The organism is Paenibacillus sp. cl6col, from assembly GCF_900102125.1.
Classification (GTDB): domain Bacteria; phylum Bacillota; class Bacilli; order Paenibacillales; family Paenibacillaceae; genus Paenibacillus_B; species Paenibacillus_B suaedae.
In genome coordinates, this window is sequence record NZ_FNAZ01000010.1 from 173,014 (window position 1) to 230,684 (window position 57,671).

The 57,671-nt window shown below is 44.7% G+C and carries 54 protein-coding genes and 2 pseudogenes (1 of these 56 running past the window's edge); 43 read left to right on the top strand and 13 right to left on the bottom strand.

Features of this window, described 5'->3' with window-relative positions; all coding sequences use genetic code 11:
• From BLS15_RS23145 to thyX, 3 genes are all read left to right on the top strand, one after another.
• A protein-coding gene (locus BLS15_RS23145) for a sulfite exporter TauE/SafE family protein (RefSeq protein ID WP_028531589.1) crosses the window boundary here: on the top strand, positions 1-463 show its 3' portion. The gene continues 377 nt to the left of window position 1, outside the view; the window shows 463 of its 840 coding nt (coding positions 378-840); its start codon lies off the left edge, out of view; it ends in the stop codon at positions 461-463.
• Between the two features lie 47 nt (positions 464-510).
• Positions 511-870 carry a DUF1634 domain-containing protein gene (locus BLS15_RS23150; protein ID WP_036591808.1) on the top strand — a complete coding sequence of 120 codons (360 nt, stop codon included), beginning with the start codon at positions 511-513 and terminating at the stop codon, positions 868-870.
• Positions 871-1,049: 179 nt separating this feature from the next.
• Entirely contained in the window at positions 1,050-1,766 is a 717-nt protein-coding gene (thyX, locus tag BLS15_RS23155; protein ID WP_021255180.1) for an FAD-dependent thymidylate synthase, read from the top strand.
• 122 nt (positions 1,767-1,888) lie between these two features.
• On the opposite strand, the gene BLS15_RS23160 is transcribed toward thyX, so the two are convergent.
• Positions 1,889-2,494 (bottom strand): undecaprenyl-diphosphatase, encoded by a 606-nt coding sequence (locus BLS15_RS23160; protein ID WP_021255179.1) that lies wholly within the window; start codon positions 2,492-2,494, stop codon positions 1,889-1,891.
• Positions 2,495-2,723: 229 nt separating this feature from the next.
• Between BLS15_RS23160 and BLS15_RS23165 the strand changes: the two genes are divergently transcribed.
• Positions 2,724-3,320, top strand: coding sequence for a hypothetical protein (locus BLS15_RS23165; protein ID WP_254777392.1), 597 nt, complete (start codon positions 2,724-2,726; stop codon positions 3,318-3,320).
• A 259-nt stretch (positions 3,321-3,579) separates the two neighbouring features.
• Here BLS15_RS23165 and BLS15_RS23170 read toward each other — a convergent pair whose 3' ends face one another.
• The gene (locus tag BLS15_RS23170; protein ID WP_090513926.1) at positions 3,580-4,476 is read right to left on the bottom strand and encodes an alpha/beta fold hydrolase; all 897 of its coding nucleotides are present in this window, start codon (positions 4,474-4,476) and stop codon (positions 3,580-3,582) included.
• Positions 4,477-4,650: 174 nt separating this feature from the next.
• Between BLS15_RS23170 and BLS15_RS23175 the strand changes: the two genes are divergently transcribed.
• The 6 genes and pseudogenes from BLS15_RS23175 (at position 4,651) to BLS15_RS23200 (ending at position 11,080) form a co-directional block, all read left to right on the top strand.
• Positions 4,651-5,073 (top strand): hypothetical protein, encoded by a 423-nt coding sequence (locus tag BLS15_RS23175; protein ID WP_090513929.1) that lies wholly within the window; start codon positions 4,651-4,653, stop codon positions 5,071-5,073.
• A gap of 28 nt (positions 5,074-5,101) precedes the next feature.
• On the top strand, positions 5,102-5,692 hold the full coding sequence (locus BLS15_RS23180; RefSeq protein WP_090513931.1) for a hypothetical protein: 591 nt from the start codon (positions 5,102-5,104) through the stop codon (positions 5,690-5,692).
• Positions 5,693-5,796: 104 nt separating this feature from the next.
• Positions 5,797-6,885 carry an IS200/IS605 family element RNA-guided endonuclease TnpB gene (gene tnpB, locus BLS15_RS23185; RefSeq protein WP_090513932.1) on the top strand — a complete coding sequence of 363 codons (1,089 nt, stop codon included), beginning with the start codon at positions 5,797-5,799 and terminating at the stop codon, positions 6,883-6,885.
• A 128-nt stretch (positions 6,886-7,013) separates the two neighbouring features.
• Positions 7,014-7,400 (top strand): annotated as a pseudogene (locus BLS15_RS23190) (PhzF family phenazine biosynthesis isomerase); the annotation flags it as partial.
• Positions 7,401-7,784: 384 nt separating this feature from the next.
• Positions 7,785-8,953 (top strand): annotated as a pseudogene (locus BLS15_RS23195) (serine hydrolase domain-containing protein).
• A 51-nt stretch (positions 8,954-9,004) separates the two neighbouring features.
• The gene (locus BLS15_RS23200) at positions 9,005-11,080 is read left to right on the top strand and encodes a serine hydrolase domain-containing protein (protein WP_090513935.1); all 2,076 of its coding nucleotides are present in this window, start codon (positions 9,005-9,007) and stop codon (positions 11,078-11,080) included.
• 51 nt (positions 11,081-11,131) lie between these two features.
• Here the strand turns inward: BLS15_RS23200 and BLS15_RS30090 are convergent, their stop codons facing one another.
• Complete coding sequence (locus BLS15_RS30090; RefSeq protein WP_368087140.1) at positions 11,132-11,215, bottom strand: hypothetical protein; 84 nt, start codon at positions 11,213-11,215, stop codon at positions 11,132-11,134.
• A 151-nt stretch (positions 11,216-11,366) separates the two neighbouring features.
• Here BLS15_RS30090 and BLS15_RS23205 point away from each other — a divergent pair, with 151 nt between their 5' ends.
• From BLS15_RS23205 to BLS15_RS23275, 15 genes are all read left to right on the top strand, one after another.
• Positions 11,367-11,828, top strand: coding sequence for a GNAT family N-acetyltransferase (locus BLS15_RS23205; RefSeq protein ID WP_090513938.1), 462 nt, complete (start codon positions 11,367-11,369; stop codon positions 11,826-11,828).
• Positions 11,829-11,942: 114 nt separating this feature from the next.
• Entirely contained in the window at positions 11,943-12,521 is a 579-nt protein-coding gene (locus BLS15_RS23210) for a histidine phosphatase family protein (RefSeq protein WP_036591801.1), read from the top strand.
• Between the two features lie 120 nt (positions 12,522-12,641).
• Complete coding sequence (locus tag BLS15_RS23215) at positions 12,642-13,091, top strand: GNAT family N-acetyltransferase (RefSeq protein ID WP_021255170.1); 450 nt, start codon at positions 12,642-12,644, stop codon at positions 13,089-13,091.
• A 128-nt stretch (positions 13,092-13,219) separates the two neighbouring features.
• Positions 13,220-14,014 (top strand): hypothetical protein, encoded by a 795-nt coding sequence (locus tag BLS15_RS23220; RefSeq protein ID WP_028531584.1) that lies wholly within the window; start codon positions 13,220-13,222, stop codon positions 14,012-14,014.
• 84 nt (positions 14,015-14,098) lie between these two features.
• Positions 14,099-14,980, top strand: a complete 882-nt coding sequence (locus tag BLS15_RS23225) for a GNAT family N-acetyltransferase (protein ID WP_028531583.1) — start codon at positions 14,099-14,101, stop codon at positions 14,978-14,980.
• A gap of 263 nt (positions 14,981-15,243) precedes the next feature.
• Complete coding sequence (locus tag BLS15_RS23230; RefSeq protein ID WP_021255167.1) at positions 15,244-15,753, top strand: hypothetical protein; 510 nt, start codon at positions 15,244-15,246, stop codon at positions 15,751-15,753.
• 2 nt (positions 15,754-15,755) lie between these two features.
• Entirely contained in the window at positions 15,756-16,769 is a 1,014-nt protein-coding gene (locus BLS15_RS23235; protein WP_021255166.1) for a linear amide C-N hydrolase, read from the top strand.
• 435 nt (positions 16,770-17,204) lie between these two features.
• Complete coding sequence (locus BLS15_RS23240) at positions 17,205-18,221, top strand: NAD-dependent epimerase/dehydratase family protein (protein WP_021255165.1); 1,017 nt, start codon at positions 17,205-17,207, stop codon at positions 18,219-18,221.
• Positions 18,221-19,288, top strand: a complete 1,068-nt coding sequence (locus tag BLS15_RS23245) for a dihydrodipicolinate synthase family protein (protein WP_051613996.1) — start codon at positions 18,221-18,223, stop codon at positions 19,286-19,288. The genes BLS15_RS23240 and BLS15_RS23245 overlap by 1 nt, the downstream gene beginning before the upstream one ends.
• A 228-nt stretch (positions 19,289-19,516) precedes the next feature.
• Positions 19,517-21,148, top strand: a complete 1,632-nt coding sequence (locus tag BLS15_RS23250) for an extracellular solute-binding protein (protein ID WP_090513941.1) — start codon at positions 19,517-19,519, stop codon at positions 21,146-21,148.
• Positions 21,149-21,260: 112 nt separating this feature from the next.
• A complete protein-coding gene (locus tag BLS15_RS23255) occupies positions 21,261-22,187 on the top strand; it encodes an ABC transporter permease (RefSeq protein ID WP_051249960.1) in 927 nt (308 codons plus the stop codon).
• Positions 22,181-23,044, top strand: coding sequence for a carbohydrate ABC transporter permease (locus BLS15_RS23260; protein ID WP_021255161.1), 864 nt, complete (start codon positions 22,181-22,183; stop codon positions 23,042-23,044). The genes BLS15_RS23255 and BLS15_RS23260 overlap by 7 nt, the downstream gene beginning before the upstream one ends.
• Before the next feature lie 69 nt (positions 23,045-23,113).
• Positions 23,114-25,363, top strand: coding sequence for a helix-turn-helix domain-containing protein (locus BLS15_RS23265; protein ID WP_021255160.1), 2,250 nt, complete (start codon positions 23,114-23,116; stop codon positions 25,361-25,363).
• Positions 25,364-25,380: 17 nt separating this feature from the next.
• Positions 25,381-26,388: a zinc-dependent alcohol dehydrogenase gene (locus BLS15_RS23270; protein WP_021255159.1), complete on the top strand. Its 1,008-nt coding sequence runs from the start codon at positions 25,381-25,383 to the stop codon at positions 26,386-26,388.
• Between the two features lie 253 nt (positions 26,389-26,641).
• On the top strand, positions 26,642-27,271 hold the full coding sequence (locus BLS15_RS23275; protein WP_028531578.1) for an HD domain-containing protein: 630 nt from the start codon (positions 26,642-26,644) through the stop codon (positions 27,269-27,271).
• Positions 27,272-27,390: 119 nt separating this feature from the next.
• On the opposite strand, the gene BLS15_RS23280 is transcribed toward BLS15_RS23275, so the two are convergent.
• Complete coding sequence (locus tag BLS15_RS23280; RefSeq protein WP_028531577.1) at positions 27,391-28,092, bottom strand: transglutaminase-like domain-containing protein; 702 nt, start codon at positions 28,090-28,092, stop codon at positions 27,391-27,393.
• 43 nt (positions 28,093-28,135) lie between these two features.
• Positions 28,136-28,918 carry a helix-turn-helix domain-containing protein gene (locus BLS15_RS23285; RefSeq protein WP_090513944.1) on the bottom strand — a complete coding sequence of 261 codons (783 nt, stop codon included), beginning with the start codon at positions 28,916-28,918 and terminating at the stop codon, positions 28,136-28,138.
• Between the two features lie 238 nt (positions 28,919-29,156).
• Between BLS15_RS23285 and BLS15_RS23290 the strand changes: the two genes are divergently transcribed.
• The 5 genes from BLS15_RS23290 to BLS15_RS23310 all read left to right on the top strand — a co-directional run bounded on the left by BLS15_RS23290 (position 29,157) and on the right by BLS15_RS23310 (position 33,382).
• Positions 29,157-29,666, top strand: coding sequence for a GNAT family N-acetyltransferase (locus BLS15_RS23290; RefSeq protein ID WP_090513947.1), 510 nt, complete (start codon positions 29,157-29,159; stop codon positions 29,664-29,666).
• A 37-nt stretch (positions 29,667-29,703) separates the two neighbouring features.
• Positions 29,704-30,102: a RidA family protein gene (locus BLS15_RS23295; RefSeq protein WP_021255154.1), complete on the top strand. Its 399-nt coding sequence runs from the start codon at positions 29,704-29,706 to the stop codon at positions 30,100-30,102.
• Between the two features lie 249 nt (positions 30,103-30,351).
• Positions 30,352-32,256, top strand: coding sequence for a DNA translocase FtsK (locus BLS15_RS23300; RefSeq protein ID WP_090513950.1), 1,905 nt, complete (start codon positions 30,352-30,354; stop codon positions 32,254-32,256).
• Positions 32,257-32,343: 87 nt separating this feature from the next.
• A complete protein-coding gene (locus BLS15_RS23305; RefSeq protein WP_028531575.1) occupies positions 32,344-32,637 on the top strand; it encodes a hypothetical protein in 294 nt (97 codons plus the stop codon).
• 10 nt (positions 32,638-32,647) lie between these two features.
• Complete coding sequence (locus tag BLS15_RS23310) at positions 32,648-33,382, top strand: YdcF family protein (RefSeq protein ID WP_036591752.1); 735 nt, start codon at positions 32,648-32,650, stop codon at positions 33,380-33,382.
• Between the two features lie 64 nt (positions 33,383-33,446).
• Here BLS15_RS23310 and BLS15_RS23315 read toward each other — a convergent pair whose 3' ends face one another.
• Positions 33,447-34,073: a phosphatase PAP2 family protein gene (locus BLS15_RS23315; RefSeq protein WP_036666691.1), complete on the bottom strand. Its 627-nt coding sequence runs from the start codon at positions 34,071-34,073 to the stop codon at positions 33,447-33,449.
• A gap of 313 nt (positions 34,074-34,386) precedes the next feature.
• Between BLS15_RS23315 and BLS15_RS23320 the strand changes: the two genes are divergently transcribed.
• From BLS15_RS23320 to lepB, 4 genes are all read left to right on the top strand, one after another.
• Positions 34,387-35,586 (top strand): MFS transporter, encoded by a 1,200-nt coding sequence (locus BLS15_RS23320; protein ID WP_090513953.1) that lies wholly within the window; start codon positions 34,387-34,389, stop codon positions 35,584-35,586.
• Between the two features lie 165 nt (positions 35,587-35,751).
• Positions 35,752-36,114: a DUF664 domain-containing protein gene (locus tag BLS15_RS23325; RefSeq protein WP_139170716.1), complete on the top strand. Its 363-nt coding sequence runs from the start codon at positions 35,752-35,754 to the stop codon at positions 36,112-36,114.
• A 209-nt stretch (positions 36,115-36,323) separates the two neighbouring features.
• Positions 36,324-36,977 carry a hypothetical protein gene (locus BLS15_RS23330; protein ID WP_028531571.1) on the top strand — a complete coding sequence of 218 codons (654 nt, stop codon included), beginning with the start codon at positions 36,324-36,326 and terminating at the stop codon, positions 36,975-36,977.
• Between the two features lie 15 nt (positions 36,978-36,992).
• Entirely contained in the window at positions 36,993-37,490 is a 498-nt protein-coding gene (gene lepB / locus BLS15_RS23335; protein ID WP_028531570.1) for a signal peptidase I, read from the top strand.
• A 290-nt stretch (positions 37,491-37,780) separates the two neighbouring features.
• On the opposite strand, the gene BLS15_RS23345 is transcribed toward lepB, so the two are convergent.
• The 5 genes from BLS15_RS23345 to BLS15_RS23365 all read right to left on the bottom strand — a co-directional run bounded on the left by BLS15_RS23345 (position 37,781) and on the right by BLS15_RS23365 (position 43,224).
• Positions 37,781-39,124 carry an MFS transporter gene (locus tag BLS15_RS23345; protein WP_021255145.1) on the bottom strand — a complete coding sequence of 448 codons (1,344 nt, stop codon included), beginning with the start codon at positions 39,122-39,124 and terminating at the stop codon, positions 37,781-37,783.
• Between the two features lie 3 nt (positions 39,125-39,127).
• Positions 39,128-40,171, bottom strand: a complete 1,044-nt coding sequence (locus tag BLS15_RS23350; RefSeq protein ID WP_021255144.1) for an ABC transporter substrate-binding protein — start codon at positions 40,169-40,171, stop codon at positions 39,128-39,130.
• A 1-nt stretch (position 40,172) separates the two neighbouring features.
• Positions 40,173-40,991 carry a DUF3919 family protein gene (locus tag BLS15_RS23355; RefSeq protein WP_021255143.1) on the bottom strand — a complete coding sequence of 273 codons (819 nt, stop codon included), beginning with the start codon at positions 40,989-40,991 and terminating at the stop codon, positions 40,173-40,175.
• 73 nt (positions 40,992-41,064) lie between these two features.
• Positions 41,065-42,507, bottom strand: coding sequence for a sensor histidine kinase (locus BLS15_RS23360; protein ID WP_021255142.1), 1,443 nt, complete (start codon positions 42,505-42,507; stop codon positions 41,065-41,067).
• A gap of 36 nt (positions 42,508-42,543) precedes the next feature.
• On the bottom strand, positions 42,544-43,224 hold the full coding sequence (locus tag BLS15_RS23365; protein WP_021255141.1) for a response regulator transcription factor: 681 nt from the start codon (positions 43,222-43,224) through the stop codon (positions 42,544-42,546).
• Positions 43,225-43,525: 301 nt separating this feature from the next.
• Between BLS15_RS23365 and BLS15_RS23370 the strand changes: the two genes are divergently transcribed.
• From BLS15_RS23370 to BLS15_RS23390, 5 genes are all read left to right on the top strand, one after another.
• The gene (locus BLS15_RS23370) at positions 43,526-45,976 is read left to right on the top strand and encodes an EAL domain-containing protein (RefSeq protein ID WP_090513959.1); all 2,451 of its coding nucleotides are present in this window, start codon (positions 43,526-43,528) and stop codon (positions 45,974-45,976) included.
• A 419-nt stretch (positions 45,977-46,395) separates the two neighbouring features.
• Complete coding sequence (locus BLS15_RS23375; protein ID WP_090513962.1) at positions 46,396-47,850, top strand: lytic polysaccharide monooxygenase; 1,455 nt, start codon at positions 46,396-46,398, stop codon at positions 47,848-47,850.
• 189 nt (positions 47,851-48,039) lie between these two features.
• On the top strand, positions 48,040-49,815 hold the full coding sequence (locus BLS15_RS23380; RefSeq protein ID WP_090513965.1) for an ABC transporter ATP-binding protein: 1,776 nt from the start codon (positions 48,040-48,042) through the stop codon (positions 49,813-49,815).
• Positions 49,816-49,842: 27 nt separating this feature from the next.
• Complete coding sequence (locus BLS15_RS23385; protein ID WP_065290563.1) at positions 49,843-50,517, top strand: response regulator transcription factor; 675 nt, start codon at positions 49,843-49,845, stop codon at positions 50,515-50,517.
• On the top strand, positions 50,514-51,650 hold the full coding sequence (locus BLS15_RS23390; RefSeq protein WP_254777394.1) for a sensor histidine kinase: 1,137 nt from the start codon (positions 50,514-50,516) through the stop codon (positions 51,648-51,650). The genes BLS15_RS23385 and BLS15_RS23390 overlap by 4 nt, the downstream gene beginning before the upstream one ends.
• A gap of 26 nt (positions 51,651-51,676) precedes the next feature.
• Here BLS15_RS23390 and BLS15_RS23395 read toward each other — a convergent pair whose 3' ends face one another.
• On the bottom strand, positions 51,677-52,192 hold the full coding sequence (locus BLS15_RS23395; protein WP_090513968.1) for a DUF1572 family protein: 516 nt from the start codon (positions 52,190-52,192) through the stop codon (positions 51,677-51,679).
• A 278-nt stretch (positions 52,193-52,470) separates the two neighbouring features.
• Between BLS15_RS23395 and BLS15_RS23400 the strand changes: the two genes are divergently transcribed.
• From BLS15_RS23400 to BLS15_RS23415, 4 genes are all read left to right on the top strand, one after another.
• Entirely contained in the window at positions 52,471-52,695 is a 225-nt protein-coding gene (locus BLS15_RS23400) for a hypothetical protein (protein WP_021255134.1), read from the top strand.
• A 180-nt stretch (positions 52,696-52,875) separates the two neighbouring features.
• On the top strand, positions 52,876-54,075 hold the full coding sequence (locus tag BLS15_RS23405) for a phosphoenolpyruvate hydrolase family protein (protein ID WP_090514048.1): 1,200 nt from the start codon (positions 52,876-52,878) through the stop codon (positions 54,073-54,075).
• A gap of 122 nt (positions 54,076-54,197) precedes the next feature.
• A complete protein-coding gene (locus tag BLS15_RS23410; protein ID WP_021255132.1) occupies positions 54,198-55,442 on the top strand; it encodes a Tm-1-like ATP-binding domain-containing protein in 1,245 nt (414 codons plus the stop codon).
• Entirely contained in the window at positions 55,439-56,275 is an 837-nt protein-coding gene (locus tag BLS15_RS23415; protein WP_021255131.1) for a phosphoenolpyruvate hydrolase family protein, read from the top strand. Before BLS15_RS23410 ends, BLS15_RS23415 begins: the two co-directional genes overlap by 4 nt.
• 176 nt (positions 56,276-56,451) lie before the next feature.
• Here BLS15_RS23415 and BLS15_RS23420 read toward each other — a convergent pair whose 3' ends face one another.
• Complete coding sequence (locus BLS15_RS23420) at positions 56,452-57,135, bottom strand: MIP/aquaporin family protein (protein ID WP_021255130.1); 684 nt, start codon at positions 57,133-57,135, stop codon at positions 56,452-56,454.
• Between the last annotated feature and the right edge of the window lie 536 nt (positions 57,136-57,671).

Genomic DNA, 57,671 nt, shown 5'->3' on the forward strand with positions numbered 1-57,671 from the left:
GGATGTAACTATGCATCCGGTTGCGGAGAAGCTGCGCTTGCAAGGTGAGTATTTTGATAAGGCTTTGAATCAGACGGTTCCGTATAAAGTGGATAATGTATACGGCGGATTCGGTGTCATGTACGGGGCAGGGGTGATATCGGGTCTGCTTGGAATTGGCAGCGGCAGCTTCAAAGTGATGGCGATGGATGTCTTCATGAAGCTCCCGCTTAAGGTATCCAGTGCGACGAGCAACTTCATGATGGGCGTTACGGGCGCGGCAAGCGCGGGGGTCTATCTGTTCCGTGGTGACATTGATCCGGCAATCTCGGCTCCGGTGGCGCTGGGGGTTCTGATGGGAGCAACGGCTGGCGCGAGAATCATGCAGAAGATGAAGAGCAAGACGATTCGCAAATGGTTTATTCCCGTATTGGCGTATGTGGCCATTCAGATGATTGTACAGGGATTGGGGGGACTTCTATGAGTGAGCTTGGGCGAGAAGGCAGCGTACAGCAGTCCGAGATCGAACAAATGCGCAATGACAAATCGGAAGCGGTAGAGATTGTTGTCAGCAAGTGGCTTCGGGTAGGGGTACTGGCTAGTGCAGCGGTGATCCTTGCTGGCTTGCTGCTGTTCCTCATTTCTGGAGACAGTGGATATCCTGAGCAGACCTTTCCAACCAGTCTGGCAGGAATTTATGCCGGTCTATTATCAATGAAGTCATATGCGATTATCCTGACAGGACTGCTTATGCTCATTGCTACACCAGTACTGCGGGTCTTTATCTCTATTTTTGTTTTTCTGCATGAACAAGATTATTTGTATGTAGGAATAACAATAGTAGTTTTCTTGATCTTAGTCGCCAGCTTTTTCATTGGAAGTGCAGGTTGATCTATTGTATTAGGAGTGACTGAACAGAGAAAAGGCAGTCAAACTTATCGCCAGGAAATACCTGTTCATCCACCTGGATTCATGTATACTAAAATAGAATATGTATCCAAATGAAGAGAGCATTGAGTGGGAACTTGATGTTCTCTTTTCGTCTCATTTACTAGATAGGAGTGGTTGCCATGTCTATGCTGCAAGTATTAGATAAGGGGTATGTCCGGTTAGTCAACACGATGGGTTCGGATTTGACGGTTGTCAACTCCGCACGGGTATCCTATGCCAAGGAATCGATTGAGCTAAGCGAGCGGGATATTCGATTGATTCAATTTCTGGCTAGAGAAGGACATACCTCGCCATTTCGACATGTCATGCTGCAGTTCGAAGTGTACGCGCCGCTTATGGTTGCTAGGCAGTGGTGGAAGTATGTCATAGGTTCTTCCCATATGGAAGGCACAGGCGACAGCTTGGAGGCTTGGAATGAATCGAGTCGTAGATATATCACTGAAGATCCTACCTTCTACATACCGTCTCAGGGGGAATGGAGAAGCAAGCCTGAGAATTCGAAGCAGGGCAGTGGAGACATTGTATCCTGGGAAATCGGGCAGAAGCACACGGACGAGCTGATGAACTACATTGAGCTTGGCGTTGCCAAGTATGAAGCGGCACTAGAAGATGGCATATGCGCGGAGCAAGCTAGATTATTTCTGCCTTCCTATGGCATGTATGTGCGCTGGTATTGGACAGCCTCCCTGCAATCGGTAGCTCACTTCTTGAATCAACGCCTGGAGTATGATGCTCAGAAGGAAATTCAATCCTATGCGAAGGCGATATTGGAGCTTAGCAGGCCTATTTTCCCACATTCCTTGCAAGAACTCTTGAAGCAGGATACTGGAGAGTAAGTGCAGGTAAGAAGTGTATGGAATGAAGTGGTCTTGAGAATAGTAGACAATGGACGCAGCCACATTGGTATTCGACAACTCCATATGGTGCGTCCATTCTCATTTTGTATAAAATATCTAACTTATAGATCGTTAGATTTATTCCGCACAGGCAGTATGCGTTGTTCCACACTCTCATACATATCAAGCAAGCGAGATAGCCAAGCAAATCTAGTGGATGACCAGTACACGAGCACTGCTGAGCAGATCCCAATCATTGCGCCTACTGCTATATCTACAGGATAATGTACGCCAACCCATACACGAGATAATGCTACACAACCCGCCAGCACGAGCCACAACCAGCCCCAGCCTGTTTTTTTGCGCATCAGCCAGAACGACGCACAGATGGAGAAAAACAATATCGTATGATCACTAGGAAATGAATTGTTGATGCTGTGATCGATTAATTTACTAACATTCGGGAGTTCCGCAAATGGTTGATGATGCGAATGGAACATTCCAACCGCTTTGCCAAGGAGCTCTGCGAGAATGAATGCAAATCCGCCTTGCAGCACCATCATGCGATTGGCCGTTGTACGGGTGAACCAAAATAACAGCATGCAAGCTGCTAACAGATAGATCGTATATTCTGCAATGAATACGACGGATGGATTTAGAAAGGAGAGCTGCTTGCCTAAGTCGTTAATTCCTCGAAACATTTCAATATTTAATTGGGGTAATGACACGTATTTTCTTCCTCCTTGTGACCTATATCAATTAGATCTAGTATTTATTCAATATGCTTAGTATAGGGAGAGGGCTTTAATTGCTCCTTAATAAATTCTTAATAATACATAAAAATCTGATCAGAATCGACTGGTTATTTATGGTTGTTTGTCACGTGGTCGCAATAAGGAGGCGAATAAGGGAACGCTAACTGTTATGATTTCTATGATGGAATAGGGGGCTGTTCATTTGGACTTCAATCTTTTGTGTCACTATTACGAGGCCGCACAGGGGCCATTTCACAATTTGTCTGCGCTGTCTATGGAAGAAGCGAACTGCATCTTGTCTGAGATAAGAGAGAGTGGAAGAGGTTTTGCAAGCAAACGATCTGAAGATTACATGCATGTTCGGCGTCAATTGGAGAAGCGGGCAAGAGCGATGTTTATAGAGCAAGGCGGCAAACCTCGGACACTATATCCTCACTATATGACATTAGGACATTGCAGCTGGCTGCTGGAGTGGTATGAAGAGGGAAGAGAATTACACATCCATATTGATGATTTCGATGCAAGTACTATTAGTTTTACTTATGGAGACTTATTTCCTACGATGCGAGTTGAGGACGGGAAGCCATATCGCAAAAAGGTATATACCCGAGATAGTATTCGGCAGGTAGTTGAACAGTTTGGCTGGCCACAGCAATGGAACGCGCACGGTCATTATGGCCCTGAGCGATATATTGAAGTTCAAATATGGGATGATCGGGTCATAGAACGATACAGAAACAAATGGATAAATACTGAACATGCAGACATCCACGCTTTTGAGGGGAGAACAATGGTATGAGTATAGCGTCGCTTATTACTTTGCAGCCTGAGTGATCGAGGGGAAGCCATGTATTCAGGTTCCGGACGAGTTTCATTAACGACATGGATTGGAATGATAAAGGAAAATTGTGAATATTGATGATGGTCTATGAGGAAGATGTGAAATCTTCATTCAAATGTTGGAGACGAGAATGAGAGAAATACCAGAGCCATAAGGCGTCTCTTAGGAGGATTCTTGTGACAAGGCATAATAATCCACCTAAGCGACGATAGCGAATCTATGTAAATTTCGTTACGTAATAAGTTTGCAGGAACAAAGAGATTTCATCGTTAATGGTGACCAAATCGGATTCTGAAGGGAAATGTCCCATCTCGTATGATTTGATTGCGGTCAGATTCGGGATGATTGCGCGTGCTGTTTGATTGACCTGCCGTTCAGGGAAAAAGATGTCCTTTCGGCCTGTAATAAGAAGAGTCGGCGCATGGAAATGCTGGAGTTCCTCTTTTTCTGTAAGCTTAGGCATATTTTGCTCAAGTTTCACATATCGAAAAATGTCTCCAATAATTTTCTTGTCTATTGCCTTCATCGTGTTGTCAGACATGGCATTGGTTAGCTTATCAAGGTATCGATCTGAGGAAGTTGCATGGAACAGAAGCAGTGGCAAAAGGATGTCCTTGATCATTTTGAGCTTCGATCCTAAACGTATTCCTGCTGGTGACACAAGCACGGCGCAGTCTATTTTATGCGGCATACAGGCGGCTAGTCTTAATATGATTCCTGCTCCATAAGAGGTGCCTATAAATCCACATTTCTCGATATCAAGACCGTTCATGAGTTCTTGAAGCCATAGGGCGAAGCTATTATCCTTAGCTGACACTCTAGTTTCTGCACTAAACCCAGGATGACCAATCGTATCAGGCGCATAAATTCGATACTGGCTCGTTAATGGAGAAAACCAAGACAATGTCATTGGGTTGATGCAGTTTCCCCCTTGTAATAGGAACAACGGTTTTCCATCAGTGGGTCCCACAGCTAATAGATGAGTTGAGCCAAAGCTCGTATTCAGATACATGCGTTCAACGGGAAACGGCAAAGCTTGTATATAGTTTTCATAATGATTCGCAATCAAACTCTTACCCTTTTCGCTTTTATAAATCGTTACTATGCTGTTCATCGAACGCCTCCTCCGTACTTAGCACCATCCTATAGTTACGTTACATATCGAAATTGGATGCAGATGGGGCGAGAAAGTTTAATTCTCTAATTGAAGATGTGGCGAGGCTGATCTTTGTCAGGTTGAAGACGTAGGTGGTTGCTCGGCATTTGAAAAAAGAAGGAGTGTTGGTTAATGGGACGTGTCTGTAGAAATAGGTATGTCGTTCAGACTGTATGGCTTGTCATATTTCTCATTCTACTTCAAGGCTGTACATCCAAGTCTGGCCCTGAGTATTTGGAAATGAAGGGCTTGAATCAGGATGAACAAGAGATTGTACAGCTCATCAACAAACGAATGCAATATTTGCATGAGGGCAATGAGGAGGAATATATGAAGCTATTCGCACCGAATAGTCCGATAACAGGCATGCCGACCTACCAATTGAAGGCGGTGAAGCTGCACACTCCCATCCATATTCAGGAGCAGAGGAGGGCATATCAAGTTCTTCTCCTAGCTGATGATATGCTGACCAACGATGATTTTTTTACGTCACAATACGTATTTATCAAAGGGAAAGACCCCGACTCGAAATGGTTAATCTATGATATCGATTAAAGCGATTACGAGAGGAAGATTTTCTGATATGAAGAGATTGGTGCAGGGCATATTTCTAATCGCTTTGTGCTCATTACTTTTTAGTATACAGGTAAGCGAGGTAAGCGCTACTAGCTGGGTCTACTTAGAACCAGACAAGGTGATGGAACGGGCGTCTGTTATTGTGCAAGGGACGTACGATTTCAAGAGACAACAAGCAAGCAGCAGGCAGTCGTTCTCGTGGGAAAGGTACGAATTTCAAGTGAAACGCGTATATAAAGGGGATGTCCCGCCTACAATTACTGCAGGTATCCATTGGGATGATGCAACACAGATTCGGAACGGACAGGAAGAAGGGGATGAGATTCTTCTGTTTCTGGAGAAAAACGACAAAGAAGATTTTTTAGTTCCAGTTGGCGGCCCGAATGGAATCGTTCCAATCCGTAACGGCGAAATTCGTGTTTTTGATGAGTCCAAAAAGAAGGTTTATACTCATTTTATTACTGATAGAGTCTTTAAGGAGCCTAATGCCAGCTTGCCTATTCAGTTAGGGGGAACGGATTATATCCGCCACGGTTTGATGGCAGCAGCTATTCTGTTCGTGGTATCATTTTTTGCATGGAAAAATAGAAGGCAGTAGATTACATGATCTACGAAAAAGCTATTGTCTACTAACAGTGGGCGATGCACCATTAGAAATCTTAAAGAAATATTGAAACACAAGGCAAAAAGGAGGTGTAGGAAATGTTGAAAGCATATAAATATCGACTCTATCCTAACAGAGACCAGCGCAACTTTTTCGAAAAAACCTTTGGATGTGTGCGTTTTGTGTATAACAAAATGCTTGCTGACAAAATCAGTTCTTTTAAGAAATCTCAAAAAAGCATGGATAAATCAATCAAGTATCCTACACCAGCTCAATATAAAACTGAATTTCCATTCCTAAAAGAAGTGGACAGTCTTGCTTTGGCTAATGCTCAACTAAATTTGCAGAAGGCTTATTCTCATTTCTTTCGTGATAAGTCAGTAGGATTTCCGAAATTCAAAAGAAAAAAGGATAATCACCGGAGCTACACAACTAACAATCAAAAGGGTACAGTCTATATCGAAAATGGTTATATCAAGCTGCCAAAATTAAAGACACTAGTACGAATCAAACAACATAGACCATTTTTTGGTTTGATTAAGTCTGTGACAATTGCTAAAACACCAACGAAGAAATACTTTGTTTCGATATTAGCAGAGGAAAATGAACAACTATTTTCCAAACTTGATTCAAAAGTTGGTATCGATGTTGGGTTGAAAGACTTCGCCGTATTATCCAATGGTACTAAATACGAAAACCCTAAATGGCTGCGAAAATCTGAAAAAAGATTGGCTTTTTTGCAGCGTTCTTTGTCATGTAAGAAAAAAGGCTCTAAGAATCGCGATAAAGCTAGATTACAAGTTGCAAGGCTTCATGAAAAGATAACGAATCAGAGGAATGACTTTCTTCACAAGATCAGTCATGAAATCACAATCGAAAACCAAGTCATAGTGATTGAAGACTTGAAAGTGAAGACTATGCAAAAGAATCGCAAGTTATCTAAAGCCATCGGTGAAGTATCTTGGTTTAAATTTAGAGAATACCTTGAATACAAAGCAGTATGGAAAGGTCGTGATTTGATAATCGCACCTAAGAATTATGCTAGTAGTCAGCTATGTTCCAACTGTGGTTATCAGAACAAGGAAGTCAAGAATCTTAACCTTCGCGAATGGGTTTGCTCAGAGTGCAACAGTCACCATGATAGAGATTTAAATGCAAGTATCAACTTGCTAAAATTAGCCATATAGTTGGTATATTTGTTAGGGGCAGGGACTGCCCTTATAGCTTGGTAAATATAGATAGCTAGTAAAAGTATCTAGTTCCCAAGAAGCCCCCACTTTAAGGCCTAAGTGGTGGGTAGTTCACTGAAACGACATTCATTCTTCATTCGGATCAAGCAGATGTTCGATTGCGATATTTTACCCCAGGGCATGAGATGAATCTATGCGGCCATGCAACTACAGCGTCGTTGTATTGTTTACATTCGAAAGGCTATTTTGGAGAAAAGAAAAGCATTAACATCGAAACGAAGGCAGGTATCTTACCGATTGAATTCACGATCCTTGATGGACGACTGTACATCAAAATGAAGCAGAACCGTTCACAGTTTATTCCTTTTCAAGGAGATATCGCGCGATTAGCGGAGTCAATCGGATTGCAGGTAGACGATATCGATCTGACCACACCAATAAAGTGTATATTAATGGAATGTGATAAGCGCCCTTACAAGACACCTGACCCGACTGAAAACACGGTTTTTTAGTTGGGTTATGTCATTTTAGGGGGGGAGACTCCTTAATCATGTTTGGAGTAAATCGAATCTTTAATAATTATTGGATGAAAAAGAAACATAGAAGTGAAAAACTTCTGTGTTTCTTTTTTTATATATTCATTGGAAATGCTTTTCATTTCCGGGCACAATGCTCCTTCCATCCTATTATAGAAGCTATTTTGAAGGTAAGGAATTTGTAAGGAATGGATAAGAAAAAAGAAATTTTTATTGTGTAGGATAAAAATGTAAAAACGAGCGAAAGGGGATTAGATAAGATCCATGTTGCCCTTTTGATAGGGGAGATGATAGCTGTGTAATTAGTACGGAACAACAAGCAACCACCCATACAATATGAATAGAGGTGTGGAATGCCCTATGAAAACACGTAGTCAAATTACATTTGCAAGTTTGGCCCTTTTAATAGCTGGAAGTTCCCTGTTATACACAACGCCAACCTCAATTGTAAAAGCAGAGCCCACTCAAAATGTATCTAGTTCGTCACAAACAAGTATTCAACGAGATCGTACTTTCGTCAAGCAAGCAATGCGGGATACATTGCAGCTTGGATACCCGGGGATACTCGCTAAAACTTCTGAGGGTGGAAAAACGTGGAGTTATGCTGTCGGGATAGCGGATCTGAGAACCAATAAACCAATGAAAACAGATTTCCGCTTTCGCATTGGCAGCGTGACGAAGACGTTCACCGCAACGGTTGACTTCAATTAGTTGGAGAGAACCGCTTGAATCTAGACGATTCCATTGAAAAATGGTTGCCTGGTGTCATTCAAGGAAACGGATATGATGGTAACCAGATTACGATCCGGCAAATATTGAACCATACAAGTGGAATCGCTGAATACTCAAGGTCAAAAGAATTTGATCTTATGGATACAAAAAAATCATATGCGGCTGAAGAATTAGTAAAGAAGGGGATCTCTCTACCCCCGGATTTTGCCCCAGGAAAGGGATGGTCTTATTCGAACACAGGATACGTATTACTGGGTATTCTTATTGAAAAAGTAACCGGGAACAGCTATGCGGAAGAAATTGAAAATCGGATTATTGAACCGATTGAATTGTCGGATACATTCCTACCTGGCAATTCGACCGTTATTCCAGGCACCAAGCATCCCCGCGGATATATCCAACTAGACGGAGCAAGTGAGCCGAAGGACGTTACTTATTATAACCCAAGTATGGGTCAATCGGCTGGAGAGATGATTTCTACTGCTGACGACTTAAACAAATTCTTTTCTTACTTGCTCGGTGGCAAATTACTAAAAGATCAGCAACTAAAACAAATGCTTTCTACGGTTCCTACAGGAATAGAAGGAATCGATGGATTTGGTCTTGGAATCTATGAAACTAAGCTTCCAAACGGTATATCGATATGGGGACACACAGGTGGTATTCCAGGATTTGATACTTTTGCTGGAGGCACACATGGAGGTAGTCATACGTTGGCCGTCAGTTTGAACAGTATGGGGAAAGTTAAAAGTTCGGATCTTTTTAAAAATATTTTACTTGCTGAATTTAGCAAGTAGGTAAAAAGGAAAAAGGTTAAACTATGTCATTATCTAGGAGGCAATTATCTTATGAACAAGAAACTATCTGGGGTGTTAGCCGCTACATTGGCGCTCACGATGACCTTACCGACAATGGCGATAGCATCTTCTCGCAGTAATATTGCGGTTGTAGCTAGCCAAGGGGTTGCTAGCCAAGAACTGGAGAAGATTGCAGCAGAGAAAGCTGCTCTGCTCATGAAGTCCTATGAGACGAATAGCGTGCAGTATGCGCTAATTGATAATGGCAAGATTATTTTGTCGGGTCAGACAGGCAAGAACGATATGGAAGGGAAACTCCCGCTGACCAAAGATACTCTATACGGGATTGGTTCAACCAGTAAAGTATATACAGCTGCGGCTGTAATGAAATTGGTCGACGAAGGAAAAGTCGATTTGGATACTCCTGTCGTCCGCTATGTTCCTGATTTCAAGATGAAAGATGAGCGGTACAAGCGCATTACGCCGCGTATGCTGTTGAACCACTCATCCGGTTTGCCAGGTATGACGTTCAATAATGTAGTTTTATTTAAAGATAATGATACTGTTGCCCATGATAGCTTGTTGCGGGAACTACCCAGCCAAAGCTTGAAGGCCGACCCTGGCGCGTTCTCGGTATACTGTAACGATGGCTTTACGCTGGCTGAGATTTTGGTAGAAAGAGTCAGCGGTATGAGTTTTACTGAATTTCTACATCAAAAGTTTACAGAGCCATTAAAACTGAATCATACGAAAACGCCGCAAGACAAATGGGAAGACGAAAAGCGGGCTGGACTTTATATTCCGACGTACCAAGGACAGCTTCCTATTGAATCACTGAATGCGATTGGTTCGGGAGGGATCTCTTCCACGGCAGAAGATGTGGTGCGATTCTCACAATTATTTATGGGGCAGGGAAAAGGAATTCTTTCTAATAAGGCAGTCAAGGAGATGGAGCAAGAGGAATATAAAAAAGGAATGTGGCCGGAGAACGGAGATAATGTGTTCAACTATGGTCTTGGATGGGATAGTGTAGAATTATATCCATTTAATAGATATGGGATAAAGGCCTTGGCTAAGGGAGGTGACACGGTACTGCAACATGCTGCACTGGTCGTGCTTCCAGAACAGAAGATGGCAGCGGCTGTGTTGTCGTCAGGAGGTAGCAGTGTTACAAATCAAATGGTGGCAACTAAATTACTGCTTACCGCGCTTGAAGAGAAGGGTGCAATTAAAGACATAAAGCCGGATAAATCCTTCGGCAAGCCAATCAAGGCTAAGATGCCTCAAGACGTGGCAAAGAAAGCGGGTTTTTACGGAAATACCTTCAGTCATTTCAAAATAGAAATTACGAAGAAGGGAGAACTATTCTTACCAACTAAGCCAGAAGGAAAATATGTATATACGGCGGATGGTAGCTTTATTAATGAGAAGGGTACCTCCAAGCTCAGCTTCGTCACCGAGAAGAATGGAAGGACTTATTTGAGGGAGAGCACCTATGAATTATCGCCAGGCTTGGGGCAAATTGCAATGACTACCTATTTAGCCGAGAAACTAGAAGTTAATTTGCTACCGAAGAAGACCGCTGCTGCATGGGCAAAACGGGAGGGTAGCAAGTTCTATCTTGTAAACGAGAAGTTTAGTTCTATGATCTATCTCGGAACACTAATCCCTCTTACCACACAAATTACTCTCAAGGAGGGCTATTGGGACAGCAAACAAATTACAGGTCCGAATACGGCGAAGCATCAAATCCAGATTCCCGTGATGGATGGGCGTGATACGAAGGAAGCTCATTTCTATACAGAAAGTGGCAATGAATATATGGAGATGGCTGACTTCTTATACGTAAGTGAATCCAACGTAAAACCGCTCGATACAGATCAATCATCGATAGTTACACTGCAAGCAAATGGGCATGCGAAATGGTTTACGATCCCAGAAGCGGCAGCAGGAAAAACGATGAACGTGGCGTTGCCATCGAAGAGTTCGTTCGCGGTGTATGATGAGAAGGGAGTATGTATCAACTTTACGGTTGTGAGCGGCAATAACAAAGTAAAACTGCCGAAGAATGGAACGGTTGTGTTTGCTGGCGTGCCGAACTCGGAAATTGCAGTTACGTTGAACTAGCTACAATTAAAATGATCTTCAACAAAACCAGAAAGACATAGAATAAAATACCTAAGCAGCAAGCTGTCGTCGGCACTCTACTGGCGGCAGCTTCTTTAACTTTCTTTGTGGTCGATTATGATTATATAAATGAATATATTCTTATTTGAACGTAACCCTTCTACTTGAAATTGACAATTGGAGTGTATAATAATGGAATAAGATCCTGTGCAGTAAGACACCATATGGCCCGACTGAAAACTCATTTTTGGTTGGGCCTTGTCATGATAAGGAGAGGAACCTCGAGATGAATATAAGATTAGCCGGCGTACAAGACATTGATCAGCTTATTCGAATGCGATGGGACTTCTCGAATGAGTATAACGAAGAGCAGGTTGAAGAGGAACTATACGAAGATTTTTACAAGGAGTGCCGTTCCTTTTTACTAGAAGCAATGAAAGGTGGGGAGTGGTTTATTTGGGTCGCTGATTTAGATGGAAGTGTCATCTCCCACATCTACTTGGAATTGATTCACAAAGTCCCTCGACCTGGGCGAGAGACAAATCCATTTGTCTATATGACGAATGTATATACCGTACCAGAGCATCGCGGCAACCAGATTGGAAGCAGGATGATGAAAGGGATAGAGGCTTGGTCGAAGCAGCAGGAGCATGAATTCATCATCGTATGGCCTAGTGAATGGAGCGTTCGCTTCTATGAGCGAAATGGATACAGCCTATGCAATGACCCGATGGAGCTGCATTTATAGTGTAGTTCTCAATCAATGAAAGAGTTATTCATGAATTGGGCGAACCGAACAAACGTAATCAGAATTGCGTTCGTATACAGGAAACAACTGGAATCTACTAAACTTACAGATGGAATGAGGTGCAATGATCTGACAACTACACTCTATTTTGTGAGGCATTGTGAGTCACCATATATCGAAGGGGAAGAGCGCTCAAGGGGGATATCTGCCGCAGGAGAACAGGATGCAATGAAGATCGCCGAATTGCTGCAGCATATTCCGATTGATGTATTTATATCAAGCCCGTATGCTCGGGCGATTCAAACGATTCAGCCGCTTGCTGATTTTGTGAATCGTCCTATTCACATATACGAAGATTTGAGAGAACGGCAAATTGGTGCATTTGAAGGATTGAGCTTCCAAGAGTCAAAACGCAAGGTGTACGCAGATTTCCATTTTTCTTTTCCAGATGGAGAACCAAGCCGTGATGCTCAGCGAAGAGCAGTTGCTGTACTTCAAGAATTGATAAGCAAGTATGAAGGACAGCATATTGTGATTGGGACACACGGGGACATTATGACGTTGATATTGAATTACTTCGATCCAGCTTACGGATTCGAGTTCTGGTTCTCCACGACAATGCCGGATATCTATAAGCTTGAGCTTCAGGATATGCAACTTGTACGAGTTGATAAGCTCTGGCATAACGAATAGTCGAATCGATACTACCCCTACTAAGAAATGAGGGAGACCTTGAAAATTCGTATCATTGGCCGATCGTGATTTGCATTCAATTATGGAAGAACGACTAAATAATCGGGAGGGCATTCATCTATGATTACGTTTAAAAATATTGATCAGGACAATTGGGAAGAGAGTATCAACCTTCGTCCGTCGGAGGAACAAAGCAAGTTTATAGCTTCTAATCTGTATTCCATAGCAGAAGTGCAATTTTTGCCGGGGTTCGTGGCGCAGGCAATTTACAAGGATGAACAAATGATAGGCTTTACGATGTATGGACTAGATGCGGATGACGGCAACTACTGGATCTATCGATTCATGATCGATGAGAAGCATCAGAGCAGAGGCTATGGCAAGCAGGCCATGCAGTTGTTAATGGATGAGCTTCGATCCAAGGAGGATCGAACAGAAGTGGTCTTCATTAGTTACAATCCTGAAAATGAAAGAGCAAAGCGTTTGTATGCGAGTGTTGGGTTTGTTGAACAAGGGTTAGCGGATTGGGGAGAGATGATGGCGAAGTATCAATTTGAATCGAATGCATGACTTCATGGAATGAACAGCATAGAGATGCACTTAAAGATTATATGGATGGAAAACAAGGTATATACAGATTAAATAGAGCTAGGATTTCAAGTCGGTATTGCATCAATTGGTTGAAGAGGTGATCCGGATTGATTACGAATTCCGGGATGAGAATGGAGAAGCCGAGAGGGGATCGATATGCAGCATATATCCTTTCCAAGCTGTCAGGTGCAGGCTTCTCTTTGTTTGTTTTCTTTGCTATGTTTGTATTACCGAAGATGGATTTGTACGCGTATTCAGAACAGTTTGCCAACTCTGCCTACTGGAAGATTTTCTTTGGGTATGGAATTGCATGTTCGGTGATCATTGATCTTATCACGATCAAACTGGGAAGGCTGAAGGTGCTGTCACGTATTCTGCTGCACGCGAGAAATCTCTTTTTTCTAGGACTGGAAGTGAGTATGAGCTCATTTCTTATCGGAATGTTCGGCTCGTTCTTCGCCCTTTTCTTTTTCTGGGGAACATATGCTTATCCAATTATACGCGGCAGGAAGGTTGCTCCCTATCTCTTCTCCCTCGTTATCCCCTCCATCCTCCTACTGATTGCGAATATTGATTTTACAACGAAAAGCAACTGGGTTGAGGAGCGCACCGCGATTTCTTATACAGCTTTTTTTGATTATTTCCATGGAAAGCATGAAATCCCGATACAAGTGAGACGCGGTGATGTGATAACACTATCCATTTACGTGCGTAACAAGAATGGCGGAGGGCACGGTTTTCATATAAAGGATGAGCGAGGGAACCACGTCGGAATGGAGCCTGATGGGGACAGCTCGGTGAAGCTTTACGCTCAGAAATCGGAGATCTATGATGTGACGGTAACAGGAGATAAGCTTCAAGGCGGCTTTACGCTTGCTTGGCGTATAGAAAGACGTACTTAATCCTCTTTGATCTACTTTATCAATTTTCACTGTTATTCATTATTACATGGTATTTCATCAACAAGGCGATGAGGGAGAGTTATTATGAAAGAACTCGTATTCATTAAGGATTATAAGGACATCGAGAAATACCGTGCAAGCTTCAATGCATTGGCGCAGCGATCGTTCGGCATTCAGTTTGAAGATTGGTATCAGCGAGGATGCTGGAATGATCGATATATTTGCTATTCCTACGCCGATGGAGATAGAGTCGTTGCGAATGTATCAGTTAATGTAATGGATATCGTTATAAAAAATGAGACTCATGAAGCCATTATGATCGGCACGGTCATGACGGATGAAGCGTATCGGAATCAAGGCTTGTCGAGAAAGCTAATGGAAATCGTAATCGAAGAGTATCAGCAAAAATGCAGCTTTATGTACTTATATGCGAATCGAACGGTTCTCGATTTCTATCCGAAGTTTGGCTTCCATAGAGTACAAGAACCGGAATTCTACTCCGTCATAAATACGCTAGAGGCACACAGCGATCGTACTCACATGCGGAAGCTGAACGTAACAGATGTTCAGGATTGGGAGCTTGTCATGCGATACTATGCTTCACGGAACGTAAGATATTCGACGTGTGACGCCATTCATGCAGAAGGAATCTTCTCTTGGTATTGCTTGCATGTGTTTGAGGATCATCTGTATTTTATTGAAGAATTAGACGCGGTCGTTATCTTTATGCAAGATGGAAATTCAATACAACTATACGATGTCCTGTCTCCGAACCAAGTTGATCTCTCGCAAGTTGTCAATAAGATTTCAACTGAGCAGACGGAACGGGTATACTATCAATTTCATCCTGAGCAAGGTGGGTTTAAGGTCGAGTACCCAGAACCATCAGATGATAATTTGTTTATGTTGCCGAATCGTCTTCAATCCCTTGATCACATAAAGCTCCCAAAAATCGCGCAGTCGTAATGATGGGGGAAAGTGAGTGCAGCATAAGCTGTGAAATTGAATGGATAAACGACGTCCTTGCCAGGAAAGGACTCAGCTTTGTTGCTCTCGAGCAGACGAAACCAGTTCCCCTCCTGTCTTTATGATCCCCGCCTACAAACTCTTATCAGAAATGGTGGGGGTTTTTTGCATAAAAAATGACATACATGACGCAAAAACTGTTTGACATAAATTATGTCATTGGGTTATGTTGTTGACATAAATTATGTCAAAGGATGATTCCATTGAATGATCAACAGATAGTCAAGTATAAGACGGTATTGGAGTATCTTGTCGTGATCAACGAGCAGTCGTATTCCGGGATAGGTCGTGAGTTCAATATTACCCCGCAACAATTCTCAGATTGGATCAAGAAACGGAGGCCCATTCCGGAAGAAAGGCTGAAGGCTCTCGCTAACTATTTTAAGGTTCAAGAGACTGTTCTTGTAGATGGGGAGCGATTTGTGAAGCAATTGACACCATTTGCCAAAACCGAGCTCCATATGCTGCTGCTGGATCAGAAAGTAGCTAGGCTGAAGGCTGAGGGAGCAGAGGATAAAGATATTATCTCTTATCAGGAGAAGAAGCGGCAGCTTCAGCGAGAGCAGAGTAACCAAATCCGTCTCGGGAGAGTGGCTGCAGTATTGGAACAGGGGGATGAGCGGGTTGGGGCAATATTCGATGTCATTCTCGATAAGCTAAATGCAGGACAACTGGATGAACTATCTAATAAACTGCAGGAGGGTAAAGAATAACCATGAGTACAACTGTATACATGAACCAGACGGGTGTGAGATTACTTGGTAAAAATCAGGACGTACCGTATGATGGAGCTTACTTATTCACGAACCACAGGGGAATAGCCAAGTCAGCGTTGGTCATGCCACCGAACCGCCCGATGGAGTGGGTCTCCAAGTATGGAAGTATCACGATATCACAGGTAGGCAAAGAAATGCCCAACGGAGGGATGAATGAAGCAGGCCTTGTGGTAGAGCAAACGACATTCTGGCAGTCCAGCTATCCCCACGATCAGAACCAACCGGCTATAGGGGAGCTGCAGTGGATTCAACTTATGCTAGATACATGCGCATCCGTGCAAGAGGTGAAGGATAAGGCGGGGCGTGTCATGATCGTTAATCCGACGTCGCGGCTACACTATATGGCTTGCGATCAAATAGGGGGCTGCGCGATTTTCGAGTTCGCGAATGGGGTGTTATCCATCTACGAAGGAGAAGAACTCCCGATGCCCGTTATGGCGAACACGTCATATCCTAAGGCGATTAGGGATTGGAAAGATTATGATGGGAAATGGCGTGTGGAATACGGAGATTACGAACAGAATTCAATGGAACGATTCATTCGGGCAGCAGCATATCTGGATAGGCAGGTTGCTGAGATGGGATTTGCCTTCGATGTGCTGCAGGCCATTCAAAGGGAAGATACTGCTTTCAGTTTGGTTTACGATATAAATAATTTGGAAATTCATTTTACATCTAATCGCTATCCTGACCGAAAAATGGTTAGCCTCAAAGATACCGATTTTTCTAGGAATGACCCAATGGCATTAAACCTTCAGCGAACCGGAGAAGGCGGTTTCGTTCCCTATAGTACAGATTTGAATCGCACGGTAGCAGAAGCGTTTTTCCTTCATCCGGTTCTGACAGCCGTATTCGGGATGACAATTAACGAGGAGATGATCGTTTTCATGGCAGCCTTCCCGGATTCCTTCAAATCGGTAGAGAACTCAACACCGTTAGATAGTACTACATAATTTTTAAAATGCGAAGCGGTGTTTTTCTATTTTTCGAAAAGCAAATTAATCTCGTAGAAATCTATGACGATAAGCTTTCATGGCAATTTCTGTTCGGCGAAAGTTGAGTTATAAGATCCTACCATGAGAAAAACCCATTATTTCTGCCTCTTTAATAAAGTGACTGATCCATGCGCCCCGTGCCCATCGATTGTGAGTCACTTTATTTATTTCGTCTACTTGATGATTTTCAACCTACATAATCACCCGAGAGTTAGGCTGTACAACATTGGGAGATACTCTTATCCAGAAATACGTAAGATGTGGGAAAAAGCATGATATACACGATCTTCTGTCTGGTATATATATGGTTTCATGGAAGCTTGTCGGTTTCGCAGGATCAGGTTCCATACGTAGATGGTGAAATCGAATAAATCCAGAAGGGGGATGATGGATATGAAATCTGTGCTTGAACTGGAGAAGAGACTAGCTGAGCCTTCAGATGAATGTATTCAAGATCTGGCGAAAGTCGACGGAGATATTGTTATTCTTGGTGTAGGAGGGAAAATGGGGCCAAGTCTCGCTAAGCTGGCAGTTAATGCGGTTCGAAAGGGCGGGCTGAACAAGCGGGTGATCGGAGTATCTCGGTTCACTGGAGGCGATGTACAGCGCGAACTAGAGGAAGCGGGAGTTGAGACGATTGCATGCGATCTCCTTCATGATGGAGAATTGTTCAAGCTTCCACATGCATCGAACGTGATCTATATGGCGGGCAATAAATTCGGCACTACGGGAAGGGAGCATTTTACATGGGCAATGAATGTGTATCTGCCTGGAAGAGTGGCCGAGAAGTACAAGGACTCTCGCATTGTTGTGTTCTCCTCTGGTAATATCTATCCATTCATGCCGATCGGCAGCGGAGGGGCTGATGAGTCTGTATCACCAGAACCAATCGGTGAGTATGCGCAGTCCACATTAGGTCGAGAGCGAATCTTCGAATACCATGCCCATAAAAACAATACCCCAATGCTGTTCTACAGATTGAACTATGCGATTGATCTCCGTTACGGTGTCTTGTTAGAAATAGCTAAATCTGTGATGGAAGGGAGTTCGATTAATCTGAGTATGGGGCATGCAAATGTAATCTGGCAAGGGGATGCGAACGCAATGGCTCTTCGCTCCTTGACGGAATGCACGAGTCCGCCGACCATCATGAACATCACAGGGCCGGAGACAATGTCGGTGAGATGGGCTGCAGAGCAGTTCGCCATGCGATTCAATAAAAGCGTGCAATATCAAGGCGAGGAAGCAGAACTGGCCTTGTTGAATAACGCATCCAAGTCACATCAACGCTTCGGGTATCCATCTGTATCACTACTGCAGATGATCGACTGGGTGGTGGAATGGGTTCAATCTGGAGGGGCAACATGGAATAAACCTACTCATTTTCAGGAGAGAGGTGGGAAATTCTGATGCTGACACGCAATAAGCTTTCGAACACGCTGCATGAGGCTCTCCATCAGGGCTTAGTTATTCCCGCGCATCCACTTGCACTCAATGAGGAGCGTCAGCTGGACGAACGCCATCAGCGCGCGTTGACGAGGTATTACATTGCATCTGGAGCAGGTGGAATCGCAGTAGGAGTTCATTCCACACAATTTGAGATTCGCGACCCTAAGCATGATTTATTTGGGAGGGTATTGCGCATGGCCGTTGAAGAGGTAGAACGAGCTAACATAGAACGTCCTTTTATTAAGATTGCCGGTGTATGCGGCAGTACTGAACAAGCGATGAGGGAAGCGGAACTGGCACATCAGGTGGGGTATGATGCCACATTGCTAAGCATGGGCGGACTCTCCAGCATGAGTGAAGAGGAATTGCTTGAACGTACTGAACGGGTTTCTGCTATTATGCCGATAATCGGATTCTATCTGCAGCCGTCTGTTGGAGGACGTGTCCTCAGCTTTGATTTTTGGCGCAAATTCGCGGATATCCCGAATGTAGTAGCAATCAAAATGGCTCCCTTCAATCGCTATCAGACCATCGATGTTGTACGAGCGGTATGCTATTCTGACAGAAGAGATGAGATTGCATTGTACACAGGGAATGACGATAACATTGTTAATGATCTGCTTACAACGTACCGCTTCGATGTGAGAGGGCAGTCAATTGAGAAGAGTATTGTGGGCGGTCTTCTCGGCCATTGGGCTGTATGGACGAAGAAAGCAGTCGAATTACTGGAGGAGATCAAGAAGGAGAGAGAACGCGGCGAAATCTCTGGGGAATGGTTAACTAGGAACATCCAGATTACAGACTGCAATGCTGCATTTTTCGATACTGCGCATCAATTTCATGGATGTATTCCAGGGATTCATGAAGTGCTGCGCCGCCAAGGGCTGCTCAAGGGCATTTGGTGCCTGAATCCGAATGAGACGCTTTCTGCTGGGCAAGCGGACGAAATCGATCGAGTATATAGACAATATTCGCATCTTCATGATGACGAATTCGTTGCAGCCTATCTACAGGAATGGCTGGAATAAACATTAACTGTATTTCATCAAATTCAACCACTTTATCATTTTCCACTCGGGGGAAATCCGTGGTGCATAAGGGTTTTATGTGAACTTTTATCCCGAGGAGGGTCTATTAGAACAATTTATGAAAACGCTTTATTTATTAAATGGTGACTGCTTCTTATACTGAGAGAGAATTAAGTTGGAAGCTGCCAGTAGGGAATGCGCAACAATACAAAGGGGGAAATGATCGCAATGTCAAAAAGAGTCATAAGTGTTGTCATTATGATGACAATGGTCTTCACGCTTCTTGCGGCATGCGGAGGCGGAGGGAGTGCAAGCAGTCAAGAAAGCAGCACAAATTCCAACAATAACAGCAGTAACAGTGGTAATGCAGGTTCCGGTTCTACAGTCACGGGGGATAGTGAGCAATATGGGGATACGGGCGGGCTGAAGCTTCCGATCGTTGATAAGCCTGTAACGTTAACATGGATGCATCCTGGTAATGTCTCCATCACGAATGAAATGCTCGTCGTCAAGGAAATTGAGAAGCGAACAGGCATTAAGGTGGTGTTTCAGACATACTCCAGCCAGACTTACGAGGATAAGTTGAGAACGACCGTTGCCTCCGGGAAGCTTCCAGATATTTTCAATGGATTAAAGGGTGCCGAACTGAAGGATATAGGCAAGCAGGGCGGTGTTGTGGCCATTAATGAGCATGTCGATATGCTGCCCAACTTCAAGAAGCTGTACATGGAAGAAAACCCGTGGGTAATCAAGTCATTCGGCGATCAGAGCGGGAACTTATACTCATGGCCGATATACAAGTTGAATCGGGACGTCAATCACGGTTTCATGTATAGAAAGGATATATTCGATAAGAACGGCATCAAGCCATGGACGAATACAGATGAATTCTACACCGCTATGAAAAAATTGAAGGAGCTGTATCCGAACAGTTATCCTTACGCTTCTAAGACGAAAGAACACATTTATGGAGACTGGTCTTATGGTTGGGGAATAGGCGGTGAGAACTATCCAATTTATTATGATGAAGCAGATAGAAATTGGAAGTTCGCCTCCGTGCAGGATGCGCACAAAGATATGCTTGACTTCATGAAAAAGATGTTCAACGAAGGGCTGCTTGATCCTGAGTTTTTAACGAATACGCAGGATTCTTGGACAACGAAAATGACAACAGACAAGGCATTTGTAACTTTCGACTGGATTGGCAGATTGGATCTGTTCTACAACCAGGTGAAGAGTGCGATGCCCGATTACAACTTGCGATATGCACTGCCAATTGGTCCGACGGGGCACGTAAGATCGCTGCCTGAGGTTAGCGACTTCGGTATCGCAGTAGCGGATAACGACAATAAGGAAGTTGCGCTTAAGTTGCTGGATTACTTAACAAGTCCATCTGGCGGGGATTTAATGACACTTGGTGTAGAAGGTGTGAACTTCAAGTGGGGTGAGGATGGATATCCTGTGTATCCAGAATTGGCTAACCTGCCGCTAGTGGATATTAGTGTTCTCGAGGATCGCTATGGGATGTGGCAGGAAAGCGCCTATTTGCGACCGAATCCGAAGAGTGTCTATTTCAAGTTCTCGGAAAAAGAGCAGGAAGCGCAAGATCTAATCATGAATGATAATCGAAGAGAGCCGCTAGATCCAACCCTTAACTTCACAGATGATGAAATTGCGACTCTATCAGAGCTGCAGACGTCGATCCAGAAGGCAGCGGAAGAGTTCAATTCGAAATATGTGATGGATAAAAACTATGGTGAGAAGCAATGGGAGGACTGGAAAAACACTGCGAAAAAAGCAGGGATTGATCAAATGCTTGCCATATTTAATGAAGCACAAAAGCGTTTTGACTCCAAGTAAGCTGCGGATCATTTGAAATCGGAGGGGCACCTGGATTCTGATTCAGGTGCCCATTCCTCAAGGGGGAACAATTGTGCAGCAATCAGAGCTTGAGACTAAGCACCAACGAACAATGACGCCAAGTCGCATGCGTTGGGCGAACTTCTGGAAGCATATCAAGCGCGATAAGCAGCTTCTTGTGCTTTTTATTCCTTGTATTCTCTTCTACGCAATATTTCGATACGGGCCCATGTATGGGTTGATCATCGCATTTAAGGATTACAGTGTGTACAAAGGTGTATTCGATAGCAAATGGGTAGGACTGAAGCATTTTATTAAATTTTTCAGCAATCAGGACTTTCTTATTCTCTTTACAAATACATTCCTGCTAGGCTTCTACACGTTACTATTCGGGTTTGCGTTTCCGATCCTATTTGCCGTTTTCTTAAATGAAGTTCGAGTAAAATGGTTTAAGAAATCGATTCAAACCTTTAGTTATTTACCCTCCTTTCTATCAGTAGTCATTATTTGCAGTATGATCATTGACTTTCTCTCTCCAACGAATGGGATCGTCAATCAAGTTCTTTCCTATTTCGGATTTGAAAAAAAGCATTTTTTGATTGATGCTGCATGGTTTCGGCCGATCTACGTCATATCCGATATTTGGGCCACGATGGGTTATCAGGCGATTATCTATTTGGCGGCTGTAGCCGGTATTAATCCTTCGCTGTATGAGGCAGCTAAGGTAGATGGTGCGAAGCGGCTGCAAATGATGCGGCATATTACGATACCAGGAATCATGCCGACGATCGTCGTCATGTTCATCTTAAATATGGGGAATATGTTCAGAATCGGTTACGAAAAGGTGCTGCTGCTGTACAACCCAATGACATATAGTGTCGCCGACGTGTTCTCCACCTATGTGTACCGCAAGGGCTTCCTCGAATCAAGCTACAGCTATGCAGCGGCTGTTGGGATGTTCGAATCTGCCGTAGCTTTGGTCATGCTGCTCGGAGCGAACTATGTAAGTAAGCGATTTGGAGGTAACAGTCTATGGTAGGAGAACGTAAGCTGTCGATCTTCAATGTTGCCAATACGATCCTATTGCTTCTCGTTGCAGTGTGTACCCTTTATCCGGTATGGTATATTGCTGTCATTTCATTTAGTGACACGGTTTCTGTATTGCAAGGGGAAGTAACCCTGTTTCCGAAGGGCTTCAATATAGATGCTTACGTTGAGGTGCTGAAGGATGACAAGATTCCAAGGGCGTATCTGAATACAATCTATTATACGGCGCTTGGCACATTCATCAACCTGTTGTTTACGGCCATTTCCGCTTACCCATTAGCGCAGCGCAATTTTGTTGGCAGAAAGTTCTGGATGCTTGCGATCGTGCTGACGATGTTCCTGAATGCAGGTATTATTCCAACTTTCATGGTGGTCAAAGGACTGGGCTTAATTGATACAGTATGGGCACTCGTGCTGCCTAATGCAATCTGGACATTTGAGCTCATCATACTCAAGAGCTTCTATGAGAGCATGTCGTCCCAAATTCGGGAAGCGGCCAAAATCGATGGAGCTTCCGAGTATCGCATCTTGTTCAGCATCGTAATCCCGTTGTCGAAGCCCGCCTTGGCGTCGATTGGACTCTTTTATTTTATGGGGCATTGGAACAGCTTCTTCCTCCCGTTAATTTATTTAAATGACAAGGATATGTTCCCGCTTCAGATTGTCTTGCGAGACATGCTCATCTTCAATGCAGAGTCGGATGCTTCGCTCGTAGATCGTGCAGCTCTGGCTCCACAGGCGATGAAGAACGCGACAATTGTATTGTCTATGATCCCCGTCTTGCTTATTTATCCTTTTGCACAGAAATACTTTGCAAAGGGGGTTATGCTAGGAGCGGAGAAGGGATAGTTGATCACGGTGTAGAATGTAGTTGGAATCGCTTCATGCGTATGAGAACATGACAAGGGGAAGAGCGAGATGAAAAGATTATTGATGAACGTCGGCCTGCTTCAAATTTTCATGGCTTTGTTAATCGTGATCATGGTCATGTTTGTCTCCAACTATATTGTACACAAGAACTCCATCTCAGAAGTCTATGACGAAGTAGCTCAAAATAATGCGTTAGTCGTGAAAACGATGATTCAATCGATCGATAACAGCTTCAGGTCCCTAGACAGCATGAATCATTCCATTCACTCCTTACCCTATAACAACATTGTAAATAGTGATGGAAGCTTGGATATGGCGAAGGTGTACGATTTACAGAAAAATGTTACCGCACTCGTCTCCAAAGCTGATTTTATCGAAGATATTATTGTATTTCATGACAATTCGAATCTTGCAATAACTTTGCACGGTACGACTGATTTAGGAGAGCTATTTGAGCAAAAATATGTACATTCCATCTACAATGCAGCGTATTGGAAGCGCTTTATGTCCATGCCGCATGAATCGAAAGTCTTTCCGGCCGATACATACAAGGTCATGAACAGCGGTACGACATTGCAAGAAAAGAAACTGCTGATTATGGTGGGAGGCAATAAATTTCGTCTTTCTGATAAACATATCATGTTTTTGATTAGTGCCGAAAAGTGGATGAAATTCGTTGACCAAACTGCTATTATACCTGGTGCATCATTTATTGTGCTTGATTCGAATCGCAATGTGATACTCAGCACGAATGATGATTTTGACTTGGTAGAGGTATGGAATCAGTTAACCTCTAATTTCAATTCGGAAGGGACGATCACGGGCAAGGATTTCGAGTACAATTTCTACAAATCGACGTACAACGGATTTATGTATATCAATAAAATTCCTTATAAGTTTAAGAACATCAACTCCGTAAGCAGTGCGAATCTTACGATCATGATCACGGCCATAATTGGAGCTGTCACTTTATCTTACTTGCTCAGTATGTACTTATACCGACCCATCCGTAACATCATTCAGCAGCTGGGAATGGAAACGAGTAAAGGAAATGATATTCGCAATATTCATAAGGCTATTCGTGTGCTCCAATTAGACAACGGTAAGCTCAGAGAGCAACTTGAAGTCGTACGTGTAGAAAATCGAAGAACTGCCTTCCTTCGAGCGATTGATGAGTATGCAGATCCAAGTGAATCGGAGCAGCTTATCCGCAAATACTTCCCAGAAAGCACTGTGAAGAAACAATTTGTGATGGTTCTGATCCAGCTGCTGCCTAAGGAGGAAGCGGAGTCACAGGAGCGTATCCATGTCGATGAGCTGGAATCACGTATTGCTGCTGGATTGAAGCGAGAGTCGATAGAGGCACTTCTATTTCATGCCGATAAGCTGCAATTTGTCGCGTGGATTGGATTGGATCAGCCTTTAACTAGGCGTACACTATTCAAACAGCTTCGTGCTTACATTGCTGCTGCAGGAAATAATGAGCTGAGCCGCTATGAAGTAGGGGCTTGTGTAAGCAGTATGTACAGCACTGATGAGGTACATTGGAAACGCGCTTTTCAAGATGTAAGCCATGGGATGTCACATCGGTCGGTAAGCAACGATGAACCTGTGATGGATGCAGAACAGATACGATACACCTATAATATGTACTATCCGCTGGACAAAATGGAGAAGCTCTCCAACTATGTGCTATGCGGAAGGCTGGAAGATGCCGTCCAAATCATAGAAGATACATTCGAAGCGAACAACAAGCGGAATATTCATATGCATCAGATGGTGCACGTGGCGCAAGCGATGTTCTATGATTTGTTCCGCATGATCGGCAATCCGTCGCTGGAACAGGCGGAATGGAGCAAGCTTGAAGGGGATTTTCTTCGAAGCATTTCACGGGCGAATCGATATACGGAGATGAAGCAGGCGCTTATTAAGGTTGCTGCATTTTTGGCAAAGCAGTGCAAGAGTGAGCCGACAAATAAATTGAATCCTGCTTACATTGCACAATATATCGAGCTTCATTATATGGAGAATTTGTATTTGGATTATATTGCAGAAGTCTTCCATACCTCGCCGAAATACTTCTCTAGTTATTTCAAAAAAACGTTTGATATCAATTATGTGGATTACTTGAACAAGGTGCGACTAGCCCATGCCAGAGAACTGCTGAAGCATACCTCATATTCGGTAACTGAGATCGGAGAAAAGACAGGATATTTGAATGCGTCAACATTTGCTACCACATTTAAGAAATATTACGGAATATCGCCTAGTGAGTATCGAAAACGGCAGACAGGTTAACGATTGGGGGGATTGAAGTGAAGGCTGTGGCGACACAATCCGGCACAATTGTCATTGCTGAATTGGAACCCAAGAAACTGGAGTATGGACATGTCAGAATTCGAACGGAATATTCAGCAATCAGTCCGGGCACGGAGCTGAGTATGGTGAACTGTTCATCGGAGTCGCGGATCCTATTGGGATATAGTGCAGTTGGCATCGTTGAGCAGGTAGGGGATGGTGTGAGCTGTGATTTGGTTGGGCAGCGGGTGGCCTGCTATGGAGCGCCGTACGTATGTCATGCGGAGTGGCTGACTGTTCCCACGAATTTGATCGCACTTGTGCCGGATAAGGTAGATCCGAAGGAAGCCGCGTTCGGGGGGTTAGGTGCTATTGCGGTGCATGCGCTGCGTGTAGCTGACTTACGATTCGGGGAATCTGCCGTCATCGTCGGCCTCGGGACATTAGGCAATTTGATCGCGCAGATCGCTCATGCTGCCGCCTATCGAACGGTTGCACTGGATACAGACGCCCGCAGGGCAGAGATGCTCAGACAGCACGGGTTAGACCAAGTGTATGCGGATCAAAGGCTAATGGAACTGGAATTGTCTGAAGTGGTTGGAGAGGCGGGAGCAGATGCCGTATTGCTCTGTGTGAGTGGATCGGGTGAGGCAGTGACGAACAGTGCGCTGACATGGATTCGAGATCGGGGGAAGGTGGTCATTGTTGGCGATCTGTCGATGGACTATTCCAGAGAGCTTATGTTCCAGAAGGAGGCTCAAGTTCTCATTTCAAGGGCAGGAGGACCCGGTCGGTATGACAAGCAATATGAGCAGGAGAATCGAGATTACCCGATCGGTCATGTGCGTTGGACGGAGGGGAGAAATCTCGAAGCCTACATACGGCTGCTCGCTGATGGACGCATTTCGATGAAGAAATTGATCACCCATGTGTATCCGGTAGCAAGAGCCGAGGAGGCTTACGATAATTACAGGGAACGTAGAGACGTGGTTGCGACCTTGCTTCAATACGGGCATGAGACGTAATACTTCCGTCTATATATACTTGTATTCTTGTAAGTACATATGAGCCGTACGACGAATCCATGATTTGTGATGTACGGCTTTTTCTGTTGAGAGAAAGGCAATTCTATAATAGACTAGTATGGGAAAATGAGCCATTGATTCTCTCTGTGGTTACTGGACTGATGTATCAATACATCCAGATTGCCTACTAATCTCGACTGTATGATGTTAGTGATTTGAATTGCGAGTAGTCGTTAATGGGGGAGATGGTCTTATGGATATGAATGAAGTGAAAGAGATTGCAAGAAAGACAATGAGCAAGCGAAAATCTCATCTCAGTCGAGAACGCGGATTCATTTACTATCATGGTCAACGTGTGGCGAATCTAGCCATGCATTTGCGGAAGAGTCTCTTTCCGAACGAATCGACAATGGATGACATCATCTATGCGGGCGCCTTGTTCCATGACGTAACGAAAGGGATTGAGCCGCATCATCTTACTGGAGCCGAACTTGTGCATACCTTGCTGAACGGCGCATGTTCAGCAGAGGAACACGCAGGTATTTCAGAAATTATCAGACACCATAATACGCGGAAGCAAGCTGATTCTCCTGAATTGCCTTATTATATGAAGCTGGTTCAGGATGCAGATATACTGGATCATTTCGGTTCCATGGAGATATGGTTGAAATTCGTATACAGCGGGAATAACGAAGAAAATGTATTCGACGCCATTCAATTGTGGGATAGTGAGAACTATGCCGAGTATGTAGCTAGCTCGCGAGAAGCGCTGAACTATGAATTGTCCAAAGATATTTACGATCAGAAGATGATCTTCGCCGAGCAATTCCAAGCGCGATTTCGTGCAGAATGTAATGGTGAGATCTTGTTGCATCATCGATGACGTAATGCCCGCACTGCTTGCTATCCCGAAGCAATGCGGGCACGGGTGTTGAGGTTGCATCTAAGCCTACTCTCTTTGGGGATAGGCTATTTATGTTTGGGGTCAGGTATAGTTGCTAATTATAGTTTGCCTCCCCGTAATGCGTCGGTGCGTCGATTTACCCGCTTGCGAAGCAGATTCAACATGGCTTTCTTAAACCGACTCTTCGTATTGTTGTATGCCGCGAAGAATTCATCTGGGTTATCGTAGTAGCCTAAATCCTCCGTAATCGAGAAGTTCTGAATATAGGTGCTGTCGCCACGCCAGCATAAGTTGATGTTCTTCACGTCTTTCACTGCTATACCGTATCCGATATGACCATCGTTGTAGCTGCACAGTCTATCTTTTACTTGATGAAGGTACATATCATCGATAATGACTCCTTCAAGTGCGAGCCATTTGCCTTGGAAATGAACTTCTGTCCAGGCATGAACGATATTGCGGGGAGCGAATGTATAGATGATGCCAGTCAATGCTCCTTTTTGCATTTTCTTATCGATATAGAAGCCGTGAATGCGGCAAGGGATGCCGACTCCACGCAGCAAGGCCATTAGCAGGATGCTCTTCGTATTGCACTGGCCATATCCATCTGCTAATACCTCCGAAGCGGGAATATCGTCGCCACGGTTGTAACCGAACTTGATCTGGTTGCGCACATAATCGTATATATCACGAATCTTATCGTACTCTTTAGCCTCTTTCCAGGATCGCTCTATGATAAGCTTCTGAATCGATGGATGGTTGTAATCAACTAATGCCGTTGCTTCTAAATAGGTTGTCATGGTCATTCCTCCTTCCCCTTCAACTATAAAGGAGAGGAGGAATTCATACTTTCAAATATCTGCTATGTTGAACAATTGTACGAGCAGTCATGCCAAGTTTGTCTCGAACGGTCTTAGAGAAGTGGGAAGGGCTATTAAAGCCCGCTTCCATTGCTGCGTCTGTTAAAGATTTTCCGCTAAAGACAGCATGGAATGCGTGTTCTAATTTATGATGAACGATATAGCTGGCGAGTGATATGCCGATCTTGTCTTTGAATAGATGAGATAGTCTGCTCTCGGACAGAAATACTTTCTTACTGAGTGTTTTTACAGTCAATTGAGGGAGAGAAATGCTCTCTAGTGCTTGCATGATGTGATGAACTCGTGCGTCAAGAATAGGCGGCAGATTGTCATCCGTCATTTTCAATATGTGCTTGCACTTGTTCCAAATCTGGTCGTATTCCATTGCTTGCTGTAGCGAAAATAAATGCTGGATTGCAAGCTGCTGCAGTTCCTCGATTTGATTGCTTGTTAGAATATAAATCGGTGAGTGCTGTAAGTAGGTTCTCTTCAGATGCTCACCGAATGCAGATTCAGGGTTGATGAGCATATACCATTGCCACTGTCCATGGCCTTGCAGTTCATGAACGATGTTAGAATGCAAGATTAAGCCGGAAGCTTGATAGGCGACTCCGTCTACCGTTATCGCTACATCTTCTTCAAGGCCGATCGTAATCTGAATATAGTTATGGCTGTGATTGTCCGCATCTACTTTGTTCGTGAGAAAAGATACATGATCAGAGCCAAAATAGACGATTAGATCGTAGGGGCTCATGATTGCAGACATCTTGCTTACTCCTCCTTTGCGCGACTTCATCGGTTGACCAATGGAACATTGGTTCGAATTATACCTACCGGAACGGTTGAAGTAAAGGGAGGGACTCGCAGAAAGAATGGTATTTTTGTAGCGTTTCTTGCTTTGACAGGTTCTATTGGGGTGGATAATAATAGATATCAAGAGGTATTGTGGAAGCAATTGTGGAGCATGTTCTTAAGATTTATGACAACGAACGGAGTGGAAGTCTATGGACAGTCGTGTTCAAATTAAAGAGATAGAGCAGTTGGATGGAGAAGTGCTTCAAGGGCTATCAACGTTGTTATTGGACGTCGTGAATGATGGTGCATCAATAGGATTCCTCCCTCCACTGGATCGCAAGATGGCTGACGATTATTGGGCAGCGGTATTGCAGCCGGAGGTGCGCCTGTGGGTTGCGCTAGTTGATAATCAGGTGTGCGGTACAATCCAGCTTCATCTCGCTCAAAAGCCAAATGCTCTTCATCGTGCGGAAGTGGCGAAGTTGATGGTGCACCCTTCCCAGCGCAGAATGGGAATTGCCAAGGGGGTGTTGCGAGTTGTGGAAGATTGCGCGCATCATGAAGAACGAAGCCTGCTGGTGCTTGATACGAGAGAAGGAGATCCTTCCAACTTGTTGTACCAATCGAATGGGTATGTGGAAGCTGGACGGATTCCGGAATTCGCCAAGTCCGCAGATGGAAGCTACCACACAACTGTTATTTATTATAAGAAGCTCTAATGATAACTTTGGAATGATATAGAGGGAGTGGGATACAATGACCGAGCGAGTTCGTGTAACTACAGGATCGCCTTGGGAGCCGTTGGTAGGCTATTGCCGAGCGATACGAGTTGGCAATCAAGTCGAGGTTGCGGGTACAACAGCGATGCGCGATGGTAAAGTGGTCGGCGAAAATGACGCTTACGCTCAAACTACATATATTCTGCAGGTAATTTCTGATGCGCTTCACGAAGTGGGGGCCAACATGTCCGATGTTGTTCGAACAAGAATGTTCGTCACAGACATAACCAAATGGGAAGAGATCGGCAGAGCTCACGGTGAATTTTTCCGTGACATTTGCCCGGTAGCTACCATGGTAGAAGTCAAGGCCCTAATTGATCCTGCCCTGCTCGTTGAAATCGAAGTACAGGCGATTTTGACGGGTAAGGTTGTATAGACCGAGTGTACTTGATAGGAATTCCATGCAAATCATTGATCTGATATCAAATCAAGCGGAACATATAGAGCCCCTCTATCCTTCAATTAGCCTAATATAGGCAATCATGGTTCCATGGAAGTCAGCGAGCATAATTGATCCTTTTTTGGATTCGGAACATATAGCTTCGACCGTATCAAAAATTCATCATCGCATTACCGCAACTCGAATTAGGATAAGGAAAAATTAGAGAGAGTATGGGGTGTACGTGTGAATCTACCATGGGTCATATTTTTTATTGTTTGGATGACAATTTTCTTTCTGACAGAATACTCTCTATTATTGGGTGTATTATTTGGCAGTGTATCAAGCATCTATGTTATATACCGTTATTTTAGCGATAAGAAAGAACGCGAGGCGGAAAGGCAGAAAATGATTGCCGATGCGACAAGCTATGAAGAAGACTACGAAGATAACGAGGAAGAGGAATATGAGGACGATGGGGAAGAAGAAAGTGCGGATGGTGATGAAGAGGACGAATTGCTCGAAGATGCAGCCATAATTGTAGCGGAAGTTGGATACGCGTCAACGGCTCTCCTTCAATCAAAATTAAATATAGGAGCACAGAGAGCTCGGCTCATTCAGGAGCAGCTAGAGGCGACGCAAATTGTTGGCCCGCCATCAGCAAGTGATAGACGGCAAGCGCTCTTAACCCCAGATGGAGTAACTGCACTTATCAAAGAGGTGTATTCCAATGAGGAGGACTTGACTGAAGAAGAACAGGCTGAAGCGGACCGAAATATAGAAGCCCTTTTGCAGGAGCTTCATGAGTTAACGGGTCTTGATGCGATGCATCAGAACATTCAGCGCCTCGTTCGACTAATCCAGAGGCTTAATAATCGCTATGATTTGGGACAAGACATTTATTATCCGAGAATTCATATGATATTCGCTACGGAACCGGGTACTTGGGAGATGAGGGCTGCTGATCTCATTTCTTCTCTCTTTCACGAACTGTTCTACTTGTCTGAACGAACGGTAACTGAGGTGAATTATAAACAGTTAATTGATCCGTACCGCCGAAGACGCTCACAGTCTACGCTCGATATTGTTGAACAGGCACGCGGAGGCGTACTTGTAATACAAGATGCCTACAAGCTGCTTGAAGACGATCGAACCGGACAGGGGCGGGAAGCGCTAGATATGTTATTTTGTTGTTTGGAAAATGAGACTGAAGAAGATGATGAAATTCTCGTCATTTTAACGGGAGCGCCAGCGAAAATGCACCGCTTCTTGGAGGAACATATTGAAATAGGACTTTATTTCACAAGTGTGTATGCGCTCAACATTGAGGTTCCATCCGCTAGTCGGACGACTTCTCCATCAGTAGAGAAGCGGAAGGAGTCAACATCGCTGAGCGATACTGAGCAGTCAGGCAATCACACAGCAGAAATGCATTCCAATATGAAGAGTAGCGAGATATCGAATGCTGATGAATCCCAGCAAACTGATAAATTTCAACAGCCAGATGAATCGCTGCAGGGACGAACATTATCAGCAAATCCAAACTACTCTAAGGCACAATCAGATCAAACGGGGGAAGCAAGATTCGATTTACAAGGTAGTTTGAATGAATTCCTATCCAGTGGAGTACTTGGCGAATATGCAGAATCGCTACGCCAACTTGTCCATCGGTTGTCACAATATCAAGAAGGGAAGGCAAAAGGATTGTACGTCGATATGCCTCCCATGTGTCTTGCAGTTATGGGCGGTATCGAGCCTGCTAGGGTACAGGTAATTGAACTCTTGTCTCAGGTGTATAAGAAGTGCGGCATTCTATCATGGGGGCAAATCGTACCTGTATCAATAGAGAATATGGAGGATCAGGATCCAAGTTCCATAAGCAGTAACGTAATATCGAATCTCCAACATGCGAAGAATGGTATGCTTGTGCTGCGGGTTCCAACACAAGATAGAAATCGTACAGATGCAGACAAGGTGCGTGCATTAACGGAGTCTCTGGTGAAAGCTACGGATCGCTATTCCTCCGAAACCGTAATCATCATCGAAGGGGATGCCAACGATGTTGCCGTCTTTTTGAAAAACAGCTCAGTACTACGGATGCGTTTCTCAGAAATCATTCAATTACCAAGTTTGTCGGAAATCGGCTCTTAACCATGTGATGCACCATATTGGATTAGCGTAAGATGAGGACTGGGTGTCATTCTATTTTCTGCAAATAGAACAGGGGGAATGTAGCGCATGGGGATTGTTGTCGTTATCATTATTGCAGGTATTGGTTTATATATTTGGTACCATCTGATTCAATCTGCCATTGAACAGTCGAAGATGGCCCAACATATCAAAGAAATTCGAGATTTGTTGGTTGAACTGCATAAGGATAAGATACAGACCCAGACGCAAGTACAAGAAACCCCTGATTCTGTTCAGCCAAGCCATGATACTGAATGTTGTCCGGCCTGCGGCATACGGGTAAGTATGGATGATACTGTATGTCCTGAATGTGGGTTGACCCTGGCGAATACGGAGAATTAGGAGCGTGAAGATGAAAAGCTGGAGTCGTAAGTCAATGCTCGTCGATCTTGGTTTGATTGGGCTATGTGTTGTATTGTTTATCGTTTATGGAAGAACTTTCGAAGTCGCCTTCGCGTGTTCGCTTAGCTTCCTGTATATTCTGTTGCGTAAAATAGACTTTCAAAAGTATAAATGGTTGCGGAATCTATTCTTGATCTGTGTGTCCATAGGTTTAATGCTGTTCGTTGTAGTGGAATCGCTCATTATATCCGAGATGGGGACAGATGATCGTAATCAGGCACAAGTCGATTATGTAATTGTTCTAGGTTCAGGATTAAGAGGCACGAAGCTCTCAACAACGCTGCAAGATAGACTTGATGCAAGCTTGCCTTATATTCGAGCCAACCCTCAAGTTCCCGTAATTGTATCGGGAGGTCAGGGGCCAGGTGAAGATATACCTGAAGCAAGTGCAATGGAAGATTATTTAATACAGAATGGGATACCTAAGGAACGCATACTTGCTGAACGGAAGTCAACCTCAACGAAGGAGAATCTAGTCTATTCACAGACTCTGCTTCGAGAACAAGGTGCATTAGGCAACAAGTTAATGATTGTCACAAGTGATTTCCACATGTATCGCTCGAAGATGCTCGCCAGGAAGATTGGGTTTGAGCCGTACGGAATATCAAGCAGTTCCCCTAATCATCTGAAACCAACGAATATGATTCGTGAATTTTTAGCGATGGTGAAGGCGGTTCTATTTTGAATAAGAAAGCGGTAAGGGAGATTCCTCATGCACAAGTGCTCGGGGATCTCCCTATTTGTGTATGCTAGGGAACGATGTTAAGATACGATAGCCATTTTCGTATAAGATTGTATACCAAATCTGCAACTACAATCCCTGCCGCCACATCCATAAATACATGCTGCTTCACAAACAATGTCGATATTATGATTGCCCATGAGAGGATGAGGACAATGGCTCGTAAATAGGGGAAGCGATGCTGTGAATCTGGGTCGGATACAGCCTTAATCATGAGATAGGATGTGAAGACATGAATGCTTGGGAAGCAGTTGAATGGCGCATCTGTTTGATACACAAGCTGTACAAGAGCTGTCAGCAATCCAGGCTCTCCTATTTCAGGACGTGGTACAGTCGTTTGATATACTGCATAGACCATATAACAGATGACCAGTCCGGCACAGAGGGAGAGCAGCGTTCGATAGTACACATTTCTTTGCTTCCTGAAGAACAGCACAAGTACGGTGAAAATATAGGGATACCAAATCACGTAGGGAATGATAAATGCAGGGATAAAAGGGATTTCCTGATCCAAATCAGTCGATAGGTCATGAACGATCGTATTCCCATGATTTAATAACCCGTAACAGATGTTAAGCACCGGGATTGCTAATAGCCACAGCAGGGGAATATATGCCGAGAGCTTTCGATTCATCTTCGCTCATCCTTTCTTTTACGAACTTGAACTCATCGTAAATCATAAAACTATAGACGAACCGCATGAAAAGCTGAAGAATGTATGAAGAACGGATGAGAACAATACAGATTTTCTTTTTGTGATGAATAAGGGTTGTAAATACGGGGATATCGTAGTAAACTTTGATTATTGTTTCAAGCGTAACAATATTGGCGGTCTCATTTTAGATGTCAATTTCATTTTCACACCCATATCGTTACATATGTAACAATAAATCGAGCATTAAATTACGAAATGAGCAATATCAGAGCTCTGATGAGGAGGAAAGCGAATGCAATCAAATTCTAAGCTAATTTTATACGTAGTATGTCTAAGCACGTTCTTCGCATCACTGATGCAAAACATCTATTCTCCGATTATTCCGTTGTTACGAGACAGCTTTCATGTGTCGCTATCGATGGTGAACGCATCGGTCTCTATTTTCATTTTTATCGTTGCGATCATGCAAATTGGATGTGGGGCACTCATTGATGTGAAGGGAGCAAGGTTTATATTAATGCCTAGCATTGCTATATCGATTGCTGCTAGTATCGGCTGCGCAGTGACGAAGGATTTTACTTGGTTTCTCGTATTTCGCGCATTGCAAGCTGTAGGGGCAGCATCGATTCCGTTAATTGCAGCTACCACCATTGGGAAGCTATACCAAGGAGCGGAGCGGGGCAGTGCAATGGGGACTTATCAGATGCTAATGTCAATTGCTCCCGCAGTTGCCCCCGTGCTTGGCGGATGGATAGGAGGGAAATATAATTATCCCGGCATCTTCTGGTTCCTCACTGGCGTGTCGCTATTATTGCTGCTTGGGAATGGATTATACTTTCCGAAGGATCAGAGGAATCGGTCAGCTTCCATAAATATTCGCAGGATGATCGTTCAATATGGTATTGTGTTACGAAGCCAAGTCGGGAGAGGAATTCTTATGATTAGCTTCTTGTATTTCTTCCTGTACTTCGCACTCATCGTATATTTGCCTGCGCTTCTGACCGATCAATATCACATGAGCTTGACGATTGTCGGCTTGCTCTACCTTCCTATGGCGGTCAGTATGATACTGGGAACTGTGGTATACAAATCAATTTTAGCTAAAATCGATCAACGTCGTTTACTGCTCTACAGTAATCTAATGGCAGCATGCAGCATTCTTATATTTGCTCTGACTGAATCGTACTCTTTAGTAGGGCTGTCAATTGGTTTGTTCTTGTACGGCACAGCAGGTGGGTTGATTGCGCCTCTCTATTCAACCATGATTAGCAGCGAGTTCGAAGAACAGAGAGCAAGTGCATTAGGTTTGTACAATCTGATCCGCTATGTTGGGATGTCGGCCGGGCCGCTTATTTGTGGTCTGATTATCGTGAACTTTGGTTCAAGCATGACATTTGCTGCCTTCGGCGTACTGTTTGTCGTGCTCTCGATATGGATGGTGAAACGGGTATCTACCCAACATGTTGCCCAACCAGTTGCCAAAGAAATATAACGAATGCTTCCGTCTCTGTTGATTTGTATGTATAATTATGGGATGTGAAACTGATTGTTACATTCTGTTCGCTTTATATGGACATCATGACCTGGCTTTGTTACGAGACCGGGTTATTTGTCTATTCCGCCTGATAATAAGACTGATACAGGGGAGCTGAGTCGATTGCATCGTACATATGATTTACAACCACGCCTTGATTTGTCTCATACAACAGGCCTGTTGTATGCCATGATCGAATATAATCGGGGAAAGATTGTAAGGAAAGTGGAAGGGTTGACCCAAGCATCAATCGATTATACAGGGGAACATAATGAACATAATAGCATTTCGCAAATTATTCGCCACTTGTGTGTAGTGGATCTTCATTGGGTCTACCGCTTGCAAGGCTTATCTTTTCCGGAAGATCCAATTCTGAAGTTAGGCCCTATGTATGATGAAAAAGGGAGGTTACCTCATATAAAGGGAATATCATTGTCCGTATTGCTTAGTGAGTATGCATTGGTTCATGAGATGCTGTTTGAATAATGCAAGTGTATCAATGATGATGAACTTCATCAAACAGTGCCTTTCGAGAATGGGCATGAAGCCACTATTCGCTGGGGGATATGGCATATTGCTGATCATAGCAGACATCATTTTGCAAATATTGTATTCATGAAGAAGCTCTACGAGCGGGAAGTTTTACATCGTGACCATACATGAGAGAACCCCGAACAAAAGAGAGGGAGGGGAGAATGTTGGTGAAGCCGGGGCCAATTTATTTGGGGGCGACATTTGTTGGTATCGTTTTGATATCCATGCATCACTTAGGACGTTCCTTCGGAGATGAGATCTTTCTCTTTCTTGGTCTATCGCCGTGGGTACAAATGGATGGTGGGAGTTGGCATCCGCCTGTTATTTTTGGTATCCTTTTATTAATTGTTGGAATTCGGGGTGCAGCTCGCTCTTATGATCATCCAAAACTAGCAAAACGGCTGATTATCGGGTGTATTTTGTTTGCGATGGCATCCCCTACGGTTAGCAAAGGTGTGATGTTCACCGTGAAATATTTCGCATCGGGGATATCTTCGTTAGACTACACAAAGGAGGGCAGCAGCTGCTCGACTGTGCAATATTCTGAAGATGTGAAGCAGCTGACCACTATTTGCACATTTACCGTATATAATTACGGTGAAGAAACAAATGTCCGCATTCGTCCCATACGATTGATGAATGACGAATCTATTGAGTTTGATTTTCAAAGTGTAGAGCTGATCCCTCATCAGAAAAATAGTGTGACCGCGGAATACCGTGTCTATGCGAGAGATTCTACAGCTTTTTACAGCGGGAGATCGAACGAGATTGGAGCGGAATTGGAGTTGTTTGGTGAAACTAAAAGTGATAAATAAGAAAGGAACCGAACTATGTGGAAAACGTTGAAGCAGTGGATTCCAAGTGTAATTGTCGCAGTCTGTCTGTCATTATTCATTAAAGCATATGTCGCGGAAGCGATGAGTGTCCCGACTGGCTCGATGATCCCGACGATAGAGAAGAAGGATCACTTGATCGTTGAGAAAATGATGTGGTTAACCGATCTAAAGCATGGGGATATTGTTGTATTTTATCCGCCAGTTGCGGAAGACCGGTATGTGAAACGGCTTATCGGCTTGCCGGGAGATCGTATTGAAGTAAAGAATGGACAGCTGTATCGGAATGATGTTCCAGTCGAGGAACCATACATTCTGGAAAAGATGAACTATTCCTATGGGCCGATTACGGTACCACAGGATCATTATTTTTTCCTTGGAGATAACCGGAACAACAGCAACGATTCCCATCTTTGGGATAAGCCGTTCGTGAGCACAGACGAAATAATTGGCAAGGTGCTGGCTGTTGTACCGACACATATTTTTAGCCAATAGGCGTCGCCTTTTATCCATTCATACAAGTAGAAGCTATAAGACCTCACCTGTGATTACCTGTTATTAATCAAGGGTGGGGTCTTTTAATGCAAGGTATGACCCTCGATATGTATTTGGAACCTCTGTTGCAGAACATCAATATTTTCCATAGCTATTCAAGCATAGATGGGAGGGTTGAGATTGGCTTTGGTAGCGGGGAAAAGAAAACCCTCTGTATGCTGAGCCTATTAGCTCGCAACAGAGGGTGTGTACATGGCAAGTTAAATAAGTAATTCTAAGTCTCGATTCACTTATGCTTGATTTGCAGTATTGCGAATATGCTTCTTGCGGCCGATCTGAATAAGCGTCAAGAAGAATGCTGCCAATACACCGCTTCCAAGCAGCATCAGGAAGCAGCCGTTCCAGCCGGAGGATTCAACGATAAATCCAACGAGTGCGCTTGCAGTCAAGTTACCGAACAAGTAAGCGAACAAACCAGTCAAACCAACCGTTGTACCTACAGCGAACTTCGGAACGAAGTCGATTGCGCTAAGGCCAATCAAGAACTGTGGTACATAGATGAGACAGCCGATAATGGATACGGCGATCGTAATTACCAGCACGTCCGAAGACTGCCAATATACGAGCGTAGCCAACAAGACTCCGACCATGCTGATGATACAGAGCGGCATCCGGTTGCCTTTGAACAACTTGTCGCTAAGGATACCGACTACGAGCGAGCTTACAATTGCCGCCCATTCGAATACAGCAAATGCAACATGAGATTGCGATTGTGTGAAGCCTTTTTCTTCCGTCAAGTATAATGGTACCCAGTTCAAGACACCGAAGCGAATGAAGTAAACGAATACGTTCGACAAGCACAGGAACCAGATAAATTTGTTTTTAAGTACGTATTTAAACAAGATTTCTTTCAAGGACAGCTTGTCGCCGTCTGGATTGCGTTCTACATCATCATAATCGTTGCGATATTCGTCGATTGGCGGAAGGCCGATCGATTGTGGCGTATCCTTACCGGAGAACCATACGAATACGGCGATAACCATGGCCATAATCGAGGGAACGACGAAAATTGCGGATTGCCAGTAAGCATTGCCGAGAACCCCTAATGCAACACCGACGATTGGTGCAATAAGACCTCCGCCGATATTATGGGATGTATTCCAGATTCCCATATAAGTACCGCGCTCTTTCTTCGAGAACCAGTTCGCCAGGGTGATACTGCAAGGAGGAGCACCCATGCCTTGGAACATCCCGTTCACGATAAGAAGCATGAAAATGAGACCGAACGTGGAAGAAGAGCCCATGATAAGGTTAATAATGGCAGACAAGAACAAACCAACAGCGATAAAGCGCTGTGTATGGGCTTTATCTGCCAAGTTCCCCATGAAGAACTTGCTTATCCCGTAAGTGACGGCGAGTGCCGAGCTCAACAGACCAATTTGAGAAGTGGTAAACCCGAGCTCACTCTTTAAATAAGGTGTGGATAACGTAAAGTTGCTACGTACTAAGTAGTAGCCTGCATAACCGATAGAAATACCGATCAATGTACGAATCCGGAAGATTCGGTACAATTTCGCGATCATGTGCTCCGGCAATCGTGGTATGGCGGGAGCTTTTTTCAACCAAGCAAACATTCTTCATTCTCCTTGACCTTTTGTGTCTGCACGCAAGTTGTTCCATTGATTCAAAATCTGTTCATGTCTGCGTAGTGAGCTGTGTACGGGAAGTACAGCTGAATTCGAAATATCCTGTTCGTTCTGATGAACGGTAGGAGTACCGAACGATACTTGTTCCAGAACAGCTGCTGCCTCTTGGGACAAGCTGTAATTAATGAACCAGTCCGCAGCGGTCTCATTAGGTGCATTCCGAATTTTAGAGATCCCGTTCACAGATAAGCTCGTATCCTTCGGAACACTGCTAACAAGATCGAATCCTGCATCGCGCAGCTTGCGCTGATCTCCGAGGAAATTGATACCGATTACATACTCGCCTGAACTAACGTATTGAGCTGGCATGTAACCGTTCACTGTGAGAAGCCCAACATTGCGGGTAAGACCTTTGAGAAAGGCCGTTGTTCTCTGCTCGCCCCATGCCTCGTATAAGGAGGAAAGGAATGTATATGCCGTTCCGGAGTAATTCGGATCGGGCATAACGATCTTCCCTTGGTAAGCAGGAAGAAGAAGATCTTCCCACTTCTTAGGCATCGTTAAGCCTAATGGCGCAAATTCCTTATTCCAACGGTCACGATTGACAGCAATAGACAATTGTTCAATCTCATATCCTGCCCAATACCCGTCTTCATCCTTGAAGGAGCTAGGAATCGCAGCGAGATTCGAGCTGCGAATAGGGGAGGAGAGCTTCTCCTGTTTCATTGTCAAATGCGCGTCAATCGTTCCGCCGATGACGAGATCCGCTTGCGGTTTGGCAGATTCCTGTGTAACACGCCGCAATATTTCTTCTGTGGACAAACGAATGTACTCATACGTACAACCTGTTCGTTGACAGAATGAGGATAGCAATGCGCTACCAACTTCCTCACGAGCAGCGACGTATGCAACGATATGGCGCCCATTTAATTGGGGCACACCTTGCTCATCTACGGTGATCGTATTTTGATCTTTGGTACAGCCTGCCTGCGTGAATAGGCAGATAAATAATAGAAGGTAAAGGAATCGTGTCATTTTATTGTGCCCCTATGTTCTTCCCATGAAGTAGTGACCCCAATTTTGTCCGCAAATAGATTGAATTGCCGTTGTCATCCCCCATGTATTCCATGACGACGTAATCGGCGTATACGACCATATGCAGCAGATTGTTGCGGTCATTCAGCATCTCATTATCCTGTTTGAAAGCGGTAATATAAGCGAGCGGCTTTTGCTTGCGCAGCAGCAGCAGCTGTTTCATCTCTACCGGATCCTTAATTTCAGATGCCTGACTTATCTGAGATACCAAGTAACCCTTTTCATCATCTTGCAGACTTTCCTGTATACCATCTATACGATAGGTAAGCTCTTTGGAAGAGCGGATAAATTCCGCATAATGTTCTGGCGTATAGAACAGACTTAACAGCTGCGTCTGCATAGCAGACAGCATTGGAGTCTCATGTCCTGGGCCGTAAGACCATTTGCCAAGGGTTAAGGTATTTTCGAGCGAGAAGGTCTGCTCACTTCCGTTCAAATAGCGAATTCGACCGGAGAACATGGCATGTCCTTCATCTCTCGCAGTCATTATCTGCTTCGGTTCATACTGCTGCTTAATGCGATCCACATAGGATACAAATGCATGCAAACTTACCTCGTCATTGACCTGGAGAGTTCCCCATTTCCCATGAAAGATAGTTGCCTGCACAGGAAGGGAATCGCTTACTTTTTGCAGTACTTCATGCTTATCATAGATAAGGCCGACTTCTTGATAGACTTGTTCATTCAAGTAATAGCCGGCGATCATCAGCACCAGAATGACACCTCCAAATAGGAAGGCATTCCTTAACATCTTATTCATCCTTCATTATTCTCCTTGGACAGAATAAACGACTATCATTTCATAATCGCCTCGTAATTGTTTCGTAAATGTATTATTTCGTGAAAATCGGCAGCGGATGTGAATCAAGTGCTGCTGGTGAACGAAAATCCAGCGTAACGATAGTTCCGATTCCCTCCTCGGAATGGATAGACATCGAGCCGCCTTGTCTTGTCATTAGCTGTTTGCAGATGAGCAGACCGAACCCGTTGCCTCCGCTGGAGCAACGAAGGGAATCATCTGCTGATGCGATCCTGAATCTCTCAATTAGTGAGTGACTAAGTCCGATACCATCATCTTGGAATGTAATGGATACTGTCTGCTCACTGGTGCGCTGTTGAATGATGAGTTCAGACGCATCGCTATATTTGATTGCATTATCAAGCAGATTCAACAAGATTTGCTTTGTCTTATCCGGGTCGGCTACGACCATTGTGGAGATTAGCTGATTCGTAAGCTTAATCTGATATTTATCTAATCGTGGCTGAACAATATAGACAGCCTCATTTGCAATGGTTGCGATATCACATATGGTAGGTGACACCGAGAATGGGCTGTCGCTATATTTCGACTGAGACAGCAGTTCCTCTACTAGGGTAAGCATTCGTTCGCTTTCGACGGAAATATGGCGCAGGCTCGTCTCAACATCCTTACTGTCCTTCAACCGCGGAATTAAATTCGAATACCCCATAATTGCAGTCAGCGGAGTCTTCAACTCATGGGTGACCCGATCGAGGAAATCACGCTGCTTGTCCTTCTCACGACTTAATTGCTGTACATGAAGCTCGATTGCATCGGCCATAGCATGGAAGGAATGGGCTAGTTGGCTGATCTCTTCATAGGCGCTTAATTCGATGCGTGTACTATAATTGCCGCTTGCCAGCTTCTTCGCCATATCTCGCAGCTGCTCGATAGGCTTGCTCAATGATTTCGCGAAGCGATTCGCAATAAGCACAGCAACGGCAAGAATGAGAAGGAATGTAATCGCAAAGGTCGCATTCATTCGATTCAGTAATTGAGCCTCTTCTTCCAAGGGTTGAAGAAAACGAATCAAGCCGATGACTTGATTATCCACATAGATAGGACTAGAGAACAGGAGCAGCGGCGAAGGAGAAGCTTTTTGAATCATATAGGACTTGGTGCCATGCAAAGCTTGCTCCGTATCTTGATTTACATAAGACAGCGATCCGCGTTCCGTATCCGAAAGGACATGCTGCTGTGCATTCATGATCTGTACCCGGACACCCATCCGTTTGGACAAATAAGAGGCAATGAGCGTTGCTCCTTTTTGAAGCGTTTCTTTTGGTTCGCCCTGCTGCTCGCGTTCCACATAATTGATCGTATAGATCTGGGCCTCGATGCTGAGCTTCTGCAAGGAATGAACGGCTGATTGATAAATATTATTCTGCAGTGAGATGTCAAGCACAATATAAAGAAACAACATAACGGGTATGAAAAGGGCGAGTAGTGCCAAATAGATTCGTTTCTGTAAGGTCATCGGTTGTCCACCTTGTAATCATCATAGCCAACTGTGTCAGCAATCAATTTTATAGCCAACTCCATAAATGGTTTTGATACGATCACCTTCATTGCCGAGCTTTTTGCGAAGGCGCTGAATCATAATATCAACGGCTCTCGTATTTTCTGGATAGTCGAGCTTCCACACTTTCATGAGAAGATCGTCACGTGTAAATATGCGCTGCTTGTTCGAAATGAGCAGCAGAAGCAAATCATATTCACGATAAGTTAATATTAGTTCCTTGTCATTGACGTGGATGGATCGCTTCTCTGAATCTACCCGGAACGGGCCACATTGAATAAGGCAGCCATTGCTGTCATTTACTTGAACTGGCTTGTTCAATCTGCGTTCGATAACTTTAATTCGAAGCAGCAGCTCCGTGCTATGGAAGGGCTTGACAAGGTAATCATCTGCTCCTAATTGTAGTCCGAGCAGCTTGTCATTAATTTGTCCTTTGGCAGTAAGCATGATAATCGGAATATCCGCGTTGCTAGCGCGGAACTCGCGAAGCAGCTGATAGCCGTCTGTATCAGGCAGCATCACATCGAGAATAATGAGGTCGATATGCTCTTTCTGCCACTGCTCATTGGCTTCGCGGCCGTTAGCGGCGGTATGTACTTGATATCCTTCGATCTCCAAATTAAGTCGAATGAGATTCAAGATACTCTCTTCGTCATCGACAACTAGAATATTCATCGTGTTCTCCTCGTTGATAGGAATAATAGTGCTTTTTTATAAAAAACAGCCTTGGAAAAGGCTACTGCAGAGATCCTGAATGAACCACACCCATAACTGTACACGATAAGCGATGCAAGCATGCGTGGTAATGTTTGCTAAATATACAAAATTAATTGGTTCATTAGTCCTATAAAAAGCAACTTATCGCCTAGAAGATATTTAAAATTTATCAGTAATATAGTATGATTGTCGCATAAATACGGTTGCTTTTGAAATGATGGCAAGTGCCTATCAACAAAGGGAAAGAAGGTGTCTGAAAATGGGGCATGTCCATCATATTCATGGGACATATGATTTGTTTCTCGTTATCGTTTCTTATTTAATTGCTGTAACTGCATCCTACTCTGCATTGGATCTTGCCGGGAGAATCAGTATGAGCAAAGGAAACAGAAGGTTAATCTGGCTAATATGCGGGGCAACATCAATGGGATTAGGCATCTGGTCCATGCATTTTGTGGGGATGTTATCCATGTCGCTGCCGGTGAAAGTTACATACGACATCGACTATGTAGTTATCTCCGTAATCCTTGCGATATTCGTCTCAAGTATCTCTCTCTTTACCGTAGCGAGGAAGAAGATCGGTATTGGCGAGCTTATCCTATCAGGCATATTGATGGCGCTTGGAATATCTGGCATGCATTATGTTGGCATGGATGCGATGATGATTGGGATTACCTATGATACAGCAATTGTGATTTTGTCGATTGCAATCGCGGTGACTGCTTCTGCGATCGCTCTGTGGCTTCTGTTCTATTTCCGCAAGGATCAAGCAGGAAGCGGAACATGGTACAAGCTGGGAAGTGCGTTGATCATGGGCGCTGGCATTGCAGGCATGCATTATACAGGTATGATTGCAGCTCATTTCTACATTGATCCGAACATTAATCGGAGATCTGCCTTATTGATCGATCCGGCAGTGCTCGCTTACATTATTGCCTGTGCGACATTCTTGTTACTGGGCATGACCTTATTCGGCGTATTTATCACCAGACGTCTGTCCCAGAAAGATTATGTGATTCAAGAACATGCTGGTTGGTACCGGACATTGTATGAGAACAATGTGGATGGAATCATATCCGTAGATACGAACGGACAAATCATTAGCATAAATCCTGCGGTCATTCGGATGATTGGCGGGCAAGCGGAAGAATACATAAACCAAAATATATCTAATATTGAAGCGATCGTTGCCGATGATTTAACTGAAAGAGCCCGCAAGTTGTACGATATTGCGATTGAAAACAAAACACATAGCTATGATACGGCAGTTATTGCGAAGGATGGGCGTCGGTTAGAGCTGAAGGTAATTATCGTACCGGTGGAGATTGAAGGTAAACTGGCAGGCAATCATGTTATCGCTCGGGACATAACGGAAGAGAAGAAAGCGAAGGAACAGATTAAGCATCTGGCCTATCATGATGATCTGACCGGATTGCCGAATCGTCGCATGTTCAACGAGATTCTGACACAGCTCATCAAGGATTGTGAACGGGAGGGTGGATACTTCGGCGTAATGGCCCTGGATATTGACAGGTTCAAGTTAATTAATGACTCGCTTGGACATACATACGGCGATATATTCCTGAAGGCTGTAAGCGATCGAATTATCTCCAGCGTAGAAGGGTATGAAGCAACGATCTCACGGCTCGGAGGCGATGAATTCATTGTACTCTGCCGTACGAATCCGGCTGGAACTGATTGTGAGAAATTGGCCACGCGAATCGTCGAGGAGATGCGGCAGCCATTCCGGCTGAAGGATAATGATTTCTACATTTCAACAAGTGTCGGCACGGCTATCTATCCGAAGGACAGCACAGATCCGGTTGAATTGATTAAGAAGGCCGATGCAGCTATGTACGAGGTGAAGAAACACGGCAAGAACGGTCATCAATTCTACACTTCAGATCTCGATGTTGGCTTGCTAGGTAAGATCGAGCTAGAAGGCGACTTGCGCAAGGCAGTACAGCGGGGAGAGCTAGTCCTGCATTATCAGCCTCAAATCAGTACGGAAGAGAACAAAATGATCGGCGTCGAAGCGCTCGTGAGATGGAACCATCCGACGCGAGGCCTGTTAATGCCAGGCGCCTTCATTCCATTAGCTGAAGAGACAGGAATGATTAGTGAAATCGGCAATTGGGTCATTCGGGAGGCATGCCGTCAGATGAAGGAATGGCATGATGCGGGAGGTCCGCTTATTCCTGTATCTGTCAACCTGTCAACACAGCAGTTCCATCATTCGAATCTCACCGAGCAAGTGAAGCTGGTACTGCACGAAACAGGTCTGCCCTCGCAATATTTGGAACTCGAAATCACGGAGAGCATGATGATGGATGCGGGGATATCCACGACCATTCTGCATGAACTCAATAAGCTTGGCATTCGTATTAGCTTGGATGACTTCGGTACAGGATATAGTTCTCTCAGCTACTTGAAGACGTTCCCGATACATAAGCTGAAGATTGATAGATCCTTCATTACGGATATATCCAGCAACGAGAATGATAAAGCGATCGTTGCAACCATTATTTCCATGGCGCAGCATTTGAAGCTGAATGTGATTGCAGAAGGAATTGAGACGAAGGAGCAGTTGGATATTCTGACTGAGAAGGAATGTCGTGAAATTCAAGGCTATTACTTCAGTAAGCCGCTGCCTGCAGCAGATGTAGAGAGTTCCTTTTTTGTACCGCTGCGAAATGAAGATACGGTATGAACATAAATGTAGAATAATTTTCGGTTAAATAAATGATCATGAAGACATATGAAATTGGTGTCTTCATAGTCACAATGAATTATAATGCTTTAACTTTAATAGCATTTTTTGATTATTTTTCAATGAAGAAGAATCGTGCCAAAATTCCGGTAATTGGGATAATGGTATTTCATTTTCGAATTATGGAAATGAATGGAGCTAATTCCTGTGACTTAAGTCACGATAATGGTTCTTTCCTCATGAAATTATTATCCCGTATGTAGTGCTGGTTCGAAAGCGCGTCTATAGGTATGTGGAACCTTTGCAGAGCGTGAAGTTATGGGTAAGATGTGGTCGGGACAACTAATGAATGTATGCTCATATTGTCCTGTACATTTTCACCTATAAGTGACATGATGACACGGAAGGAGACAGTACGAATGACGAAGAGAAGCGAATGGAGCACAAATGTTAAAACGCTTATCCTTTCATGCGGGATAGTTGTATTAGGTGCCGCAGCAGCAGGCGGTTATGCTGGTACAGCATACGCACATGGTTATATGGAAGGACCGACAAGCCGGGCGCTGCTGTGCAAGCAAGGAGAAAATAAAAACTGCGGTTCTATTCAATATGAGCCGCAGAGTGTAGAAGCAAAAGGCAATTTCCCAGTAGGCGGTCCGAAGGACGGAGAAATTACAGGCGGTGGGATCTTCCCCGAGCTGTTCGAGCAATCGGCAGATCGATGGACGAAGGTTACCCTGCATGGCGGCAAAAACACGATGTCTTGGCATCTAACTGCTCCTCACAGCACGAAGGAATGGAAATACTACATTACGAAAAAAGGCTGGAATCCAAACGAGCCGTTGAAGCGCTCGGACTTGGAACTGTTCGCATCGTTCCAAGATGGCGGTAAAAAACCACAGACCAAAGTATCTCATGAGGTAACCATTCCAACAGACCGCAGTGGTTATCATATTATATTGGGTGTCTGGGAAATTGCGGACACAGGTAATGCATTCTATCAGGTCGTGGATGTGAACTTGGTGAACAATGGCGAGGTTCAGCCTCCAACGGTTCCATCTAATCTCGAATCGAAAATCCAAACGGCTGCAAGTATTGAGCTAGGCTGGGCAGCATCAAATGCTTCAAATGGCATTAAGCAGTATGAAATTTACCGTGATGGCAAACTCGTTGGCACATCTGTGACTCCATCCTATGTAGATAAAGGGTTAACTGCTTCCACCTCGTATGTGTATACGGTAGTCGCAGTTGACGGGGCTAATAATCGTTCAGCGGCAAGCAGCCCGCTTACTGTGACAACGAAGGCGGCTGTTGTGGATACAGAAGCTCCATCCGTTCCGACCAACGTAAGAGCGCCTCATACGATGACTACAGGTGTTCATCTCGTATGGGATGCATCCAAGGATAATGTTGGGGTGGCCCAATACGAAGTTTTCCGCAATGGTACGTTTGTCGGTACAGCAGTGGAGCCATCCTTCATGGATCAAGGGCTGAAGTCCGGCACGACTTATACTTACACTGTAGTGGCTGTAGATGAAGCGGGCAACCGATCTGCGGCGAGCAATGCGGTTCAAGTGACTACGAAGTCGGATGAGCAGACATCGACGACATGGGACAGCACGAAAGTATATGTGAGCGGCGATCGCGTCACTTATCAAGGTCTGGATTATGAAGCAAAATGGTGGACACAAGGCGATAAGCCAGGCTCTTCTGATGTATGGAAGCTGCTGAGCGATGTGGCACAAGAGTGGAATTCTTCAACCGCCTATGATGGACAAGCTAAGGTGACATATGAAGGCGCCACGTACCAAGCGAAGTGGTGGACAAAAGGCGAGACGCCAGGAAAAACAGATGTGTGGAAGCTTGTAAAATAAATGCATAGTTGAATACAACCCGAAAAAGCCGTTCTCGAACGAAAGAAGCCGGAGAATTTACACTCCATCCGCTCTCGTTATGGGACGGCTTTTTGCATGGATGTCGCTTCTGTTTACATTCCGTTTAAATTCATTGATTATGATGGACTCAACTTCACAAGTGGATAATATATAAGGAGCTGGGGATCAATGGATAGAGAAATAGAAGGAACGAAAGGGTCATTCGGAAATTGGCGGCAATTTTTACGCGTCATAAATGAGACAAAGCCATCGAAATTGATGTTATTTATTGCGTTGCTGATGAGTATTGGTTCAACTGCAGTCTCACTGGTAATACCGATGTTTACGAAGGGGATGGTAGACAACTTCTCCATGTCGAAGCTGGATACGATGCAGATTGTGGCGCTGGCCGCAGCTTTCATTATTCAGACGGTTGCTTCCGGTTTATCGATATACATGCTGAATCTTATCGGCCAACGGGTTGTAGCTGGATTGCGGGATCGATTGTGGAGGAAGCTCCTGATATTGCCCGTATCGTATTATGATGAGAACAAGACTGGTGAGACGGTAAGCCGAATTACGAATGATACCGGGATTGTGAAAGGGTTCATTACCGAGCATTTATCAAGCTTCTTCACGGGAATCGTTTCCGTGATCGGTTCATTTATCGTATTGCTGTACTTGGACTGGCAGATGACGGTCATTATGCTCGTTGTCATTCCACTCGCAGCACTGGTTTTACTCCCGCTTGGGAAACAAATGTTCAAAATATCAAAAGGCTTGCAGGATGAGACAGCGTCCTTCACTGCTGTATTAAGCCAAGTCCTGTCCGAGATTCGTCTCGTGAAAGCATCGAATGCAGAGTCCAGAGAATATGAGAACGGACGCAAGGGCATCAATAACTTGCTTCGTTTTGGCATTAAAGAGGGTGTCGTTCAGGCGTTGATCGCTCCGATCATGTCCTTTGTATTAATGGTCTTGCTTGTTGTTATCATCGGATATGGTGGAATGCGGGTATCCTCAGGCGTGTTGTCTGCGGGTGAGTTGGTTGCCTTCATTTTGTATCTGATCCAGATCGTGATGCCGATGAGTCAGCTCTCGATGTTCTTTACGCAGCTGCAGAAGGCAATTGGAGCAACGGATCATATGATCTCCATCTTCGATGCAGCAGAGGAAGATCATATACATGGCAAGCAGGTGGAACAAGCCGATCAACCGATACAAGTAGAGAATGTCCACTTTGCTTATGCTCAGGGTGAGCCTATACTAGAGGATGTAAGCTTCACGATTCCTGCTGGAAAAGTGACGGCAATCGTAGGTCCGAGCGGCGGTGGGAAGACCACACTGTTCTCGCTGTTCGAACGCTTCTATTTGCCAACCTCAGGGGCAATAAAGCTTGGAGAGGTGGATATTAACGAGTTCTCTCTCCAGTCTTGGAGGACTCAAATCGGTTATGTGTCACAGGAAAGTCCCCTTATCGATGGAACGATTCGTGAGAACATCTGCTATGGTATGAATCGTGAAGTGACGAACGAAGAACTGGAACATGCCGCGCAAATGGCATACGCAGACGGCTTCATCCAGGAGCTTGCCGAAGGGTATGAGACTCCTGTAGGAGAGCGGGGGCTTAAGCTGTCTGGCGGTCAGCGGCAGCGGATTGCCATTGCACGGGCACTGCTGCGCAACCCGCGTATCTTGATGCTCGATGAGGCAACATCCGCGCTGGACAGCAAATCAGAAATTGTTGTACAGAAGGCATTGAACAATCTGATGCAGGGCCGTACCACGCTCGTGATTGCACATCGATTGTCTACCGTAGTAGATGCAGATCAAATTTTGTTTGTCGAGAAGGGCCAGCTAACAGGCTGCGGCACCCATGCGACATTGTTCGAGACGCACGAAATGTACCGTGAATTCGCTGCACAGCAGCTCCGCATTCTGGATGAATCGGAGGAGGCTTGCTAGTAGGAAGAAAGGGGCGGTAATGAGTAGATGGCAACCATACTCGTCGTTGACGATGATCCACATATTCGCAAGCTAGTCACCGTATTTTTGCAGAAGGAGGGCTTCAAGACCATTGAAGCCCCTGATGGAGTTGAAGCTCTTACCCAGATGGAGAGCAATAAGGCGGACTTGGTTGTGCTCGATATTATGATGCCGAACATGGATGGGTGGGAATTGTGCCGTGAATTAAGGGCGCTGTATGATATCCCACTCCTTATGCTAACCGCTAAGGGCGAGACATCACAGAAGGTCAAAGGGTTCAACCTTGGAACAGACGATTATCTAGTGAAGCCTTTCGATCCGATGGAGCTTGTCGTTCGCGTCAGGGCGCTGCTCAAGCGGTACCAGATCGCTACATCAAAAATCGCTCAGTTCGGACGTATCGTCATGAACCAGCATACATTCGAAGTAACCACTAGCGATGCGACGTTTTCATTGCCTTTGAAGGAATTCGAACTATTATTCAAGCTGGGCGGATATCCAGGTAAAACCTTTTCCAGGGAACAATTGATAGAGGATATATGGGGGTATGACTACGAGGGCAATGAGCGGACAGTTGACGTGCATATTAATCGCTTGCGGGAGAGGTTCCCTGAGACTGAACATGGGTTCAAGATCAAGACGATTCGCGGGCTTGGCTATCGGCTAGAGGTACTCGAATGACGCTTCGTGAAGGGTACGCAGCCTTCAAGGCGACGAAGACAGGTCGTGTTGTGAAATTCATAACAGGAATGGCAACCATATTATTACTTATCCTGGCATCATGGTCATTATCGTATTTGATTAATCCTTACGTCATGAACTCGGTCGGTTGGAAGCAAGACAGCTATTGGGCTTTTCTCGTTCTATGCGTGATGGGACTGCTATTTTTCGTTGCGGTACTTGCAATCATATTTCCGTTTGTCCGCGTTAAGCACGTTAAGTTCTACCAATCCATTCTGGATGCGCTGAAGAAAATTTCCCAAGGGGAGTTTAATATCAGTATCCCGATGTATGAGGATTTTCGCGATGAATACGGATCTCTCGTTGACGGGATTCAACAAATGGCAGACAGCTTAGGGGAAATGGAGCAGATGCGGCAGGAGTTCATATCGAATGTCTCGCACGAGATTCAGTCACCATTGACCTCGATTCGCGGATTCGCACGTGCCTTACAGAGTGAGGAACTGAGCGAAGAAGAGCGTCTAAATTATCTTCAAATCATTGAAATGGAGACGATGAGACTATCCAAGCTTAGCGAGAATTTGCTCAAATTAACGTCACTGGAATCGGAGCACCATCCGATGGAAATGAAGCGCTATCGATTGGATCAGCAGCTTCGTAATATCGCGTTGATCAGCGAACCCCAATGGCTGGAGAAGCGTATCGAATTAGATTTGAATGTAGATAAAATGGAGATTACAGCGGATGAAGAGATGCTGAGTCAAGTATGGATGAACCTTGTGCATAATGCGATTAAGTTCACGCCTGAAGGTGGGGCTATTCATATCGAGGCGCGCATGTCTAATGGAACGGTTGAAGTGTGCATTACCGATAGTGGGATTGGGATTGATGAGGAGCATATTCCGCATTTATTTGAGCGGTTCTTCAAGGCAGATGTGTCTCGCAATCGTACCATCGCTGGTAATGGGCTGGGGCTGTCGATTGTGCAGAAGATCGTCCAGCTTCACTCCGGAGATATCCAAGTGTCAAGTAGGAAGGGAGAAGGGTCAACCTTCTGTGTGAAGCTTCCCTTAGACCCAAATGCGGCAGAATCATCTATCTTAGAAGCAGGAAGCGCCGGTTTACGCAAGTAGCGTGAGCGGCGCTTTTTTTAGTAGGTTTAGTTTTTCTTTCTTGGAATGGATAAGGTGCTCCATTCCTCGGACTTCAATTGCTTGGCAGCGTACACAATTTGGCCGACATGATAGGCGTAATGAGACACCTGGCGCTCGATGGCCTCCATGACAGTGTGCGGCTGCTGACGGATCGTCACCGTCTTGGTAAGATCGTCAACGGTTAGCGATTGAAGGGTATCCAGAAACACCTTCCATCCCTGGTTCCACACATCAAGGAGCATCTCACGACTCGTAATGCTGTCCTCGAATTCTCCATCTCGATTGCGATCGTCCTTCTCGCCGTCTGTAGTGAGGAAGTCCGTCCAGCGTGAGATCATATTGCCGCTCATATGCTTTACGATGACCGCGATGCTGTTCGAGTCCACATTGTAAGACCAGTTCCACTCTTCGTCCTCTAATTGTTCAAACGTTCGTTCACCCATCTTCTTCAATTCTACGAATCTTTTATTGACGACATGTAAATAATGCTGGGCGATCTGGCTTTCCGCTTGCAACACCATAGGAATCATCCTCCTCGAATGAACATCGTTACTATACGGCTACGGATCAACACGATATAATGAGTAGCATAGCAATTTCCTCTTGCTGGAAAGGTTACTTCGTATTATGCAATGAATATGAACTGTGGGCAATGGAAATGAGCAAATTTTTTTATAACAGAAGAGACGAAAGCGAAGCTTATCATACAGTTAGTTGTACTAAAAATGGGAATCATTCGTGTTAGAGGATCAATGAAGGGTTTGAATGAGACGAGAATGATGTGATGGAGGATAGGTAGATGGATCGACGAATAAAGCGACGCCTGTGCGCCTTATTGATTTGTTGTATCGTGTGCTGTATAGCCGTCATCGTATTTCTGTTCCAATTGAAGGGGAGTAAGGATTCTAACTATATGGGAGCGACTTTGTTCGCAGCAATGCTGTCACTCTTTTTTATAGTTGGCAACACGGCAGTGCTAATCAGTCTGTTTGCGCAGCGTCGGGCTAGGAGGAAAATACAATAGTACGTAGGCAGCAGCTTGGAGATTTTTCACCAAGCTGCTTTTTTGCATGTTGCACGAGTTGAAGCCATTCATTTATGGACATTCGACCGGCTAATCAGAGAATGTTATGATATTCTCAACACAATCGAAACGAAGCAACAACCTAGCAGCAACAACGGCATGAAAAGAAGGTGTGTGAACGTGTACTTTGATCGTGAAACGATTCGAAATAGATTGCATGCCCAATTGAAATCGAACGGGCACATTATTGGCGTAGCAGCCGGTGCAGGGATTTCGGCTAAATATGCGGTAAAGGGCGGCGCCGATTTCATTTTGGCATTGAATTCGGGGCGCTTCAGACAGATGGGCTTAAGCTCTCTAGGGGGACTGCTCCCATTTGGGAACTGCAATGAGCTCGTCATGGAATTTGGCTCGAAGGAAATTGTACCGCTCGTCAGAGAGGTACCGGTGATGTTCGGGTTATGCGCAACAGATCCGACAATTCAGTTGGAGGCGTACATTCAAGAAATTCAGAATAAAGGATTCTCGGGAATCAACAATTACCCTACCGTTGGACTGATTGGTGGACAATTCGGCGAGGCGCTAGAAGAAGCGGGTATCAGCTTCGAGTCGGAAGTGGAAGCGATCCGTATCGCAAGCGGGATGGGCATGTTCACGATTGCGTTCGTGTTCAACCGGGAACAGGCGCACCTGATGGCAGCAGCCGGTGCAGATGTAATCTGTGCTCACTTAGGATTTACGAAGGGCGGAGTATTAGGTGCGGCGAAGGTGCTCTCTTTGAAGGCAGCCGCAGACTTGGCGGCGCAGATTTTCCAAGTGAGCGATAAAATCAATCCGAATGTGATCAAGATGATCTATGGCGGTCCAGTCAATACGCCGGCTGATGTGAAATATATGTATGACAATACGAGCGCAGTCGGGTACTTGGGCGGCTCATCAATTGAGCGAATTCCTTCAGAAGCGGCGATCACGAAGACTGCGATTGATTTCAAGGAAGTTGGGGTAACGGAGCAAGACAAGCTGCTTCACAAAATGCTCGAAGGCGTGACGAAGCATTACGATTATGTGCAGTTCGTGAAGGAATACGTTGAGGCGAACTACATGCATGATATTTCGTTTGCAGAGCTGGCTCAGGTTGCACATCTGTCGAGAACCCATCTGAGTTATTTATTCAAGCAAGAGGTGGGTTGTACATTTCCAGAATACTTGACTAGATTCCGAATCAATAAGTCGATCGAGTTGATGAAGCAGCGTCATTTAGATTTGTCGGAGCTATCCGGCTTGGTTGGCTATAATGATTATGCGCACTTCAGCAAAATGTTCAAAAAGACAACGGGATTATCTCCAAGAGAATATCAACGACAATACAAAAACACATGAACATCGTACAAATATACATGAATCAGAATCGGAATCGCCCTATACTTGAATTGTAAGCCGGCTTAGGTAGTTCATATAGATCAGTACTTCATATACTTCCACTTCATAAGGAGGTTGTTATATTGAAAACAGTGGCGATAGTCGGTACGTTCGATTCCAAAGGAGAAGAGTTTTTGTATGTAAAGGAAATTCTAGAAGGGCTTGGATTGAATACGCTTACGATTCATAGTGGAGTATTTGATCCGATGTTCGTTCCCGATGTATCGAACGAGGAAGTGGCTAGAGAGGTGCAGGCGGATATTTATGAAATTGCCTCCAGGAAGGATCGCGCCTTAGCAACCGAAGTGTTGGCCCAAGGAATGGAGAAGCTGATTCCAAGGTTGTATTCGGAAGGGAAGTTCGATGGCATCCTCTCCTTCGGCGGTTCCGGTGGTACTTCTATTGTAACGCCAGGAATGAGAGCGTTGCCAATTGGGGTGCCGAAGATCATGGTATCGACGGTTGCTTCTGGCAACGTAGCGCAATACGTAGGCACAAGCGATATTATGATGTATCCATCGATCGTCGATGTGTCGGGCTTGAACTCGATCTCGACACGCATCTTTACGAATGCCGCACTTGCGATTGCTGGTATGGTGAAGGAAGAAGTAGCGGTGACGGTAGAGAAGAAGCCGCTAATTGCAGCCACGATGTTCGGTGTGACAACCCCTTGCGTCAATCATGCAAGAGAGTACTTGGAGAAGCATGGATATGAGGTTGTTGTCTTCCATGCGACAGGTGCAGGTGGGAAGACGATGGAACGCTTGATTGAATCCCACTATTTCGATGGTGTTCTGGATTTGACAACAACAGAATGGTGCGACGAACTGGTCGGGGGTGTGCTGAATGCTGGGCCGCATCGGCTGGAGGCCGCAGTGCGGGCTCAAGTGCCTCAGGTCGTATCGACGGGAGCGCTGGATATGGTGAACTTCGGGCCATTCGATTCCGTACCGGAGCAGTTCCAAAATCGTAATTTCTATAAGCATAATCCGACCGTAACGCTGATGCGAACCACGGTTGAAGAGAATATAGAGCTCGGTAAGATCATTGCCGATAAGCTGAATCAAGCAACTTCACCGACAGTGCTGATGCTGCCGTTGAAGGGGGTATCCGCACTGGATGTAGAAGGACAGCCATTCTACGGGACGGAAGAGGATAAGGCTTTATTCGATACACTTCGTACGCGGATCAATAAGGAAGCTGTAGAGCTTATCGAAATGAATGCAGACATCAATGACGAACAGTTCGCAATCGCAGCAGCTCAGAAGCTCATTGAGCTGATGAAGCACAGCAGCAGCGAAACTTACATCAAGGAGGAAGTACAATGAAACAATCACGCCAAGATATCATCAATAAATTGAAGCAACAAGTTGCCAATGGTGAAATGATACTCGGAGCTGGGGCCGGTACGGGGATTTCCGCGAAGAGTGGAGAAGCGGGCGGCGTTGACTTAATCATCATTTATAACTCAGGCAGATATAGAATGGCGGGACGCGGCTCACTTGCAGGACTGCTCCCTTATGGCGATGCTAACCAAATCGTAGTCGACATGGGCGCTGAGGTGCTGCCTGTCGTGAAGAATACGCCGGTACTTGCGGGTGTGTGCGGGACGGATCCGTTTCGCATCATGGAAGTGTTCCTGAAGCAATTGAAGGAACAGGGCTTCGCGGGTGTGCAGAACTTCCCGACAGTTGGACTGATTGACGGGGTATTTAGAGCGAACTTAGAGGAAACAGGCATGGGCTATGACCTAGAGGTAGATATGATTCGCCAAGCACATGAGCTCGGCATGCTGACGACGCCATACGTATTCGATGAAGAACAGGCGATTAAGATGGCGAAGGCCGGGGCTGACATTCTGGTTGCGCATATGGGTCTGACTACGAAGGGTACTATCGGAGCGAAGACAGCATTGACGCTTGATGATTGCGCGAAGAGAGTGCAGGCAATTGCCGACGCAGGTCGATCGGTTAATCCAGATATACTCGTTATCTGCCATGGAGGCCCGATCGCTGATCCGGAGGATGCGCAATATATCTTCGAACATACAACAGGCATCGATGGATTCTTCGGGGCGTCGAGTATCGAGCGTTTTGCTGCAGAAGTTGGAATCAGACAGCAAGCCGAAGCATTCAAGAATGTGAAGTTGAAGCAGCAATAGAACATAAGCATAGCGGGGGAGTGAGCGCTCTCATGCATCGTTCGTTGTGGTTTGCAGATCTCATTTTCGCATGAAGATGTTTGAATTTGAATATACAGCACATGTGCAATTTGCATATACAAAGGGGCTTGCTGCGCTTATGCAGCAAGCCCCTTTGTTATGTGTTGGTGTCTATCTTAGGCTTTGCGGCTTCCCAATACGCGGAATGCAATGACCGCTAGAATAGCGCCAACGAATGGTGCTGTTACGAACACCCACAGTTGGGACCATGCTTCGCCGCCGAGCAGTACAGCAGGCCCGAAGCTGCGGGCAGGGTTAACGGATGTTCCTGTCAATCCAATACCAAGAATGTGAACGAACGCAAGTGTAAGACCGATCACGATTCCGGCTACACTTCCCTTGCTTTCATCCGAAGTTACACCAAGAATGGCGTAAATGAACACGAACGTCAATACGATTTCGACAACGAATGCCATCATTGGTGTAATGCCGATGCCGTAACCAGCCCCGAATCCGTTCTGGCCAAGGTTCGTTACCGCAGTGCCCGTGGAATCAATGATTGCATACAGCAATCCAGCGCCTGCCACAGCCCCGATTGTTTGAGCGACAACATACCCGATGAAGTCTGTAACAGACATTTTTTTATTGAACAGCATGGCAAGTGAGACAGCTGGGTTGACGTGACATCCGCTGATTGGCCCGATTACATAGGCCAGCGCAATGATCGACAAGCCGAAGGCAAAGGCGATGCCGAGATTTCCGAGCTGTGCTCCTGCAGTTGCTGCGCTTCCGCAACCGAACAGAACGAGTACAAATGTACCGATAAGTTCGGAAAGATATTTTTTGATTGGTGAGTGCATGTAGTTCCTCCTTGTAATACTTACGAATTGTTATTGTCAATGACAAATACCATATACACCTTTGAAAACCATAAAGAAACATCCAATATTTTCTGAAAAGTCATTAAAAATGTCCTTTCTCTGTTAAGACTATGCGTCATTACAGCAAAAATATGTTGAATCCGATTCAGAAAAAGGGAATTTGTCTTACCTTTGAAGATATAACGCGAATAAAAGAGGAAAACGTAGGCTGATGGAGAAATTTATATCAGATCGAGGGGTGGGTAAGAATTCCAATTGGTAGGTAGCGAAATAGGAGAAAAGTTCCTTGAAAATGAAAGCGTCAAAACTTCAATTTCACTCAAGCAATATTATGAAACATGCACGACTACAAAAGGAGATTCAGTTAGAACTGCATTTCCATATACAACGAAGAAAACCCGCTACTGTCGACTATAAGATGATGAAGCGGGTTTTCATTTACCCATGGCAATTCATGTTGAAAAATTCATCTGAACAATCATGGGTTCACTTTATACAGAATAAAGGACATGACC

What these genes read in the sequence shown, in the direction of transcription:
- BLS15_RS23200 (WP_090513935.1), top strand. Translation starts at nt 9,005, where the DNA reads ATGAACAAGAAACTATCTGGGGTGTTAGCCGCTACATTGGCGCTCACG.
- BLS15_RS23295 (WP_021255154.1), top strand. Translation starts at nt 29,704, where the DNA reads ATGACCGAGCGAGTTCGTGTAACTACAGGATCGCCTTGGGAGCCGTTG.
- BLS15_RS23400 (WP_021255134.1), top strand. Translation starts at nt 52,471, where the DNA reads ATGGATCGACGAATAAAGCGACGCCTGTGCGCCTTATTGATTTGTTGT.
- BLS15_RS23210 (WP_036591801.1), top strand. Translation starts at nt 11,943, where the DNA reads ATGAGGTGCAATGATCTGACAACTACACTCTATTTTGTGAGGCATTGT.
- BLS15_RS23280 (WP_028531577.1), bottom strand. Translation starts at nt 28,092, where the DNA reads ATGACAACCTATTTAGAAGCAACGGCATTAGTTGATTACAACCATCCA.
- BLS15_RS23395 (WP_090513968.1), bottom strand. Translation starts at nt 52,192, where the DNA reads ATGGTGTTGCAAGCGGAAAGCCAGATCGCCCAGCATTATTTACATGTC.
- BLS15_RS23250 (WP_090513941.1), top strand. Translation starts at nt 19,517, where the DNA reads ATGTCAAAAAGAGTCATAAGTGTTGTCATTATGATGACAATGGTCTTC.
- tnpB (WP_090513932.1), top strand. Translation starts at nt 5,797, where the DNA reads ATGTTGAAAGCATATAAATATCGACTCTATCCTAACAGAGACCAGCGC.
- thyX (WP_021255180.1), top strand. Translation starts at nt 1,050, where the DNA reads ATGTCTATGCTGCAAGTATTAGATAAGGGGTATGTCCGGTTAGTCAAC.
- BLS15_RS23365 (WP_021255141.1), bottom strand. Translation starts at nt 43,224, where the DNA reads ATGAATATTCTAGTTGTCGATGACGAAGAGAGTATCTTGAATCTCATT.
- BLS15_RS23375 (WP_090513962.1), top strand. Translation starts at nt 46,396, where the DNA reads ATGACGAAGAGAAGCGAATGGAGCACAAATGTTAAAACGCTTATCCTT.
- BLS15_RS23150 (WP_036591808.1), top strand. Translation starts at nt 511, where the DNA reads ATGCGCAATGACAAATCGGAAGCGGTAGAGATTGTTGTCAGCAAGTGG.
- BLS15_RS23180 (WP_090513931.1), top strand. Translation starts at nt 5,102, where the DNA reads ATGAAGAGATTGGTGCAGGGCATATTTCTAATCGCTTTGTGCTCATTA.
- BLS15_RS23285 (WP_090513944.1), bottom strand. Translation starts at nt 28,918, where the DNA reads ATGTCTGCAATCATGAGCCCCTACGATCTAATCGTCTATTTTGGCTCT.
- BLS15_RS23390 (WP_254777394.1), top strand. Translation starts at nt 50,514, where the DNA reads ATGACGCTTCGTGAAGGGTACGCAGCCTTCAAGGCGACGAAGACAGGT.
- BLS15_RS23345 (WP_021255145.1), bottom strand. Translation starts at nt 39,124, where the DNA reads ATGTTTGCTTGGTTGAAAAAAGCTCCCGCCATACCACGATTGCCGGAG.
- BLS15_RS23310 (WP_036591752.1), top strand. Translation starts at nt 32,648, where the DNA reads ATGAAAAGCTGGAGTCGTAAGTCAATGCTCGTCGATCTTGGTTTGATT.
- BLS15_RS23320 (WP_090513953.1), top strand. Translation starts at nt 34,387, where the DNA reads ATGCAATCAAATTCTAAGCTAATTTTATACGTAGTATGTCTAAGCACG.
- BLS15_RS23245 (WP_051613996.1), top strand. Translation starts at nt 18,221, where the DNA reads ATGCTGACACGCAATAAGCTTTCGAACACGCTGCATGAGGCTCTCCAT.
- BLS15_RS23370 (WP_090513959.1), top strand. Translation starts at nt 43,526, where the DNA reads ATGGGGCATGTCCATCATATTCATGGGACATATGATTTGTTTCTCGTT.
- BLS15_RS23290 (WP_090513947.1), top strand. Translation starts at nt 29,157, where the DNA reads ATGGACAGTCGTGTTCAAATTAAAGAGATAGAGCAGTTGGATGGAGAA.
- BLS15_RS23385 (WP_065290563.1), top strand. Translation starts at nt 49,843, where the DNA reads ATGGCAACCATACTCGTCGTTGACGATGATCCACATATTCGCAAGCTA.
- BLS15_RS23255 (WP_051249960.1), top strand. Translation starts at nt 21,261, where the DNA reads ATGACGCCAAGTCGCATGCGTTGGGCGAACTTCTGGAAGCATATCAAG.
- BLS15_RS23240 (WP_021255165.1), top strand. Translation starts at nt 17,205, where the DNA reads ATGAAATCTGTGCTTGAACTGGAGAAGAGACTAGCTGAGCCTTCAGAT.
- BLS15_RS23265 (WP_021255160.1), top strand. Translation starts at nt 23,114, where the DNA reads ATGAAAAGATTATTGATGAACGTCGGCCTGCTTCAAATTTTCATGGCT.
- BLS15_RS23355 (WP_021255143.1), bottom strand. Translation starts at nt 40,991, where the DNA reads ATGAATAAGATGTTAAGGAATGCCTTCCTATTTGGAGGTGTCATTCTG.
- BLS15_RS23305 (WP_028531575.1), top strand. Translation starts at nt 32,344, where the DNA reads ATGGGGATTGTTGTCGTTATCATTATTGCAGGTATTGGTTTATATATT.
- BLS15_RS23235 (WP_021255166.1), top strand. Translation starts at nt 15,756, where the DNA reads ATGAGTACAACTGTATACATGAACCAGACGGGTGTGAGATTACTTGGT.
- BLS15_RS23175 (WP_090513929.1), top strand. Translation starts at nt 4,651, where the DNA reads ATGGGACGTGTCTGTAGAAATAGGTATGTCGTTCAGACTGTATGGCTT.
- BLS15_RS23170 (WP_090513926.1), bottom strand. Translation starts at nt 4,476, where the DNA reads ATGAACAGCATAGTAACGATTTATAAAAGCGAAAAGGGTAAGAGTTTG.
- BLS15_RS23380 (WP_090513965.1), top strand. Translation starts at nt 48,040, where the DNA reads ATGGATAGAGAAATAGAAGGAACGAAAGGGTCATTCGGAAATTGGCGG.
- BLS15_RS23225 (WP_028531583.1), top strand. Translation starts at nt 14,099, where the DNA reads ATGAAAGAACTCGTATTCATTAAGGATTATAAGGACATCGAGAAATAC.
- BLS15_RS23415 (WP_021255131.1), top strand. Translation starts at nt 55,439, where the DNA reads ATGAAACAATCACGCCAAGATATCATCAATAAATTGAAGCAACAAGTT.
- BLS15_RS23350 (WP_021255144.1), bottom strand. Translation starts at nt 40,171, where the DNA reads ATGACACGATTCCTTTACCTTCTATTATTTATCTGCCTATTCACGCAG.
- BLS15_RS23275 (WP_028531578.1), top strand. Translation starts at nt 26,642, where the DNA reads ATGGATATGAATGAAGTGAAAGAGATTGCAAGAAAGACAATGAGCAAG.
- lepB (WP_028531570.1), top strand. Translation starts at nt 36,993, where the DNA reads ATGTGGAAAACGTTGAAGCAGTGGATTCCAAGTGTAATTGTCGCAGTC.
- BLS15_RS23315 (WP_036666691.1), bottom strand. Translation starts at nt 34,073, where the DNA reads ATGAATCGAAAGCTCTCGGCATATATTCCCCTGCTGTGGCTATTAGCA.
- BLS15_RS23330 (WP_028531571.1), top strand. Translation starts at nt 36,324, where the DNA reads ATGTTGGTGAAGCCGGGGCCAATTTATTTGGGGGCGACATTTGTTGGT.
- BLS15_RS23360 (WP_021255142.1), bottom strand. Translation starts at nt 42,507, where the DNA reads ATGACCTTACAGAAACGAATCTATTTGGCACTACTCGCCCTTTTCATA.
- BLS15_RS23420 (WP_021255130.1), bottom strand. Translation starts at nt 57,135, where the DNA reads ATGCACTCACCAATCAAAAAATATCTTTCCGAACTTATCGGTACATTT.
- BLS15_RS23205 (WP_090513938.1), top strand. Translation starts at nt 11,367, where the DNA reads ATGAATATAAGATTAGCCGGCGTACAAGACATTGATCAGCTTATTCGA.
- BLS15_RS23215 (WP_021255170.1), top strand. Translation starts at nt 12,642, where the DNA reads ATGATTACGTTTAAAAATATTGATCAGGACAATTGGGAAGAGAGTATC.
- BLS15_RS23260 (WP_021255161.1), top strand. Translation starts at nt 22,181, where the DNA reads ATGGTAGGAGAACGTAAGCTGTCGATCTTCAATGTTGCCAATACGATC.